The following is a 56023-nucleotide window of genomic DNA, read 5'->3' as shown; positions in this document are numbered from 1 at the left end:
GGTTTCCGCTTTGCCAATGCGCTGTATCTGAAAGAAGCCTTGGCGAAAATTGAAAAGATGCCGGAAAACACCTTTGAAGACATCATCGCCAAATATGTGGAAATGAACATCGCCCATCCGTTTTTGGAGGGCAACGGCAGAAGCACACGCATTTGGTTGGATTTGGTGCTGAAGAAAAACCTGAAAAAAGTCGTGGATTGGCAGCATGTCGATAAAACCCTGTATTTACAGGCGATGGAACGCAGCCCTGTCAACGATTTGGAATTGCGCTTTTTATTGCAGGCGAATTTAACCGAAGACATCGACAACCGCGAGATGATTTTCAAAGGCATCGAGCAATCTTATTACTACGAAGGTTATCAGAAGGGCTGAAAAGCCGTCTGAAAAAGCTGAAACATTTTTTAAATTAAAAGGTTCATTTCTATGAACGACATGACTTTATATTTGATGATTGCCTTGTTGCCGCTGGCAGGCAGCCTGTTGGCCGGCTTGTTCGGCAACAAAATCGGCCGTGCCGGTGCGCATACGGTGACGATTCTCGGCGTGGCGGTGTCGGCGCTGTTGTCGGCCTATGTGTTGTGGGGCTTTATCAGCGGCACGCGTGCGAAGTTTGATGAGAATGTCTATACCTGGCTCACCATGGGCGGCTTGGATTTTTCGGTCGGCTTCTTGGTCGATTCGCTGACGGCGATGATGATGATGGTGGTGACGTTTGTGTCGCTGATGGTGCATATCTACACCATCGGCTATATGCACGATGAAAAAGTCGGCTACCAACGCTTTTTCAGCTATATTTCGCTGTTTACCTTCAGCATGTTGATGCTGGTGATGTCGAACAACTTTATCCAGCTTTTCTTCGGCTGGGAAGCAGTGGGCTTGGTGTCTTACCTGCTGATTGGTTTCTATTTCAAACGCGATAGCGCGATTTTTGCCAACTTGAAAGCCTTTTTGGTCAACCGTGTCGGCGATTTCGGATTTTTGCTCGGCATCGGTTTGGTGTTGGCTTATTTTGGCGGCAGCTTGCGTTATCAAGATGTGTTTGCCTATCTGCCGCAGATTCAGACGGCCACGATTCAGCTTTTTCCCGGTGTGGAATGGAGCTTGCTGACGGTGACCTGTATTTTGCTGTTTGTCGGTGCGATGGGTAAATCGGCGCAGTTTCCGCTGCATGTGTGGCTGCCCGATTCGATGGAAGGCCCGACGCCGATTTCCGCGCTGATTCACGCGGCCACGATGGTGACGGCGGGCTTGTTTATGGTGTCGCGCATGTCGCCGATGTATGAATTGAGCACCATGGCCTTGAGCTTCATCATGGTGACCGGTGCAATTACGGCACTGTTTATGGGCTTTTTGGGCACGATTCAAAACGACATCAAGCGCGTGGTGGCGTATTCGACCTTGTCGCAACTGGGCTACATGACCGTGGCCTTGGGCGCGTCGGCCTATTCGGTGGCAATGTTCCATGTGATGACGCACGCGTTTTTCAAAGCCTTGTTGTTCTTGGCGGCGGGCAGCGCGATTATCGGCATGCACCACGACCAAGACATGCGCCACATGGGCAATCTGAAAAAATACATGCCGATTACTTGGATTACCATGTTGCTGGGCAACTTGGCCTTGATCGGCACGCCGTTTTTCTCCGGCTTCTATTCCAAAGATTCGATTATCGAAGCGGCCAAATACAGCACCATTCCGGGCAGCGGTTTTGCCTATTTTGCGGTACTGGCCAGCGTGTTTGTGACCGCGTTTTACGCGTTCCGCCAATATTTTATGGTGTTCCACGGCAAAGAAAAATGGCGTGAAATTGAACACCATCATTCAGACGGCCACGACGAACACCATCACGGTTTGGGCAAAAATGACAACCCACACGAAAGCCCGTGGGTGGTAACCTTGCCGCTGGTTTTGCTGGCAATTCCGTCGGTGGTGATTGGTTATATCGTGATTGAGCCTATGCTGTATGGCGATTTCTTCAAAGACGTGATTTACGTCAACCACGAAGCGCATCCGACCATGCAGGTGATGGGCGAACATTTCCACGGTGCATTGGGCATGGTGGCGCACAGCTTCCAAACGCCGGTGCTGTATCTGGCAATTGCAGGCGTGTTGGCGGCATGGTTTTTGTATGTCAAAGCGCCGCATTTGCCGGCCAAAATCGCCGCTATATTCAGCCCGATTTACAAACTGCTGGACAACAAATACTTCTTCGATACGATTTACTACAACGTGTTCGCCAAAGGCAGCCGTGTATTGGGTAATTTCTTCTGGAAAGTCGGCGACGTGGCGATTATCGACAACGGTATCGTCAACAATTCCGCCAAAGTGGTGGGTGCAGTCGCCGCGCAAGTGCGCAAAATGCAGACCGGCTTTATCTACAGCTACGCCGCCGCGATGGTGTTCGGCGTGTTGGTGCTGCTGGGGCTGACTTTCTGGCGTTTGTTTGTGTAGTAGGTTTCAGACGGCCTCAAGATAACAACCTTAACTGTTTAAATTAAGCTAAAAACCACAGGAAAAAAACATGTTTTCCAACCACTTACTCAGCCTGGCCATATGGGTGCCGATTGCCGCGGGCTTGCTGGTATTGGCCACGGGCAAGGATAAGCGTGCGCCCTTGGCGCGTATCATCGCGTTTGTCGGTGCTTTGGCCGGCTTCTTGGTCACGCTGCCCTTGTTTACCGGATTCGACCGCTTGAGCGGCGGCTATCAGTTCACCGAGTTTTATCAGTGGATTCCGCTCTTGAAAGTGAATTACGCGCTGGGTGTGGACGGGATTTCGGTGCTGTTTGTCATTTTGAACGCGTTCATCACGCTGATGGTGGTCGTGGCCGGTTGGGAAGTGATTCAGAAGCGCACGGCGCAGTATATGGCGGCGTTTCTCATCATGAGCGGCCTGATTAACGGGGCGTTTGCGGCGCAGGATGCGTTGTTGTTTTATGTGTTTTTTGAAGGCATGCTGATTCCGCTGTATCTGATTATCGGCGTGTGGGGCGGCCCGCGCCGCGTGTATGCGTCGGTGAAGCTGTTTCTCTATACGCTGATGGGTTCGCTGCTGATGCTGGTGGCGCTGGTGTATTTGTCGTATCAGGCGGGCGGCAGCTTTTCGATTGTGGAATTGCAAAACATCAAACAGATTCCGCTGACGGTGCAGCAATTGCTGTTCGGCGCATTTTTCCTATCGTTTGCGGTGAAAGTGCCGATGTTTCCGGTGCATACTTGGTTGCCGGATGCCCACGTTGAGGCGCCGACCGGCGGTTCGATGGTGTTGGCGGCGATTACGCTGAAGCTGGGTGCGTATGGCTTTTTGCGCTTTGTTTTGCCGATTGTGCCCGATGCCGCGCGCTTTTTTGCGCCGGTGATGATTGTGTTGAGCCTGATTGCGGTGATTTACATCGGCATGGTGGCTTTGGTGCAGACCGACATGAAAAAGTTGGTGGCGTATTCTTCCATCAGCCACATGGGTTTCGTGACGCTGGGTATGTTTTTGTTTGTGGAAGGCAGTCTGAACGATTGGGCGCTGAAGGGTGCGATTATCCAGATGATTTCACACGGTTTCGTATCGGCGGCGATGTTTATGTGTATCGGCGTGATGTACGACCGCCTGCACACGCGCAATATTGCCGATTATGGCGGCGTGGTGAACGTGATGCCGAAATTTGCCGCGTTTATGATGCTGTTTGGCATGGCGAATGCGGGTTTGCCGGCCACTTCCGGCTTTGTCGGTGAATTTATGGTGATTATGGGCGCGGTGGAAACCAATTTCTGGATTGGCGCACTCGCTGCCTTGACGCTGATTTACGGTGCGTCTTACACCTTATGGATGTATAAACGCGTGATTTTCGGCGAGATTCACAATCCGCAAGTGGCCGAAATGAAAGACATCAACTGCCGCGAGTTTGCCGTATTGGCGGTGTTGGCGGTGGCCGTGTTGGGCATGGGTTTGTATCCGCAAGCCTTTATCGAAGTGGTGCATCAGGCGGCCAACGACCTGATTACGCAAGTCGCGCAAAGCAAGATTTGAGGTGTGTGAATGAACTGGACTGATTTGAATTTACTTCCTGCCATGCCTGAAATCGTTTTGCTGGCGGTGTTGTGCGTGGTGTTGCTGGCCGATTTGTGGATCAGTGACGACAAGCGTTTTCTGACCCACAGCATGAGCTTGATCGGCATTGTGATTGTGACGCTGGTGCAATTGGCGGTGTGGGAAAAGGGTAGCACGTCTTCTTTCCACGGCATGTATATCGCCGACGGTATGTCGCGTTTGGCCAAACTCACGCTCTATGGCTTGACGGCGGGGCTGTTTATTTACAGCAAACCTTACAATCAGGCGCGCGCGCTGTTTAAAGGCGAGTTTTACACGCTGTCGATGTTTGCCCTGTTGGGCATGAGCGTGATGATTAGCGCCGGTCATTTTCTGACGGCCTATATCGGTTTGGAACTGCTGTCGCTGTCGCTGTATGCCATGATTGCACTGCGCCGCGATTCGGCCGCTTCCGCCGAAGCCGCCTTGAAATATTTCGTGCTCGGCGCCTTGGCTTCGGGCTTGCTGCTGTATGGCATTTCCATGGTGTACGGCGCGACCGGCTCGCTGGAATTTGCCAGCGTATTGGCCACGGCGTTTAACGAAGAAGCCAACGATTGGCTGCTGAAATTAGGCTTGGTGTTTATCGTGGTGGCGATTGCGTTCAAACTCGGCGCCGTGCCGTTTCATATGTGGGTGCCGGACGTGTACCACGGCGCGCCGACTTCGGTCACTGCCTTTGTCGGCACCGCCCCGAAAATCGCCGCCGTGGTGTTTGCTTTCCGCATTTTGGTGACCGGTTTGGGCACCACATTTGAAGACTGGTCGCAAATGCTGGCGATTTTGGCAGTGGCATCGCTACTGGTCGGCAATTTGGCCGCCATCATGCAAACCAACATCAAACGCATGTTGGCTTATTCGACCATTTCGCACATGGGCTTTATCCTGCTGGCGTTTATGGCGGGCGCGGTCGGCTTTGCGGCAGGCTTGTATTACGCGATTACCTATGCCGTGATGAGCGCGGTCGGTTTCGGTGTGTTGATGGTGTTGTCGAATGAAACCATCGAATGCGAAGACATCAAAGACTTGGCCGGCCTGAACCAACGCCATGCGTGGTATTCGTTTTTAATGCTGCTGTGTATGTTCTCGATGGCCGGTATTCCGCCGCTGATGGGCTTTTACGCCAAATTTGCCGTGATTAAGGCGCTGTTGTCGCAAGGCTATGTCGGTCTGTCGGTATTTGCCGTGATCATGAGTCTGATTGGCGCGTTCTACTACCTGCGTGTGGTGAAAACCATTTACTTCGACGAAGCTGATCACGACCAACCTGTCGGCGGCAATTATGCGGTGAAATTCGTGCTGACCGTTAATGCCTTGCTGTTGCTGCTGTGGGGCATCATGCCGCAAACCGTCATCGACTGGTGCGCCGCGGCCTTGAATAATACCTTGTAAACGACGAAGAAAAGTAACGGCAACCTGCAAAAGGTTGCCGTTTTTTGTTAAGATAGCAGATGTGTTGTTCAGACGGCCTGAGACCTTTGCAAACGCCCCATCTTTGGTACATTTCTTCGTTATGCGCTGCTCGAAAGCTTGCCTATCTATGTGATATGTCTGCGCTTTCTGTGCTGCTCTAACTGCGAACTGTACTCAAATCTGAGGTTTTGCAAAGGTCTCGGCCTGATAATGTTTTAAGGCCGTCTGAAAAACGTTGGGCTTAAACCCAAGTGACAACACTCCGCATAAACCAAAAAGATTTTTTCAGACGGCCTCAAAATATCATAGGCCGTCTGAAACCCGAAAGACCAAAATGACCGTATCCATGTATATCCTGTTGCTGTTGGCGCTGATTTTTGCCAACGCACCTTTTTTAACCAATAAGCTCTTGGGCGTGATTCCCGTGGCCAAAAAGCATTTTGGCCATCACCTGCTGGAGCTCTTTATCGGCTTCGGCATCACCGCCGCGCTGGCTTATCTGCTCGAATCCCGCGCCGGTGCCGTGCATCCGCAGGAATGGGAGTTTTACGCCGTAACCGTGTGCCTGTATCTGATTTTCGCGTTCCCTTGTTTCGTGTGGCGTTATTTTTGGAACGCGCGCAACGTTCAATAATGTTTCAGACGGCCTGTTTACCATATTGTAAAAGGCCGTCTGAAACCGCCCCGCTCCTGCAACCTGTCCCCTCCCCATGAGGGGGAGGGCTAGGGAGAGGGGGAAAACTTAAACATACAGCCCCCGATATTTTTTCAGCCACCTAAACCCATTGCACAACTTAGCCTGAAGTGAACCCACCATGACCATCCAAAACCTGTCGCAAGCCAAACTCATTGTTGTCAAAGTCGGCTCCAGCCTTGTCACCGCTGAGGGTAAAGGCATCGACCAAATCGCACTCAACCGTTGGGCGACGCAGATTGCCGAATTGAGAGCCAAAGGCGTGCAGGTGATTTTTGTCTCCAGCGGTGCGATTGCCGAGGGCATCAAGCGTTTGGGTTGGGTGAAGCGGCCTACCGCCATTAACGAATTGCAAGCGGCGGCGGCGGTCGGGCAGATGGGTATTGCGCAGGCTTACGAATACGCCTTTGCCTACCACGGCATCCAAACCGCACAAATCTTGCTTACGCATGAAGACTTAAGTAACCGCACCCGCTATCTCAACGCCCGCAGCACCTTGCTGACCTTGGTTGAAAAAGGCATGGTGCCGATTATCAATGAAAACGACACCGTCACCACCCACGAAATCAAACTCGGCGACAACGACACCTTGGGCGCGCTGGTGACCAACTTGGTTGATGCCGATGCGCTGGTGATTCTCACCGACCAAAGCGGCTTATACGACAGCGACCCGCGCAAAAATCCGCACGCCAAGTTTATCCACCAAATCGAAGCCGACCATCCCGAACTTGAAGCCATGGCCGGCGGCGCAGGCAGCAGCGTCGGCACCGGCGGCATGTACACCAAAGTGACCGCCGCCAAACGCGCAGCCTTGAGCGGTGCAGCCACCGTGGTCGCCAGCGGCCGCGAGCCGAATGTGCTGGTGCGCCTGCAACAAGGCGAATCCATCGGCACGCTGTTCACCAGCACCCACAGCCGCGTTGCCGCCCGCAAACAATGGCTGCTCGGCCATATCCAAATCGCCGGTAGAATCACCGTCGACAGTGGTGCCGCGCGAGCCGTGGCCGAAAAACACGCCAGCCTGCTGCCGGTGGGTTGTATCGGTGTGGACGGCCATTTCCATCGTGGCGAACTGGTGGCCGTGGTCGATCAAAACGGCCAAGAAATCGCCCGCGGCTTAATCAATTACAGCAGCGATGAAACCGCCAAAATCCTGCAAACCGATTCGCATCATATCCATGACAAACTCGGTTACGCGCAGGAAGAAGAGTTGATTCACCGCGACAATATGGCTTTGCGCCGGTAGGAAATATTAAAGGCCGTCTGAAAGGTATAGATTGCGTGCCTTTCAGACGGCCTTTTATTTCGCTAAATCAATATATTATTCAATAAAACTGAATTCTGCTAAAATTAATTTTCTTGATTTCAGACGGCCTAAGCTATGCAAAAAATCACCTTGATTTGGTTTCGCCGCAATTTACGTCTGTCCGACAATGCCGTGCTGCAACACGCTGTGATGCGTGGCTTGCCGCTTACGGCGGCGTATGTTTTGCAGCGACCGTCTGAAAGTGTGAATCCGCGCCAAGCGGCGTTTCATCATCAGGCAGCAGCGGAATTGTCGGCGGCCTTGGCAGAAAAGGGTGTGCCGCTGTTTGCCGTGCAGGGCGATGTGGCGGAAGCCATGCTGGATTTGGCCACGCGGTTGAACGCGCAATATGTGTTGGTCGACGAAGCCTACACGCCGTCTGAAATTGAGCGCGACAACCGCATTTGGCGGCTGCTGGACGCACAAGGCATTGCCTTTGAGCGTTTTAACGACCGCACCGTCTTTGCCAAGGCCGACATCATGAGCGAACACGGCCGCCCGTATCTGGAATTTGCCCCGTATAAACAGGCGTGGTTGCACGCTTTTGCGCAGCAGTTTACGGAACAAAGGCCGTCTGAACAGCCCAAAATTCCGTTTCAGACGGCCTTTGCCGATTTGCCCCCGTTTCCAGAAATGGAACCGATCGCATTGATGCAGCAAGGCGGTGAACAGGCGGCGTGGCGGCAATGGCAGCAGTTTGCGCCGCAATTGGGCGTGTATCCTTTACTGAAAGATTTTCCTGCCAAAAAAGCCACGTCGCAATTGGGTGCGTATTTGTCCGCCGGTTGCATTTCGCCGCGTATGTTGGCCGTTGAAGCCGCTGCACGCGGTGCGCATGATTGGTTGGAAAACCTGATTCGGCGTGATTTTTACCAGCAATGGATGTTCCATCATCCCGAAGCGGCGCAGCAAATGGATGATGACATTGCCGTCAACGCCGATTTTTTCCGCCGTTGGACACAAGGCGAAACCGGTTTCCCGCTCATCGATGCCGCCATGCGTTGTTTGCAGCGCAGCGGCTGGTTGCCGCCGGTGTTGCGGCGGGTGGTGGCGCAGTTTTGGTGCGTGACCTTGCAACAACCTTGGCAGCACGGCGCGCGTTGGTTTGCGCAAAATCAGTTGGACGATGATGCCGCCGTCAATCTCGGCAACTGGCAAACTGCCGCCGGATTATTGTCGCTGCACACACCGCGCGTGCCGCATCCGACTGTGGCCGCACAACAATTCGACCCCGACGGCACGTTTATCCGCCGCCATCTGCCCGAGCTTGCCCATCTTCCCAAAGACGTGATTCACGCGCCGTGGCTGGCGCGTGCTGATGTCGATCGGCATGGCTATCCGCTGCCGATGGTGGAGATTTGAAACGTATTGCCGACTAAGAAAGGCCGTCTGAAAATAAAAAGATCGAAAATCGATATTTTTCAGACGGCCTAGACGATTCTATTTTAACAACAATAAACCCTTTAAACCTCAACATTTATGCGCTCCTTCACATTCAAAAAACCGTCTTTCTTCAAAACTTCCGCCTTTTCTCGCCGCCGGATGTCCGAGCGTACGCACTTTGTTGAAAGCTGGCTCAATTCTTACGAACGCTACCGCTACCGCCGCCTGATTCATGCCGTGCGTTTGGGCTTGGCGGTGGTGTTTGCCACGCTGTTGGCGCGTCTGCCGCAGGTCGAGCACGGAGAATGGATCGGTATGACGGTGTTCATCGTGTTGGGTATGTTGCAGTTTCAGGGCGCGATTTATTCCAAGGCGGTGGAACGGATGCTCGGCACGGTCATCGGTTTGGGCGTGGGCTTGAGTGTGTTGTGGTTGAACCAGCATTATTTTCACGGCGGCATTTTGTTTTATGTGGCGGTGGGCGTGTTGAGCGCGTTGTCGGGCTGGGCGGCGGTCGGTAAAAACGGCTACATGCCGATGCTGGTCGGCTTGACCATGTGTATGCTGATTGGCGACAGCAGTATGGATTGGCTCGACAGCGGCGTGACCCGTGCGTTGAACGTGTTGATTGGCGCGCTGATTGCGATTGGTGCGGCTAAATTATTGCCTTTGCGCTCGACTTTGATGTGGCGTTTTATGCTGGCAGACAATTTAACCGAATGCAGCCGCATCATCGCTGAAGTGAGCAACGGCCAACGCATGACGCGCGAACGTTTGGCGCAAAACCGCGCCCAAATGAAGCAAATTAATGCGCTTTTGGTGAAAAGCCGCAGCCATCTCGATGCCATGTCGGGTGAGAGCCATATCAGCAAACCGATGATGGAGTCGATGCAGTTGGCGCACCGCAAAATCGTCAACAGCACCGAATTGCTGCTCACCACTTCGGCCAAGCTGCAGCAGCCGGAAATCAGCGAAGCGGAAGCCAAGCTCATCAGCCGCCAGTTTGCCCAATTGCAGCGCGAATTGCGTTTGACCGTGCGCCTGATTAAAGGCCACTACGCGCGCCGCATTCGTTTTGACAACGGCCCGAATCCCGAATTGGAAAAGCTGGCGCAGCATTTGCCGTTTGATTGGCAGGGTTTTTTATGGCTCGGTGCCAATACCCGCAACGAAGTTTCCGGCTTGGTGATTTTGTTGCAGCGCACCCGCCGCCGCTGGCTCGATGGCTATGAGTTGCAACGTTTGCGCACTTATTTGCTGGAGCGTAGGGCAGGCGAAGTTTCGGAAGAGCAGGCCGTCTGAAAATAAATTTGAGTTTGTCATCAAAAAACGGGTGCGCTATTGTAGGATGATGCACTTTCACTAAAACAATAATCTGTTAATGTCAGCTTATCCACAAGGCCGTCTGAAAGCCGATGATTCATGTTTTCAGACGGCTTTTGTTTTCCGTTTGCGATTAAATAAGCTAGAATATTGACTAAATAACGACAACCACAAAGTAGAAATAGCATGATAAACCGTTGGCTTTACACACAACTTTGGAAAACAGTGCCGCCGCTGATCCGCCGCTACCTAAAAAAACGTGCCGACAAATCGCCTGCTTATTTGGATAACTGGGACGAACGTTTCGGCGCGCCTTTGCACAATCCGGTGCAACAGCCGATTTGGATTCACGCCGTGTCGGTGGGTGAAACCCGCGCCGTGCAGCCCTTGATTACTGCCTTGCGCCGTTATTTTGCCGATGCGCCGCTGTTGCTGACGCAGATGACGCCGACCGGCCGCGCCGCCGCTGAAGAATTGTTCCCCGATGCGCAATGCCGTTATCTGCCTTATGACAAGCCGGAGTGGATTGAGCAATTTTTGCGCGAACACAAGCCGCGGTTCGGTGTGTTGATGGAAACCGAAATCTGGCCGAATTTGATTTACGGTTGTGCCGAAGAGGGCGTGCCGCTGTTTTTGGCGAACGCGCGCTTGTCGGAAAAATCGCAAAACGGCTATTTGAAAATCCGCCGCTTGGTCGCACCTGCCATGCAAACTTTGTGTGGCTGCTTTGCCCAAACCGCCGCCGATGCCGAGCGCCTGCATTTAATCGGCGCGTCGAATGTGCATGTCTGCGGCAACACCAAATACGATATCACCCCGCCGGAAGGCATGCGCTCGTTGGCGGCAGCATTTAAGGAACGCATCGGCAACCGGCCGGTGGTGTTGTGTGCCAGTACCCGTGCGCACAAAGGCACCGATGAAGCGGAGTTATTATTGAAAGCATGGCAGCGCTATCAAGGCGATGCTTTATTAGTGATTGTGCCGCGCCATCCCGAGCGTTTTCAGACGGCCTTTGATACTGCTGCCAGTTTAGGCTTTACGGTACAAAAACGCAGCGACAATGACTTGGTGTCGCCGCAAACGCAAGTGTGGATTGGTGACAGCATGGGCGAATTGTTTGCCTATTATTTGAGCGCAAATGTGGCGTTTGTCGGCGGCAGTTTGGTCGATACCGGCTGTCAAAACATCATCGAGCCGATTGCTTGCGGCGTGCCGACTTTGTTTGGTCCGTCCACTTATAATTTTGCTGCCGCGTGTGATTTGGCGGTTAAAGCCGGTGCGGCGCAACAGATTAAGAGTGCAGAAGAGTGGTTGCAAGCCGCTGAAACCTGTTTGAATGATGCAGAAGTGAGCAACCGGTTTAGCGGCAATGCCGAAGCGTTTGTGTCGGCACACCGCGGCGCGAGCGAGCGCATGGCTTATGAAATCGGCAAAATGATTTTGAAAAAAGAAGTGCTGCGCTTTAAGAAAGACGATGCACAAGAAACTACGCCGGTGATTGTGGGCAAATAAGTTTTTCCACATAAGAAAAGGCCGTCTGAAACCAACTGGAGTTAAGGTTTCAGACGGCCTTTATTGTTTGGCCGGATTAACGGTTTACTTGGCTGCCGATTACCCCCCCCAAGGCTGCACCGCCCAAAGTAGAAGCTGTATCGCCGCCCAACAGGTTACCTGCTACACCGCCGACAACAGCGCCGGTTGCGGTATTGCGTTGAGAAGTTGACATGCCGGCACATGCGCTCAAAGAAGCGGCAACGGCAATCAGGGCAACGGTTTTGGTGATCATTGATTTCATAAAAGTCTCCAATCCAAAAGGATTCTTGTTGTTCGGTGTTGTTTGGCTAGTATGGCACAAACTTGGTTTAATAATATCTTATAAAAGTAAAGACTCTTTAAACTAAGAAAATTTTTTTATGCGTGGCACTTCTTTTACAGCGGGTGTACACTATGGCGGCAATTTTAGAAGAATGAATAGAGAATCAGCGATGAGTATTTATGCGGTGGCACACATTGTGCATTTATTTTGTGCGATTGCTTTTGTCGGCGGCGTTTTTTTTGAAATGCTGGTGTTGTCGGTTATGCACACCAAGCGCGTATCGCGCGAGGCGCGGCGCGAAGTGGAAAAAGCGATGTCGTATCGCGCCGTGCGGGTGATGCCGCCGGTGGTGATTGTGTTGTTTTTATCGGGCTTGGTGATGGTGTTTGAACGCTATGTGCCGGTGTTTCATCAGCCGTTTGCATCGTCTTTCGGTACGATGCTGTTTCTCAAGGTATTGCTGGCATTTAGCGTGTTGCTGCATTTTGCCATCGCCGTGGTCAAAATGGCGCGCGGCACCTTAACCGTGGGTTGGTCGAAATATATTCATGTTGTGGTGTTTACCCATATGCTGCTGATTGTGTTTTTTGCCAAAGCGATGTTTTATTGGGTGTGGTGACAACAAGATGAAAAAAAAGATGAGACCTTTGCAAAATCCCTATCTTTGGCACATTTCTTCGTTGTGCGCTGCTCGAAAGCTTGCCTATCTTGATGATATGTCTTCGCTTTCTGCGCTGCTGCAACTTTGAACTGTGCTCAAATCTAGGGTTTTACAAAGGTCTCAGGCCGTCTGAATATTCAGGCGGCCTTTTTGCGGCAGGATACTAAAATTATTTAGTGGCTGCTTCTTTGGCTACGTCAGCCGCATCGTTTGCCGCATCTTTGGCATCGTTTTTGGCATCAGTCATGGCAGAAGCGGCGTTATCAGTGGCTTCTTTTACCGCAGCAGCTGCATCGTTTGCAGCACCTTTGGCATCAGAGGCTACGGCTTGAGCCGCTTCTTTAGATTCTTGTTTGGCTTCTTGTGAACAAGCGGCCAAACCGGCTACCATCATCGCAGCAATCAGAAATTTTTTCATATTTTGTCCTTTCATTATCAACGTATCGGTTTTGAGCCGATGGAAAATCATAGCACAGCGTATGCATTGCGACAGCTTTATTTCAATCAAAAATGCCTGAAATAAAAATTTTTTCAAAAAAGTGTTGACAGTAAAAAATCCGGTCTCTATAATACGCAGCTTATCGGGTCGTTAGCTCAGTCGGTAGAGCAGCGGACTTTTAATCCGTTGGTCGAAGGTTCGAATCCTTCACGACCCACCAGATAAAGAAAACCTGCTTAGCAATAAGCAGGTTTTTTTACGCTTGTTGCAAAAGGTTGTGTGCGATTTCAGACGGCCTTTACTAGATAAAACAAGCGGTTTCGCGTAAAATATGCGCAATTTTATTATCTTCTCAAAAGGCCGTCTGAATCTGCGGCCTGTCTTTATTTTTGGAAAACACCATGAGCGAACAGCACAATCCGTCTGTCGAGCCGCAACTTGACGAAAACCAAATCATGGCCTTGCGCCGCGAGAAACTCAACGACATCCGCAAAGTACGCAATGCCTATCCCAACGATTTCAAACGCGACAGCTTTGCCGCCGATTTGCACAACCAATACGATGCCTTGAGCAAAGAAGAGCTTGATCCGCAAGCCGTGCCGGTGAAAATTGCCGGCCGCATGATGCTCAAGCGCGCGATGGGTAAAGCCAGCTTTGCCACCATTCAAGATGCCAGTGGTCAAATCCAGCTGTATATCAACAATCAAGGCGTAGGCGAAGCGGCGCACGATGATTTCAAACATTGGGACATGGGCGACATTGTCGGCGCGGAAGGCACGTTGTTCAAAACCAACCACGGCGAATTGACCGTGCGCGTGTCGGCGATTCATTTACTGAGCAAATCGCTGCGTCCGCTGCCGGACAAACACAAAGGCTTGTCTGACCAAGAAACCAAATACCGCCAGCGTTATGTTGATTTGATTGCCAATGAAGAATCGCGCCAAACCTTCATCAAACGCAGCCAGATTATCCAATCAGTACGCAATTTCATGGTGGGCGAGCAGTATTTGGAAGTGGAAACGCCGATGATGCACCCGATTCCGGGCGGCGCCACGGCCAAACCGTTTGTGACCCATCACAATGCCTTGGATATTCCGCTGTATCTGCGTATCGCGCCGGAATTGTATCTGAAACGCTTGGTGGTTGGCGGTTTGGAGCGTGTGTTTGAAATTAACCGCAGCTTCCGTAACGAAGGTATGTCGGTGCGCCACAATCCTGAATTCACCATGATTGAGTTCTACGAAGCGTTTTCCGATTACGAACGCATGATGCAAATGGCGGAAGACATCATCCGCAGCGCATCGGTAACAGTTAACGGCACCGCCAAAATCAGCTACAACGGCAAAGAAGTCGATTTGGAAAGCCCGTTTGAGCGTTTGACAATTTTAGGTGCGATTAAAAAATACAACCCGCACTACACCGACGAGCAGTTGAACGATGCCGAATGGCTGAAAAAAGAAATTGTCAAACACGGCGAGAGCCTGCCGCCTTCACCGGGCATTGGCAGCCTGCAATTGGCGTTGTTTGAAGGTTGCGCCGAGAGCAAATTGTGGAACCCGACCTTCATCGTGGATTATCCGGTCGAAGTGTCGCCATTGGCACGCGCCTCCGACAGCAAACCGGGTTTGACCGAGCGTTTTGAATTGTTTGTGGTCGGCCGCGAATTGGCCAACGGCTATTCTGAGTTGAACGATCCGGAAGACCAAGCAAACCGCTTCAAATCGCAAGTGGCACAAAAAGATGCCGGCGACGATGAAGCCATGCATTACGATGCCGACTACATCCGCGCGATGGAATACGGTTTGCCGCCGACCGGTGGTTGCGGTATCGGCATCGACCGTTTGGTGATGCTGCTGACCGATGCACAAACCATCCGTGATGTGATTTTGTTCCCACAAATGCGTCCGGAATAAAACGTTATTTTCAAGGCCGTCTGAAACGTTCAGACGGCTTTTTCTTGTGAATGATGGTGTACGGTTGCAGTAAAGATGTTGGCATTTCTGAAAATACAACCATTTAAACAGGCGCTTACACAAATATCAACAATCTGCTACAATCGTTTACAATTCAGACGGCCTGATTGAACAGGCCGTCTGAAACCGTTTTTGATTTTGAAAGGTGACTATGACCGAATCTTTACACCAATGGGTGAATGCCATCAACGGCCCGCTGTGGAACGGCCTGATTTTCTTATTGCTGGGCGCGGGTTTGTTTTTTACCGTAGCGACCGGTTTTGTCCAATTCAGACTGTTTGGCCGCAGCGTAAAAGAAATGCTAGGCGGCCGCAAGCAAGGTAGCGATCCGCATGGGATTACGCCGTTTCAAGCGTTTGTGACCGGTTTGGCCAGCCGCGTGGGCGTGGGCAATATTGCCGGTGTGGCGATTGCCATCAGTGTCGGCGGTCCGGGCGCGGTATTTTGGATGTGGATAGTCGCCTTAATCGGCATGAGTTCGGCCTTTGCCGAATCGTCTTTGGCGCAGCTGTTTAAAATCCGCGATTACGACAACCATCATTTCCGCGGCGGTCCGGCATATTACATTACGCAGGGTTTGGGTCAGCGTTGGTTGGGCGTGTTGTTTGCCTTGAGCCTGATTTTCTGTTTCGGCTTCGTGTATGAAGCGGTGCAATCCAATACCATTGTGGCGGCGACCGAAGTGGCATGGGGTTGGAACAAACACGTGACCGGCGTGGCCTTGGTGATTCTCACCGCACCGGTGATTTTCGGTGGCATCCGCCGCGTGGCGAAGCTGGCTGAAGCAATTGTGCCGCTGATGGCGGTATTGTATCTGCTGCTGGCGCTGTATATCGTGTTTAGCAATCTGAACATGATTCCGCAAGTCTTCAGCATGATTTTTGCTGATGCGTTTAAAGTCGATGCGGCCGGTGGCGGTTTGCTCGGTGGCCTGATTTCGCAAACCATGATGATGGGTATCAAACGGGGACTGTATTCCAACGAAGCAGGTCAGGGTTCGGCACCGAATGCGGCCGCTGCGGCGGAAGTAAAACATCCGGTGTCGCAAGGCATGATTCAGATGCTGGGCGTGTTTGTTGATACCATTATCGTGTGTTCGTGCACTGCGTTTGTGGTGTTGGTGTCGGATGTGCATGGCGGCGATTTGAGCGGCGTGCAGCTCACCCAAGCGGCGATTGTGGCGCAAGTGGGCGACTGGGGCGCGGATTTCTTGGCCGTGATTCTGTTTATGTTTGCCTTTTCGACCATCATCGGCAACTACGCTTATGCCGAATCCAATGTGCAATTTATCAAGAGCAATTGGCTGATTATGGCTGTGTTCCGCATGGGCGTGCTGGGCATGGTGTATTTCGGCGCGGTGCAGAGTGTGCCGCTGGTGTGGGACATGGCCGATATGGCAATGGGCACAATGGCATGGATTAACTTGATTGCGATTTTGCTGTTGTCGCCGCTGGTGTTCCTGCTGTTGAAAGACTACACCGTCAAATTGAAAATGGGCAAAGAGCCTGAATTCAAGTTGTCGGAACATCCGGGTTTGAAACGCAAAGTTAAATCGGATATTTGGTAAGAAGAATAAGCAAAGGCCGTCTGAAACGTTTCAGACGGCCTTTGTGATAGGTTGTTGGGAAAGCTTAAGGCGAAGTCAGTCGTTTATTCTCATCAGTATCTGAGATAAAGCGATGCGCCGCCAAACATCCAATGTATAGTCGATTCAATCGGGAATGCGGTTGAAGATAATAAAAGGCCGTCTGAATTTCAGACGGCCTTTTATTAATCAACTCATTTAATCTTTCACAAACGACACACCGTTTAATTGCGAATTCAAAATCGCGGCGCGCAAAGCAGTTAATGCTTTTGGGCGCACGAAATTGCGACGGTAGGCCAATACCACGCGGCGGTTGGGTGCCGTGCCTTCAAACGGAATGATGCTGAACAATAAATGATCGTTTTCCGTCAGGGCAGTAGCTGGCATCACGCTGATGGCCAAGCCGCTGGCAACCATGTGGCGGATGGTGTTGATGGAGCTGCCTTGCAAGGTATTGGTCAAACCTTGGATTTTTTGCTTGGCAGCCAATTCCGAGCAGCTCGACAACACTTGGTCGCGCATACAGTTGCCTTCGGTTAAGAGTAAGACTTGTTCTTCGGCCAACATGCTCGGGGTGATGGCATCCAGTTCTTCAAACGGATGGCCTTTGGGCACAATCACGAAGAATGGTTCGTCATACAACGGCTCGGTCACAATGCCCGGCTCTTGGAAAGGTTCCGCCACCACGATGGCATCCAAATCGCCGCGTTTGAGCGATTCGGTCAGCGTGTAGGTGTAGTTTTCTTCGAGCATCAGCGGCATTTTCGGCGCGGTGTCGCGCAGTGAAACAATCAGCTTCGGCAACAAATAAGGGGCCACGGTGAAAATCAGGCCCAACTTGAATGCGCCTTCCAATTCGTTTTGCTCTTCGTTGGCCAAATGCTTGATTAAATCGGCTTCTTCCAACACGCGGCGGGCTTGGGCAACGATGCGTTCGCCCGCTTCGGTGGTGATGATGTCGTTGCTGCTGCGGTCAAACAGCGAAACCGACAACTCTTCTTCCAGCTTTTTAATCGCAATGGAAAGGGTAGGCTGGCTGACAAAGCAGCGTCGCGCTGCGCGGCCGAAATGGCGCTCTTGGGCAACGGCGACGATATAACGCAATTCGGTTAAAGTCATTCAGCGGCCTTTTTTTGTTCAGGCAGGGTGATGTTCAGTTCAAGAACGTCCAAGCCGTCTTGTTTCTCTTGGGAAATGCGGATATCGTCTAAAGATACGTTCACATACTTAGACAGCACTTCCAGCAGCTCTTTACGCAGCGTCGGCAGATAATCCGGCGCACTGTTACCGTTTTCATTGGCACGCTCTTGCGCAATGATGATTTGCAGACGGTCGCGTGCTACTTCGGCGGTTTTCGGCTTTCGGCCAAACAGGATATCTAACAAAGACATGGCTTAACCTCCGAACAAGCGTTTGAAGAAGCCTTTTTTCTCTGCTTCGAGGAAACGCATTTCGCGATTTTCACCCAGCAGACGGGCAATCACGTCTTTATAGGCTTCAGCAGCTGCCGCGCTGTTTTGGTGAATCACCGGTTCGCCGGCATTGGAAGCCTGTAGCACGTTTTGTGACTCAGGAATCACGCCTAACAACGGAATGCGCAAAATGTCGCAAATGTCTTGTACCGACAACATTTCGCCTTTTTCCACGCGCTCAGGTGAGTAGCGGGTAATCAGTAAATGCTCTTTGACTGTGTCACCTTGTTCGGCTTTACGTGATTTGCTTTGCAAGATACCCAAGATACGGTCAGAGTCGCGCACGCTTGATACTTCAGGGTTAGTGGTGATGATGGCTTCGTCGGCAAAATACAAGGCCATCAGTGCACCTTGTTCGATACCGGCAGGCGAGTCGCAGATGATGTATTCGAAGCCCATTTTTTTACCGGCCAATTCTTCCATCACTTTTGCTACGCCTTCGCGGCTTAGGGCATCTTTGTCGCGGGTTTGTGAAGCCGGCAGGATAAACAGGTTTTCGCAGTTTTTGTCTTTAATCAGGGCTTGGTTCAGTGTGGCTTCGCCTTGGATCACGTTGATCAAGTCGTACACAACGCGGCGTTCGCAGCCCATAATCAAGTCAAGGTTACGCAAGCCGACGTCGAAGTCGATGACGGCGGTTTTGTGGCCGCGTAAGGCCAGACCGGTTGCAATACTGGCGCTGGTGGTGGTTTTGCCCACGCCGCCTTTACCTGAAGTTACCACAATAATTTTTGCCACGATATTTCCTTTTCAGATACTCAAATTTAATATTTTAAAACATTATTCGGTGTCGATTGCGCTGATAACCAAGCGGTTGTCTTGCAATGAAACTTGCACCGCGCGTTTGTGCAGGTGTTCGGGTAAATCCTGCTCGAAATTGCGGTAAATGCCGGCCACGGAAACCAATTCGGCCTGCATGGAATGGATGAAAATGCGTGCATTGGTGTCACCTTTGGCACCGGCCAAGGCACGGCCGCGCATAGGGGCGTAAATGTGGATGTTGCCATCGGCAATCAGTTCCGCGCCTTGGCTGACGATGCCAGTGACGATTAAGTCGCCGTTTTCCGCATAAACTTGCTGACCCGTGCGCACAGGGGTGCTGATTAATACGGTCGGATTGCTGATGACGGTGGTGGACACAGCTTGAATGTCGGCCGGTTGCAATTGTGGCGGCTGCGGCGTATCCGATTTTTCGCCACGGCTGAACACCAAATGATAGCGTGCGGCATAGTCGGCCCATGCTTCATTGTCGTGGCGCAAACCCAAAATCTGCATGCCGTAGCGGGCAAAAAGCGAAATAACCTCAGCCAAATCTAATGATTCCGGGTGTTCGAAATCCTGCATATCCAAAACAAACGGTACAATTTCCAGACCTTGGTATTGGCCGGTACGCTGGCGTAGAAACTCTTCCAGTTCAGTCAAATCTGCGGTGTGCAGATGAATAGCCAACACATCCAATCGTGCCGACTTAACGTCAAACGCGGGTTTCATAGTGAGTAAACAATAAAAAAATTTAATGGTGTAAGTTTACCGTGTTAATCTAAGCTATTCAATCCGTTTAGGCCGTCTGAAATGAAAAAAATATTCCATATCGTAGGCGCAGGTCGCGTCGGACAAACTTTTGCCACTTTATTGAGCCGTCATCCCGAGTGGCAGCTTTCCCATATCGTCAGCCGCAGCCTGCCGTCGAATGCTTTTGGCGCAACGGTTTTGGCAGATATGGCCAATTTGCCGCCGGCGGACGTGGTGATCATCGCCACGCCGGACAATGCCATCGAAGCCACCGCCGAACGCCTTGCCTGCGAGGTGGAATTGACGCCGCAAACCGTGGTGCTGCACTTGAGCGGCGCCAAAACCATACAGGTTTTACAAGCGGTTACGACGCATGATGCGTTGGCGGGCAGCCTGCATCCGGTGTTTGCTTTTGCCGATGTCGAACACTCGGTAGCCAATCTGGCTGGAAATTTGTGCGCTATCGAAGCGGAGCAGGCGCAAGCTGTCGAGATTTTGCAACAATTGGCCGAGGCGTTGGGTTTAACTGCGTTTGCGCTGCCGTCTGAATATAAAGCACGTTACCATGCGGCTTTGTCGGCGGCTTCCAATTTCAGCGTCACCTTGGCCGCGTTCGCCCAAGATCTGCTTACGCCTTTGGCCTTGCCGGAAACCTTGTCACGCCGCTTGGTCGGCAACCTAATGCAGCAGAGTATTAATAATTTGGGCAAGCTGCCCCCATTGCAAGCCCTGACCGGCCCGATTGTGCGCGGCGACGACAGTACGGTCGCCGCGCACTTAGCGACAATGACGGCAGAAGAGCAGGCGGCTTACCGTGCGTGGGCGCAGGCAACCTTGAATTTGGCCGCAGCAAGATTGGATAAACAATCGGTAGAAAAAGTTCAGACGGCCTTACATTCAGGAAGCGAATCTATTTGAGGCCGTCTGAACATATTGGTGCATGATGGTTAATGCGCTGTTCGATTTAAACGTAATTAAGGCCGTCTGAAACCTGACAAATGGTTTCAGACGGCCTGGATTGATTAGTTAACGCATCAAATTAGTTTTGTGGCATTGGCGGCATATCAGGACGTGGTTCGCCTTGCATGTTTGGCTGACTCTGTTGACTGCGTTGGGCTTTGCGGTCGGCACGTTCTTGTTGGCGTTTTTGCTGGTTTTCCAGCAATTGTTTTTGCTGTTTGGCGGTCAACACTTGGAAAATATCATGGCGCTCTTTCAAGCGTTTTACTTCCATGTCGACCATGCGTTGTTTGCGCTCGGCAGCGTGTTGTTCAAATTCAGCCTGACGCTCGTTAACCAAGCGGCGCGCAGCGGCTTGGTCGAAGTTTTTACCGGTAATCAAGGCTTGTTCGGCAGCGCGGCGTTGCTGCATTTTTTGTTGGAACTCAGCACGTTTGGCGGCATCAACGGTCGGACGCTTGTCGGCTTGTTGCGGACGGTTGGCTTCCATGATTTTTTGGATTTGCGCTTTTTGTTTGTTGCTCAAATTCAATTCTTGCAAATCGCGTGGCAGTTCGCCTTTTTGATGCATTTTCTGACCGTGTTTGTGCATGTGGCCCTGTTTGGCTGGGCGGCTGTTTTGCGATACGGCCTCAGCGGCGGTGGCCACACCGGCCAAACCGATTAAAGAAGCAGCGGCAACGGCAATATATTTTTTCATCATGAGGTTGGTCCTTCGAAAAGAGTTTTATGAAGTGTTTTGGGGGGAGAAACAAGATGAAACGAATCATATCGCCCGCAGCGGTTAATGAGTGTGCGGCTTAGGTAAACCCTGTTTGCAGATGGGTTATGGATTGTGTAAAGAGCGCACGAAAACGTAAGCGGCTATATTTTGATTGCAATGGCCATCTTACATACATTTCTTCGCAGTAAGCTACTTGGATAACGGACTATCTTGATGAGATTTATTCGGTTTCTATACCGCGTTCACTGCGCATGACACATTAAATTCAGGTTTTATCCAACATTTAGGCCGTCTGAAAAAATCATCAATCAGTTAATTTTTTGGCATTCAAGTTAAATAAAAACAGCGCATCGCTTAGCGATGCGCTGTGTAGCCTATATTTGCTGCATATTAATGATGGATGTCCAACACTTTAGCGGTGTGGCTGATGATTTCTTCGGCAAATTCAGGGTTATCGTTCAGTTTCACGCCATAACCCGGAATCAGCTCTTTGATACGGCCTTGCCATGCCTCTTTGTGTTGCGGGAAGCATTGGTTAACCAAACGAATCATCAGCGGTACAGCAGTTGACGCACCCGGTGACGCACCCAAAAGGGCAGCCAAAGAGCCGTCTTCGTGCATCACCAATTCGGTACCGAATTGCAATACGCCGCCTTTTTTGTTGTCTTTCTTAATCACTTGCACACGTTGACCGGCGGTAATCAGTTCCCATTCGTCAGGATTGGCGTTCGGGTAGTATTCCATCAACGAAGCAATCCGCTCTTCTTTGGTTTTGCGCAATTCGCCCAGCAGATATTTGGTCAGCGGCAGGTTGTCCCAACCGGCGCGCAAAATCGGCAGCAGGTTGTCGCGGTGAATCGACATCGGCAAGTCCATCATCGAACCTTGCTTCAGGAAGTTGGGTTTGAAGCCGGCGTATGGGCCGAACATCAAATGACGTTTGCCGTCCACATGGCGGGTATCCAAGTGCGGTACCGACATCGGCGGCGCACCGACCGATGCCTGACCATATACTTTGGCGTTGTGGCGCTCGGATGTTGCTTCGTTGTTGTTGCGCAGGAACAAGCCGGATACTGGGAAACCGCCGTAGCCGCGGCCTTCCGGGATGCCGGATTTTTGCAGCAGCGACAATGCGCCGCCGCCCGCACCCAAGAAGACGAAACGGGTGCGCAGGGTGAGTTTTTGTGTATTGTCGCGTGTGTCGCAGGTTTTAATCGCCCAAGCGCCGTCGGCTTCACGGTTGATTTCTTCTACATGGCGGTTGCATAACAATTTCACGCCGCGACTGGTCAGGTTTTCAATCATTTGGCGGGTGATGTTGCCGAAATCGACGTCGGTGCCTTCTGCCGAATAGTTGGCGGCAACCGGTTGGCTTTCATTGCGGCCTTCAATGACCAATGGCGCCCATTCGTGTATTTTATTGCGGTCGGTCGAGAACTCCATTTTCTCGAACAATTTTTGTTTTTTAAACGCGTCAAAACGTTTCGGCAGGTAGGCGCAATGGTCGTCGGTCATCACAAACGACATATGCGGCACGCTGTTGATAAACGAATTGTCGGCCATTTTGCCTTCGCTGACCAAAGTCGCCCAGAATTGGCGGCTGATCATGAATTGTTCGGCAATATTCAACGAACGTTCAGGGTCGACAGTACCGTCGCTGCCCAGCGGGGCATAGTTTAATTCACATAGAGCCGAGTGGCCGGTGCCGGCATTGTTCCAAGGGTTGGATGATTCTTGCGCAATATCGTCAAGGCGTTCGACAATGGTGATTTCCCAAGAGGGTTCGAGTTCTTTGAGTAGAATACCCAAAGTGGCACTCATGATTCCTCCACCAACCAATACAACGTCAGTTGCTTCAGCCATGGTTATACTCCTAAAGGATAGGCAATGATTTGCCTTTATGATTATTCCGTATCGGTGCTGTCTGTGCATACACAGATTGTTAACAACGTATATCCTTAGAATTTAGTAGATTTCGCGCAGAAATGCAAAGATTTTATGAAAGGAATCAGTGGATTCGATGATACAAAGGCCGTCTGAAACATTTAGACGGCCTTGTCAGATAAAGGATTGATTGCTTATATATGAAAAATCATTAACATCGAAAAATTTTTAGATTTTCAAAAAAAAGTCAAAATTGGTAAGCGTAGCGGTATTATCAATTACACAATAATCGCGCCGAGTGAGTCGGTTGGTTTGAATGCCGCCAATACCCCTTCGATGATGCCGACAATGGTCGGAATGCCGGTCCAGCAGAATACCGCGTAAAACAAACCCATCCACACGCGGCCGGCGCAGAATTTGTGTACCCCAAACGAACCAAACAATAAAGCCATGGCAATATAAAGTGCTTTATTACAGGTGTGGGGATAAGATGCAGCATAAGAAAAAGACGGTTGTTGCATAATACCTTCCTTAATCGATTGTTCTTGTTTTCAACAATCAGTATATAGGGGATAAAGTGGCAGACTCAAGGCCGTCTGAAACAGGTTTACTTGAATTTATGCGTGTTTACGAAAAGATTTGAATCAAACTTAATTGAGAAATAAGTTTCACTTACATAACCAAAAATTATTTGGCCGCGAATAAAAATTCTTTTGTACGGCGGTAATAAACGGTTACATTGCGCGATTATTTGTTTTCCAACGGCATAACCATGAGCGACAACCGCGATTTTTTCCCCACGAAATTTTGCAAGATACGATTATCAAAAGCCAAAACAAATCCATGGCCAGCGTGAAAATGTTGAGTATTCTCAGCTTTTTGGGCGGTGGTTATGTCGGTTTCGGCTATTTGGCTTATTTGAAAGTGGTCAGCGGCATTCCGGCTGAATGGGAGGGCTTGGCGGCTTTGTTAGGCGCGGCGGTGAATTGGCCACCGGCAACATGATGTTGATGTCGCTCGGTTTCTTAACCAAAAAAGTATCGGTGAAATTATTGGCGCGCAACTGGCTGATTGTCAGCTTGGGCAACTTGGCCGGTGCGGTAGCGATGGCGTATTTCCTTGGCCACTACGTCGGCTTGTCGGAAGGGGCGGCGGCGGCCAAAACCATGGCGATTGCGCAAGCCAAAGTCGATATGGATTTCGGCCGTGCCTTTATTTCCGCCATCGCGTGTAACTGGATGGTATGTATGGGCATTTGGTTTTACTTCGGCTCAAAATTCACCTCTGGCCGTATTTTGGCGATGTGGTTCCCAGTGATGATTTTCGTGTTAATCGGTTTCCAACACTTTGTGGCCAATATGTTTATTATTCCTGCCGGTATTTGGGCGGGCGCTGATGTGACGTGGGGACAATTTTTCCTGAACATGATTCCTGTGTTTTTGGGTACCGTGGTTGGTGGTTCGTCATTTGTCGGCGCATCTTACCTGTATGCCTACAAGCATTTGTTGAAAGAAGATTTTTCGATTTAAGCGATACATGACAAACGGCGTTTGCCCTGAGTGGGTAAACGCCGTTTTGCTTTTGAGGCCGTCTGAAAATTTAAAACTTCAATTCGCCTCGTTCCGAAACAAAACCATCTAAAGCAATATCGTGCGGCTCAATCGGCAATTCATCAATCAATTGGCAGCCGAAGCCCACGCCTAGGGTTTGGGTGTGCAAACGGTATTTCATCTGCGCCAAAGACGCATCATAAAAACCGCCGGCTTGCCCCAAACGATAGCCGCGTTTATCAATGCCGACAATCGGTACCAGCAAGATATCCAAGCGATGCACGCGCCGTTTTTCGCCGGTAAATTGCGGAATAAATAATTTGGCTTGGCCGCGTTTGCGTTCGGGCTGCTGCGTTTTATTGGCGAGATAACGCGTAAACCACAAGCGGCGGCTGTGTGACTCGATATAAGGCAGATAGAGTTTTGCGCCGCGCTTTAAGGCCGTCTGAATAAAATCGTCCAAACGCAATTCCTTGCCAATCGGCCAATACACGCCGATGTGGCGGCCTTTTTTGATGTGGCGCTTCAGCAGGCGGTTGATGGTTTGCGTGGCGGCCGCACGTTCGGTTGGATGCATGTGCGCCCGTGCGCGACGCAAGCGGCGGCGTAATTCGGTTTTATCAAGATTCATTAGGTTGCTCCGTTTGGGCGGATGGGGCGGATTTGCGGTAAAATCCGCTTCTCTTGTCATGAGGAACACGATTATGTGGCATATCGTCATTATCGGCTATTTATTTGTGGCGGTGATGTTTTCCGCTGCCCAGCCCAGCATTGCGCGAGCTTTGATTTACCTGCTTTTTTGGGCGGTGTTGCCGATGATTTTTTTATCATGGGTGGTGGTCACACGCCGGCGCAACCGCTTGATAAAACAGGCCGACCGCGCCGAAACCGAAGCCTTAAAGCAGAAAAAACAAGCGGTAGAGCAGGCGCAACATCCCGATTCGGAATGATTCATCAGGCCGTCTGAAAAATCCGACAACGCGCAAAATAAAGCACGACATTTCCCTTTTCAGACGGCCTGTTATCCTATATAATTCTCGGGCTTTTGATTTTAAAAGCAAATTTCCATTTTTTAAACTATGCCCACTTTCGCCGAAGGGTGCTTGGCTGAAGCCAAGTTCTATGCGATTGAATGTGTGCTCTTAACCCTTTCAAATTTAAGGAATATTATGTCTCAAATTACCATGCGTCAGATGATTGAAGCCGGTGTTCACTTTGGTCACCAAACCCGTTTCTGGAACCCGAAAATGGAACAATACATTTTTGGCGCGCGCAACAAAATCCACATCGTAAACTTGGAAAAAACCTTGCCGATGTTCCAAGATGCGCAAGAAGCGGTTCGTCGTCTGGTTGCCAACAAAGGCACCGTATTGTTTGTCGGTACCAAACGCCAAGCACGCGAAATCATCCGTGAAGAAGCGACTCGTGCAGACATGCCTTTCGTTGACCACCGTTGGTTGGGTGGCATGTTGACCAACTACAAAACTGTAAAACAGTCTATCAAACGTCTGGAAGAAAAAACGGCTGCTCTGGAAAATGCTGCTGAAGCCGGTTACAGCAAAAAAGAAATTCTGGAAATGCAACGCGACGTTGAGAAGCTGGAACGCTCTTTGGGCGGTATCAAAAACATGAAAGGCTTGCCTGACGCCATTTTCGTGATTGACACCGGTTACCAAAAAGGTACTTTGGTTGAGGCTGAAAAATTGGGTATCCCTGTGATCGCCGTTGTTGATACCAACAACAGCCCTGACGGCGTGAAATACGTGATTCCAGGTAACGATGACTCTGCAAAAGCCATCCGTCTGTACTGCCGCGGTATCGCCGACGCCGTTTTGGAAGGCAAAAACCAAGCCTTGCAAGAAACCGTTGCCGCTGCCCAAGCTGCTGCTGAGTAATACAGCGACGAAAGAGGGGCTTTTAGCCCCTTTTTTCAGATAATCAAGCGCGGCTTAAGTGCCGCACTTACCGATTCCAAATAAAGCTGATTGGCTTTATTTTCCTAAAAATTCAAGGAGTTTAACATGGCAGATATTACTGCAAAAATGGTTGCCGACCTGCGCGCCGCTACCGGTCTGGGTATGATGGAATGCAAAAAAGCGTTGGTTGAAGCCGAAGGCAACATGGAAAAAGCCGAAGAGATCCTGCGCATCAAATCAGGCGCGAAAGCCGGTAAATTGGCTGGCCGTACTGCTGCCGAAGGCGTATTGGCTTATGCCATCGAAGGCAACGTGGGTGCTTTGGTTGAAGTAAACTGCGAAACCGACTTCGTTGCAAAAGATGCCGGCTTTGTGGCCTTTGCTAACTCAGTGGCCAAAACCGCTGTTGCGCAAAAACCTGCTTCAGTAGAAGCCTTGAGCGAAGCCGTTGAAGCCGAGCGTAAAGAAATCATCGCCAAATTGGGCGAAAACATGTCTGTACGCCGTTTCGAATTGATCGACACTGCAAACCAACTGACTGCCTACATCCACGGCGCATTGGCGACTGAAGGTGTATTGGTTGAGTTCAAAGGTTCTGAAGGTGTTGCCCGCAAAATCGGTATGCACATCGTAGCCGCTAAACCAGTTTGCGTTTCAGAAGCTGAAGTCGATGCCGAAACCGTTGAAAAAGAACGCCGCATCTACACCCAACAAGCCATTGAGTCTGGCAAACCTGCCGACATCGCTGAAAAAATGGTTGAAGGCCGTATCCGCAAATTCTTGGCAGAAATCACTTTGAACGGCCAACCGTTCGTGATGAACCCAGATCAAACCGTGGCTCAATTCGCCAAAGAAAACAGCACCGAAATCATCAGCTTTGTACGTTACAAAGTAGGTGACGGTATCGAGAAAAAAGAAGTTGACTACGCTGCTGAAGTAGCTGCTGCTGCTAAAGTGTAATCAGCCATGAATAAGAAAGCACCTGGATTCATTCATATTGAATCAGGGTGCTTTTTTTTGAGAATTTTATTCAGACGGCCTGTTGATTTATCATTATATAGGCCGTCTGAAAGCTGAATGAGTTGAACATATATAAAACACATGCTTTGATTTATCTAAAGAAAAATACTAAAATTGCAGAAAATTCAAAGCGTTTACCCTTGTTGAACCACTCATTACGCATATCCCTATTTGTATCTTAAATGCCGTCTGAAAACTTAATCCAATGTTCAGACGGCCTCTGTAAACCCGTAAAGAAAAGGCATTCCCATGACCCAGCAAGTAAAATACAAACGCGTATTATTGAAACTCTCAGGCGAAGCCCTGATGGGCAAAGATGCGTTCGGCATCAATCGCGACACCATCATGCAAATTGTCGGCCAAGTCAAAGAAATTGTTGATTTGGGTGTACAAGTTGGCGTAGTGGTCGGTGGCGGCAATATTTTCCGCGGCGTATCCGCACAAGCCGGCAGCATGGATCGCGCCACCGCCGACTATATGGGCATGATGGCCACCGTGATGAACGCCTTGGCCTTGAAAGACGCTTTCGAATCATTGGGCTTGAAAGCCCGTGTGCAATCTGCTTTGAGCATGCAGCAAATCGCCGAAACCTATGCCCGTCCGAAAGCCATTCAGTATTTGGAAGAAGGCAAAGTATTGATTTTCGCCGCGGGTACCGGTAACCCGTTCTTCACCACCGATACCGCTGCTGCCTTGCGCGGTGCAGAAATGAACTGCGATGTGATGCTGAAAGCCACCAACGTGGATGGCGTGTATACTGCTGACCCGAAAAAAGACCCATCGGCCACCCGCTACGAAACCATCACTTTTGACGAAGCGCTGAACAAAAACCTGAAAGTCATGGACGCCACCGCATTTGCCTTGTGCCGTGAGCGCAAACTCAATATCGTTGTGTTCGGTATCGCCAAAGATGGCGCGCTGAGAAACGTGATTTTGGGTGAAGACGAAGGAACATTGGTGCATTGTTAAGCCGTGGTTGCATAGCTGAATGCTTTATGAAGAGAGGCCGTCTGAAAAAATTTCAGACGGCCTTTTTGAATCATTTCGTTTTATTATTTTGGTAGGACTTTATCACAGTTGCCAGGTGTAGCCATATTTAGACGAGAGATTGCGGCTTTCCCTGTTGCTTCATCTACTTGTTCCAAATTTGCACCACCAACAAAGGCTCCCATTTTGATATATTGACGAACGAAATAATTTTTACCGGCATCGGTATTAATTGTTAAGTGATTTTCTGAAAACTCTGATTCAGTAGATAATTTATGAGGTTGATTACCAGTAACTTCTCTATAAAAGAAGACTTTATCTGCAGATTGACCCAAGCATTCGCCATCTACCCAGATATCTTTTTTCAATGCTTTTCCAACAAAGCTGTCTCGATAAACATATAAACCTGCATTTCCTTCTGACGGTTTGTTAAATTCTTTGGCTTTATTAGAAGCAGTTGCATCTGCCATGCTTACAGATGCGCAGCCGCTTAGGATAGATAAAGTGAGACCTGCTGCAATCATGCTATTCAGTAAAATTTTCATACTATTTCCTTTTTTTGGGTGAAGATTTTTTAGGTTATTCTACACATTGAGTGGTAAATTGATAATATATGTAAAAAAATATTTTCCAAAATAAACATGATAGAAGGTTTAAATAGTGTACAGAAGATATTCAGATGAATAGACAAAGATGAACATCAAAACTTAATTGTTAAATATCGGTTAAAAAACAAGGTCGTCTGAACGGTTTGGCTTGTCGGAATGCCTTAATAACGGTACTATTCAACGTTATTAAGCCGATTTGTGTGCCCAAAAAGCGCGTTTCAGACGGCCTGAGTCCTTATCTGTTTGATTTTAATAATAAGTGAGCTAAGAAATGATTAGTGATATTCAAAAAACTGCTGAAAGCAAAATGCAGCGTTCATTGGAAGTGCTGAAGGAAAACCTGTCTAAAGTCCGCACCGGTCGTGCGCATACCGGCTTATTGGATCAAGTGGAAGTGGAATATTGGGGCAGCATGGTGCCGGTGAGCCAAGTAGCCAACGTGACTTTGATCGACTCGCGCACCATCGGCGTGAAACCGTTTGAAAGCAATATGGCGGCTAAAGTGGAAAAAGCAATTCGCGATTCTAATTTGGGTTTGAACCCTGCCGCAGTGGGCGATTTGATTCGCGTGCCGATGCCGATGTTGACCGAAGAGCGTCGTAAAGACCTGATTAAAGTGGTGCGCAGCGAAGCCGAGGAAGGCCGCGTGTCTATCCGCAATGTGCGCCGCGATGCCAACGACCACATCAAAAAATTGTTGAAAGACAAAGAAGTACCGGAAGATGATGCACGTCGTGGTGAAGAAGCGGTGCAAAAACTGACCGATAAATACATCGCCGAAGTAGATAAAACTTTGGCTGCCAAAGAAGAAGATTTGATGGCCATCTAAATCCAAACATTAGGATTTGAAACAGACAGGGCAGTTTGCCCTGTCTTTGCAGTCGTTCTTCCAATGAGGCAAACATGAACAGCAGTACGCAGACAATTTTGGCGTATACCGACGTGCCACGTCACATCGCCGTGATTATGGACGGCAACGGCCGTTGGGCGAAAAAACGCTTTCTGCCCCGCGTGATGGGGCACAAACGCGGCCTTGATGCGCTTGAGACCATGGTGAAGTACTGTGCCGAAATGGGCGTGCAATACTTGACCGTGTTTGCCTTTTCAACAGAAAACTGGCGCCGCCCCGAAGATGAGGTTTCTTTTCTGATGGGGCTGTTTTTGCAGGCTTTGCAAAAGCAGGTGAAGCGTTTGCACGAAAATAATATGCGCTTGAAAGTGATCGGCAGCCGCGAGCGGTTTCATGCCGATATTGTGGCGGGGATTGAGGCCGGTGAGGCGCTGACCGCCGACAATACAGGCTTAACCTTGAGTATTGCCGTTGATTACGGCGGCCGCTGGGATATTTTGCAGGCGGCCAACAAGGTGGTGGCTGAGGGCCATAGCGAAATCACCGAAGCGCTCATCAGCCGCTATTTGATGCTGGGCGATGCGCCCGAACCGGATTTGTTTATCCGTACCGGCGGTGAAACCCGCATCAGTAATTTCCTATTGTGGCAGATGGCTTATGCCGAGCTGTATTTTACCGATGTGCTGTGGCCGGATTTCGACGAAAAAGCCTTAAGCGCGGCCATTGCATCTTTCCAAAACCGCGAACGCCGTTTCGGACGCACTTCCGAGCAATTGCCGGTAGAGCAGCAAAGGGGTTGAAACGATGTTGAAACAACGAATCCTTACCGCGCTGGTGTTACTGCCCGTGATGTTGGGCATGCTGTTTTATGCACCTGACGGCCTGTGGGCAGCATTTAGCGGCCTGATTGCATTGGTCGCCCTGTGGGAATATGCCCGCATGAGCGGCTTAACCAAAATCCAAATCAACCATTTCATTGTCGCCAGCCTGATTTTCGGCATCATCGCCTATTTAGGCGATTGGAAGCTGCCGAATGTGGTGTGGTATGCCGTGTTGGTATTTTGGCTGCTGATTATGCCGCTGTGGCTGAAGTATAAATGGACGCTGAAAGGCGGTTGGCAAGCGTATGCCACCGGCTGGATGCTGATGCTACCGTTTTGGTATGCATTAGTCGATCTGCGCCCCAGCCCTGAAAGTGCCGTATCACTGTTAGCGATAATGGGTTTGGTGTGGGTGGCCGATATTTTTGCCTATTTCACTGGCAAAGCATTCGGCAAAAACAAAATTGCCCCCACCATCAGCCCGGGAAAAAGCTGGGAAGGTGCTGTCGGCGGCGCAATATGCGTGGCTTTATACATGACTTGGGTATGGTATGCGGATTGGCTGGCGTTTGAAACCAGTTGGCTGAATGTGCTGTTGATTGGTTTCGTCTTGACTGTGGTGAGTGTGTGCGGCGATTTGCTGGAAAGCTGGCTCAAACGTGCCGCCGGTATTAAAGACAGCAGCAACCTGTTGCCCGGACACGGCGGCGTGTTCGACCGCGTGGACAGCTTGATTGCGGTCTTGAGCGTGTATGCCGCAATGATGGCAATTTTGAATTAAAGGCCGTCTGAACTGAAAACTATCTCATGGTTTTCAGACGGCCTATCCCTTTAAAGCAGTAAACATTTTATTCTATGCCGTCTGAACGTTTCAGATGGCCTAAGCAGAAATCAAACCATGACCACACAAGTTCTCACCATTTTAGGCAGCACCGGCAGCATCGGCGTCAGCACCTTAGACGTGATTGCGCGCCACCCTGACAAATTCCGCGTTTTCGCGCTGGCAGGGCACAAGCAGGTTGAGAAATTGGCGGCGCAATGCATGCAATTTGCGCCTGAATATGCGGTGGTGGCCGATGGCGAACACGCCGCGAAGTTGCAAAATTTGTTGCAAGCCAAGGGTTGTAAAACCCAAGTGCTGCACGGCGCGCAAGCCTTGATTGATGTAGCGAGCGACGAGCAAGTCAACGGCGTAATGTGTGCGATTGTCGGCGCGGCAGGTTTGCCTTCCGCTTTGGCGGCAGCGCAAAAAGGTAAAACCATTTATTTGGCGAACAAAGAAACCTTGGTCGTATCCGGTGCGTTGTTTATGGAAACCGCCAAAGCCAATGGCGCGACCGTGTTGCCGATCGACAGCGAACACAATGCCATTTTCCAAGTGTTGCCGCGCGATTATCAAGGCCGTCTGAACGAGCATGGCATCCAATCGATTATTCTGACCGCTTCAGGCGGCCCGTTTCTCGAAACCGATTTGGCCACATTCGACAGTATCACGCCGGCGCAAGCGGTGAAGCATCCGAATTGGAGCATGGGGCAGAAAATTTCGGTCGATTCCGCTTCGATGATGAATAAAGGCTTGGAGCTGATTGAAGCGCATTGGCTGTTTAACTGCCCACCCGAGAAGCTCGAAGTGGTGATTCACCCACAATCCGTGATTCACAGCATGGTGCGTTATCTTGATGGCTCGGTGTTGGCGCAAATGGGCAATCCCGATATGCGCACGCCGATTGCCTATTGCTTGGGTTTGCCCGAGCGCATTGAATCGGGTGTGGGCGCGTTGGATTTCGGCAGCTTGTCGGCTTTAACCTTTAAAGAGCCTGATTTCAACCGCTTTCCGTGTTTGAAGCTGGCCTACGAAGCCATGCATGCCGGTGGTGCCGCGCCTTGCGTGTTGAACGCCGCCAACGAAATCGCCGTGGCCGCGTTTTTGGACGGCAAAATCCGTTTTACCGACATTGCCAAAGTGGTGGCCGATTGTTTGGCGCATAATGTTTCAGACGGCCTACACGATATTGAAAGCCTGCTGGCACAAGACGCACACACACGTATGCAAGCGCAAGCATGCATTAAGCGTTTAAAATAATGTTCAGACGGCATGTTTCATTCAGGCCGTCTGAACACACAACATCAAATCTTAGGGGACTTTTTTGCAAACCTTATTAGCATTTCTCGTGGCGATTCTGATTCTGGTCAGCCTGCACGAATTCGGACATTATATTGTGGCGCGTTGGTGCGGCGTGAAAGTCTTGCGCTTTTCTGTCGGCTTCGGTAAGCCGTTTTTCACTAAAAAACGTGGCGACACCGAATGGTGTTTGGCGCCGATTCCGTTGGGCGGCTATGTGAAAATGGTCGATACGCGCGAAGGCAATGTGTCGGAACAAGACTTGCCTTATGCCTTCGATAAGCAGCATCCGGCCAAGAAAATTGCCATCGTCGCTGCCGGCCCGCTGACCAATCTGGCTTTGGCGGTGTTGCTGTATGGCTTGAGTTTTTCTTTCGGTGTGACCGAAATCCGCCCGTATGTCGGCATGGTCGAACCGGCCAGTATCGCCGCCAAAGCGGGTTTCCAGCCGGGCGATAAAATCCAGTCGGTCAATGGCACCGCTGTTGGCGAGTGGGGCGATGCGCAAACCGAAATTATTTTGAACGTGGAAGCAGGCAAGGTGGATGTGGCCGTTCAGACGGCTTCTGGGCAAGACGCAATGCGCGTGATTGACGCCGCCGGTACGCCGGAAGCGGGTAAAATTGCGAAAAATAACGGCAACATCGGCTTGTGGCCTTTTAAAATCACCAACCATGTCGGCTTCGTGCAGGAAGGCAGCCCGGCCGAGCAAGCCGGTTTGAAAACGGGCGATAAGCTGATCAGTGCCGATGGTCGCGAAATCGGCGAATGGGCGGCTTGGGCGGAATTGTTCCGCGACAGCCCAGGCAAGAAGCTGGAAGTGGTGTATGAGCGCGACGGCCAAATCTTTCAGACGGCCTTACGCCCCAATACCGTAGAATTGAAAGACGGCACCTTAGTCGGCCGTGTCGGCGTGGCTGCGCAGCGTGATGAAGCGTGGGATAAGCAAGTTCACTTCCAATACACGCCGTCGGTCGGCGAAGCCTTTCAAATGGGCTGGGATAAAATGGTCGGCTATTCGGCCACTACCTTGAAATTTTTCGGTAAGCTGATTACCGGCAACGCTTCGGCCAGCCATGTTTCGGGGCCGTTGACGATTGCCGATGTGGCCGGTCGTTCGGCTTCATTGGGCTTGCAGAGTTATTTGGAATTTTTGGCCTTGGTCAGCATCAGTTTGGGTATTCTCAACTTGCTGCCGGTGCCTGTTTTAGACGGCGGTCACTTGGTGTATTATACCGCCGAATGGATACGCGGAAAGCCGTTGAGCGAGCGCATTCAGGCCATCGGTTTACGATTCGGTCTGGCTGCCATGCTGATGTTGATGGCGGTGGCGTTCTTTAATGATATTAATCGTTTGTTTGGATAATTGTATGAAATTAAAACAGATTGCTTCTGCTTTGATGATGTTGGGTTTGGCGCCTTTGGCATTGGCCGATTTCACCATTCAGGATATTCGTGTCGAAGGTTTGCAACGCACTGAGCCGAGCACCGTGTTCAACTACCTGCCGGTCAAAGTGGGCGACAACTTCAGCGATGAGCGCAGTGAAGAAATCATCCGCAACCTGTATGCTACGGGCTTCTTTGACGATGTGCGCGTGGAAACCTTGGGCAATCAAGTGCTGCTGACCGTGGTTGAGCGTCCGACCATCGCCACTTTGAACATCACTGGCGCGAAAATGCTGCAAAACGATGCCATCAAGAAAAACTTGGAAGCGTTCGGTTTGGCGCAATCGCAATATTTCAACCAAGCAACTTTGAATCAAGCCATTGCCGGCCTGAAACAAGAATACATGAGCCGCGGCAAACAGTCGGTAGAAATCAAGCCGACTGTGACTAAGTTGGCGCGTAACCGTGTTGCGATTGATATCGCGGTAGAAGAAGGTAAAACCACTAAAATCACTAACATTGAGTTTGAAGGCAACGAAAAATATTCTGACCGCAAGCTGATGAAACAAATGTCGTTGAGTGAAGGCGGCATGTGGACGTGGCTGACCAAAAGCAATCAATTCAACGAACAAAAATTCGCGCAAGATATGCAGCGCGTGAATGATTTCTATCAAAACAACGGCTATTTCGGCTTCCGCATTTTAGATACCGACATTCAAACCAACGAAGACAAAACCCAACAAACCATCAAAGTGGTGGTGGATGAAGGCGAGCGTTTCCGTTGGGGTAAAGTGCACATTGAAGGCGACACGCGCGAAGTGCCGAAAGAAGATTTGTACAAACTGCTGAAAATGAAAGAAGGCAAGTGGTACGAGCGCCAGCAAATGGTGACTGCGCTGGAAGGCATTCAAAACCGCATGGGTAGCGCCGGTTATGCCTTTAGTGAAGTAAATGTGCAGCCGCAACCGAATCCGGAAACCAAAGTGGTGGATTTTGTGTTGCACATCGAACCGGGTCGCAAAGTCTATGTAAACGAAATCAACATCACCGGCAACAACAAAACCCGTGATGAAGTGATTCGCCGCGAATTGCGCCAAATGGAAGCCGCACCTTACGATACGTCTAAACTGCAACGCTCTAAAGAGCGCGTGGAATTGTTGGGCTATTTTGACAACGTACAATTCGATGCCAAACCAGTGGCCGGCACGCCTGACCAAGTCGATTTGAACATGAGCCTGACCGAACGCTCGACCGGCTCGCTGGACTTGAGCGCAGGTTGGGTGCAGGATACCGGTATGGTGGTTTCCGCCGGTGTGGCGCAGGATAACTTGTTCGGTACCGGTAAATCCGCTTCTGCCCGTTTGTCGCGCAGTAAAACCACGCTCAATGGCTCGCTGTCGTTTACCGATCCATACTTTACACCGGATGGCGTGAGCTTGGGCTACGACATTTACGGCCGCAAATACGACCCGCGTAAAGCGTCTTCCAGCGCGAAACAATATCAAACCACTACCGTCGGCGGCGGTTTGCGCATGGGTGTGCCGATTACCGAATACGACCGTGTGAATTTCGGTTTGGCGGCTGAGCATTTGAAGGTGAACACCTATACCGGCGCGCCGAAGCGATATAAAGAGTTTATGCAAGACCATACCGGTAGTGAAATCGGCAGCTACAAAGGCTGGCTGTACAAAGGCACCATCGGCTGGGGTCGCAATAAAACCGATAATGCCTTGTGGCCGACCCGCGGCTACATGACCGGTATTAATGGTGAAGTGGCCTTGCCGGGCAGCGATTTGAAATACTACACTCTGACTCATAATCAGACTTGGTTCTTCCCACTGAGCAAAGATTTAACCCTGATGTTGGGTGGTGAAGTGGGCTATGGCAACAGCTACGGCAATACCAAAACCATGCCGTTCTTTGAAAACTTCTACGGTGGCGGTTTAGGCTCAGTACGCGGCTTTGAAAGCGGCACCTTAGGCCCGAAAGTATATGATGAATACGGCGACAAAATCAGCTATGGTGGTAACCGAAAAGCCAACGTATCGGCTGAATTGCTGTTCCCAATGCCAGGCATCAAAGATGCGCGCACCGTGCGTTTGAGCATGTTTGCCGATGCGGGCAGCGTGTGGGACGGTAAAACCTACGGTGATAAACAAAATGATAATGGCAACAATGTCTATGGCCTAGGTGTTAACCACAAATCGACCTTTAAAGAAGAGTTGCGTTACTCTGCCGGTGCGGCGGTGACTTGGCTCTCGCCTTTGGGTCCGATGAAATTCAGTTATGCTTATCCGATTAAGAAAAAAGAAGGCGATGAAATCCAACGCTTCCAATTCCAATTGGGTACTACATTCTGATTCAGGCAGGCCGTCTGAAAACATTCAGACGGCCTAGGTTTCTCGCCACAAGAATGTAAAGGAATTGATGATGAAAAAATTATCGACAATCATCCGTTTGGGCGGCGCTGCGGTCTTGGGCTTTGGCTTGATGGCGCAAGCAGTAGCGGCCGAAACTGTACAGAAACTCGGCTTTATCAATACCGAGCGCGTGTATCTTGAATCTAAACAAGCGCAAGGCATTCAGGCTAAGTTGGAAAAAGAATTTGCCGGTCGCCAAAAAACCTTGCAAAAGCTGCAAAAAGAAGGTGCAGAGTTGGAGAAAAAACTGGCCGATAAAAGCTTACAAGGCCAAGCGCGCGAGCATGTTGCCAAGCAATGGGGTGACATGGTGCAGCGTTTCCGCCGCGAGCAAGCCGAATTGGCGGAAGACTACAACTTGCGCCGCAATGAAGAATTTGCCGCTTTGCAGCAAAACGCCAACCGCGTGATTCTTGAATTGGCTAAAAAAGAAGGCTATGACGTGATTTTGCAGGACGTGATTTACGTCAACAGCAAATACGACATCACTGACAGCGTGATTAAAGCGATGAATGCCCGATAGGGTTTCTTCAGACGGCCTTAAAAAATGATATAGGCCGTCTGAAAACATGATACAGCGATTGTTTTGCCGATTCAGACGGTCTGTTGCGATTGGCCGCACATTATTTATTATTCGCCGCTGATGCCGATGATTTCCAGCGATCAGACGGCCTGAAAGTCCCATCATGACTTCACAAACCTACACCCTTTCCCAAATCGTGGCCGAATTTGGCGGCGAATGGCGCGGCGACGATATTGCCATTGAAGCCGTGCGCCCGTTGACCGAAGCGCAGGCCGGGCACATCAGCTTTTTGGCCAACCCGAAATACAAAGCCGATGTATACGACAGCCAAGCCGGCGCGGTGATTGTGTCGGCCAAATCTGCTGATGAATTCAGCGGCCGTAACCTGATTGTTGCCGCTGACCCTTATCTCTATTTTGCCAAAGTGGCGCGTTTGTTTTCACCCATCGTGAAAGCCACCGGTGGCGTGCATCCGACTGCCGTGATTGAGCCGAGCGCGACTGTGCCGGCCAGCTGCGAAATCGGTGCCAACGTCTATATAGGTGCCAATACCGTTTTGGGCGAAAACTGCCGCATTCTGGCCAATGCCGTGGTCGAACACGACTGCACATTGGGTGAAGAAACCGTGATTCATCCCAACGCCGTAATCTACTACGGCTGCACCTTGGGTAAGCGCGTGGAAATCCATTCCGGCGCGGTTATCGGTGCCGATGGTTTCGGCTTGGCTTTTGCTGGTGATTCATGGTTTAAAATCCCACAAACTGGCGGCGTAACCTTGGGCGATGATGTCGAAATCGGCTCGAATACCAATATCGACCGTGGCGCCATGAGCGACACCACCGTCGGCAACGGTACCAAAATCGACAACCAAATCCAAATCGGCCACAACTGCAAAATCGGTTCGCATACCGTGATTGCCGCCAAAACCGGCATTTCCGGCAGCGTGACCATCGGCAATTACTGCATCATCGGCGGCGGTGTCGGCACCGTCGGCCACATTGAAATTGCTGACAAAACCAACATCGGCGGCGGCACCAGCCTGACCCACAGCATCACCGAACCAGGGCAGCACATTGCCGGCATCTTCCCCGACATGCCGTATAAGGAATGGGTGCGCAACGGCGTACACATCCGCCATCTGAATGACATGCACAAGCGTCTCAAGCAGTTGGAAAAAACACTGAACACCGATAACCCAATCCACACTGATTCTGAAAAATAAAAGGAAAATCATGGACTTCACGTTACCGATTGAAGCAAAAGACATTCAAAAACTGATTCCGCACCGCTACCCGTTTTTACAGCTCGACCGCATCACAGCCTACGAGCCGATGAAATGCCTGACCGCGATTAAAAACGTCACCATGAATGAGCCGCAGTTCCAAGGCCATTTCCCGGATTTGCCGGTGATGCCGGGCGTGCTGATTATCGAAGCCATGGCGCAAGCCTGTGGCACGCTGGCCATCTTGAGTGAAGGCGGCCGCAAAGACAACGAATTTTTCTTCTTTGCCGGCATCGACAACGCCCGCTTCAAACGCCAAGTGATTCCGGGCGACCAGTTGGTGTTTGAAGTCGAGCTCATCACCAGCAAACGCGGCATCGGCAAATTCAACGCCGTGGCCAAAGTTGACGGCCAAGTGGCGGTGGAAGCCGAAATCATGTGTGCCAAACGCGTGGTATAAGCCTCAAGCGTTGCCATTTATGCAGCAGACAACAGGCCGTCTGAAGCTTTTCAGACGGCCTCATTGAAATAAGGAGCATCATATGTCTCTCATTCACCCAACCGCCATCATCGACCCGAAAGCAGAGCTCGATTCCAGCGTGAAAGTCGGCTCGTACACCGTAATCGGCCCGAACGTGCAAATCGGCGCCAATACCGAAATCGGTTCGCACGTTGTGATTAACGGCCACACCACCATCGGCGAAAACAACCGCATTTTCCAATTCGCCAGCTTGGGCGAAATCCCACAGGACAAAAAATACCGCGACGAGCCGACCCGCCTGATTATCGGCAACGGCAACACCATCCGCGAATTCACCACCTTCAATCTCGGCACCGTGACCGGCATCGGCGAAACCCGTATCGGCGACGACAACTGGATTATGGCCTACTGCCACTTGGCGCACGACTGCGTTGTCGGCAACCACACCATTTTCGCCAATAACGCGAGCTTGGCCGGACACGTCACCATCGGCGATTATGTGATTCTTGGTGGCTACACACTGGTGTTCCAATTCTGCCATATCGGTGACTACGCCATGACCGCATTCGCCGCCGGCGTGCATAAAGACGTGCCGCCGTATTTCATGGCCGCAGGCTACCGCGCCGAACCCGCCGGCCTGAACAGCGAAGGCATGCGCCGCAACGGTTTCACCACCGAACAAATCGCCAGCGTGAAAGACGTGTACAAAACCATCTACCACCGCGGCATTCCGTTTGAAGAAGCCAAAGCCGATATTCTGTCGCGTGCCGAAACCCAAAGCGAATTGGCCGTGTTTAAAGATTTCTTTGCAGAATCTACGCGTGGGATTATCCGTTGATAAGGTTATAGAAAATCGGGAAAAGGCCGTCTGAGTTTTTAGACGGCCTCTAATTTGCTATGAATCTCTATTTTGATTGTAAACTTGCCGAACAATATAACAGCCAGCGTCAAGTTGGTCGTATTTTAACCGAGCATTGGTTGGCGCAACACGGTTTTTGCCCAAATTGCGGCACCCAGCCCTTGAACCGAGCTAAACATAATCAGCCGGTATTGGATTTTTACTGCCTGAATTGTGGCGAACAGTTTGAACTAAAAAGCAAACAGAGCCGTTCTATTGGTAACAAAGTGCCTGATGGAGCGTATCACACCATGCTCGATCGGATACAGGCCGATAATAACCCCAACTTTTTCTTTATGAGCTATCGTAAAGCGGACTATTCAGTGCGGCAACTGATGTTGGTACCCAAGCATTTCATTACGACTGATATGATTACGCCGCGTAAGAAAACATTGCCGACACGACCGAATTATTTAATGTGTGACATTAATCTTAGTCCTTTGCCCCAAAGTGGAAAAATCCTACTGATAGACAACGGCCAAATTACGCCATTTGAAGAAGTGTGTCAGCAATGGCAACAACATTTATTCTTACGCAAACAGGCAAGGGAAACTAAAGGCTGGTTACTGGCAGTTTTATTGTGTATCGACAAGTTACCGAAACTGTTTACCCTGCAACAAATGTATGCTTTTGAGTCAAAGTTGTCATTACAATTTCCCAATAACCGCCATATTTCTGCCAAGATACGCCAACAGCTACAAATTTTGCGTGATCAGAAGATTATTGAATTTGTCGGGCGTGGGGTATATAGAAAGTTGCATTAAGTTGAATGTATCAAAAAGGGAGCTGGCTGAGATAGCGTCTTTTATGAAAAGAGCCGTCTGAAACTTTCAGACGGCCTTTTCGTATCAATCTGTTAAAATAACCGCAACTTATCTTTCCATTCCAATCATGAAAAAAAATCTAACCATCGCCATCTGTGTCGGCGAGGCTTCGGGTGATTTGCTCGGGGCGCATTTAGTCCGCGCGTTGAAACAGCGTTGCCCTGATGTAAAATTTATCGGCATCGGCGGCGAGCGCATGAAAGCGGAGGGCTTTGAGAGCCTGTATGAACAAGAAAAGCTGGCGGTGCGCGGTTTTGTTGAGGTGGTGAAACGCTTGCCGGAAATTTTGAAAATCCGCAAAGGCATTGTGAACGATTTAATCCGTATCAAGCCTGATGTGTTTGTCGGCATTGATGCGCCGGATTTTAACCTTGGTGTGGCGGAGAAACTCAAGGCGGCAGGGATTCCGACCGTGCATTATGTCAGCCCGTCGGTGTGGGCGTGGCGGCGCGAGCGGGTGAATAAGATTGTGCATCAGGTAAACAAGGTGTTGTGTCTGTTCCCAATGGAGCCGCAACTTTATTTGGAAGCGGGTGGGCAGGCGGAATTTGTCGGCCATCCGATGGCGCAAGCCATGCCGTTGGAAACTGATCAACAAGCGGCGCGGGCGCATCTGGGTTTGCCGTCTGACATTCCGGTGTTTGCCTTAATGCCGGGCAGCCGTGTGAGTGAAATCGATTATATGGCGCCGATATTTTTTCAGACGGCCTTATTGCTGCTGGAAAAATATCCGCAAGCGCAATTTATTTTGCCAGTGGCTACCGCCGCCACACGCAGCCGCTTGACGGAAATATTGGCGCAAACCGAGTTTGCCCATCTGCCGCTGACTTTGGTGGACAAGCAATCCGATGTGGTGTGTACCGCCGCCGATGTGGTGCTGGTGACGAGCGGCACGGCCACGCTGGAAGTGGCTTTGTGCAAGCGGCCGATGGTGATTAGCTATAAGATTTCGCCGCTAACGTATGCGTATGTGAAGCGCAAAGTCAAAGTGCCGCATGTCGGCCTGCCAAATATTTTGTTGAACAAAGAAGCCGTGCCGGAATTGCTGCAACACGATGCCACGCCGGAGAAGCTGGCTGCTGCGGTGGCACATTGGTACGACCATCCTGCAGCGGTGGCGCAGTTGAAACAGGATTTCCATGCGCTACACGAGCTGCTGAAAAAAGATACCGCCGCGCTGGCTGCGAAAGCGGTGTTGGCGGAAGTGAAGGCTGTCTGAAAAAGATTTGGATTTTTTAAAACCAAAAGAAAGGCCGCCTGAAAGCAAAACGCTTTCAGACGGCCTTTAATGTCAAAACAAGGTTAAACCATTAGTGATCCGAAGCCTTCGCCGCGCCTACGCCTGTCATGGAGCGCATGTATTGTGCGGCAAAACCGGCTTTGTCTTTTGCGGCTTGTGCAGAGCTATCGGTAATCGATACCAGCCAAGCCACGATAAAGGCCAATGGAATGGTGAAGATGGCCGGGCTGCCGTATGGGAAAATTGGTGCTTCATTACCCAATACCGCCACCCAAATGCTCGGGCCTAAGATAATCAGCAGCAATGCACCAAACAATCCGGCCAAACCGCCAGCCACTACACCGCGAGTAGTCAAGCCTTTCCAGAACATGCTCAACATCAGCACGGGGAAGTTGGCCGAAGCGGCAACGGCGAACACCAAGCCCACCATAAAGGCTACGTTTTGGTTTTCAAAGGCCAAGCCTAAAACTACGGCCAACACACCCAAAACAACTGTTGCCACGCGCGAGATACGCATTTCTTCTTCTGCGGTCGCTTTGCCTTTGCGCACCACTGATGAATAAATGTCGTGGCTCACTGCAGACGCGCCGGACAGGGTCAAACCGGCCACTACCGCCAAAATGGTGGCGAAAGATACGGCAGAGATGAAGCCCAGCAACAGGTTGCCGCCCAAAGCACCGGATAAGTGGACTGCGGTCATGTTCACACCGCCGACCATTTCGTACACGGTTTTGCCGTCACGCAGCATTTGGGTGAAGAATTGCGGGTTGTCTTTGGTCAGGAAAATCATCGCGCCAAAGCCGATAATGCCGGTCAGCAAGAAGAAGTAGCCGACCAAACCAGTTGCCACCACCACTGATTTACGTGCTTCGCGGGCATCAGGTACGGTAAAGAAACGCATCAGAATGTGCGGCAAACCGGCAGTACCAAACATTAGTGCCAAACCGAGTGAGAGCGCATCAATCGGGTCTTTCACCATGCCGCCCGGCCCCATAATCGCTTCACCGTTCTCATGCGACTGCACGGCGGTAGCAAACATGGTTTCTAAGCTGAAGCCGGAGTTTTTCAACACGATAAACGAAATCAGTGTTGCGCCGCCCAGCAGCAATACAGCTTTAATCATTTGTACCCAAGTGGTGGCCAGCATACCGCCGAACAACACATACACCACCATCAGCGTGCCGACCAAAATCACCGCCGACAAGTAGTTCATGCCAAACAGCAATTGAATCAGTTTGCCCGCACCCACCACTTGCGCGATCAGATACAGAATCACGATCAAGAGTGTACTGATGGCGGCAAACATGCGCACCGGTTTTTGGTTGAAACGGTAAGCCGCTACGTCGGAGAAGGTAAATTTACCCAAGTTGCGCAGGCGTTCGGCCATCAGGAACAACACAATCGGCCAGCCCACCAAGAAGCCGACAGAGTAAATCAAACCATCATAACCACGGGTGAACACGATGGCCGATACACCCAAGAATGCCGCTGCCGACATATAGTCGCCCGCAATGGCCAAGCCGTTTTGCGTGCCGGAAATACCGCCACCGCCGGTGTAGAAATCTTGCGCCGATTTGTTTTGCTTGGCCGCCCATTTGGTGATGAACAAGGTGGCAAAGACGAAAATCAAGAACATGATAATCGCCGTCCAGTTGGTGGCCTGACGTTCTACTTCTCCGGTAATCGCATCCGCCGCCCACAGGCTGCCGGAAGCCAAAAGTGCTGCTAAGGGTAAGAATTTGTGCATCATCGTGCTGCTCCTTCGCCGATAGGTTTGCCGGTGTTCGGTTCCGTTTCAGACGGCTTGGCTGCCGCTGGGTCAGTGTCGTCGCCGAATACTTCGCGAATCACTTCTTGGGTCATGTTTTCAAATTTACCGTTGGCAATGTAGACATAAATTGCTGTGGAAATGAATGAAAACACAATCACAAACACGCCGATGTAAATGCCCCAAGTGGTCACACCGTCGGGGCTTACTTTGGTGGCGAAGAGCTGTGGATTGATGCCGATGGTCAGAATGAAAGCGACATACACGAAAAAGATAACGGCGGAAAAGGTCCAACCCAAAATCGATTTCTGCATGGCCATACGTTTGAATTTCGGATGAGCTAAGACTTGCTCAACCCGACGCTGCTCCTCAACAGCGTAGTGGTCGTGTTGACTCATGATTTTTTTCCTTCAAAGACTAAAAATAAACTGCTTCTTTTTTTCTTCAGCGGCTGCGCAAAGCTTCTGTTGGCTTTGTCGCGCCGATGTGCGCTTCTGACGAGGTAAAACAACATTACTGCAGTTAAATTTTTATTTCAATAGTCGATAAAATGTTAATTTTGATAAAAATTATATGGTTATGATATTAACTATCCGTTGTGGATAAAAAATAAAGCCCGATTGTATTGAAGAATCGGGTTTAGTTAGGATGGAAGCCGTCTGAAAGAAAAATATTTTATTTAATTTTGAAATGTGTCATTTGGCGCAGATTTTGCATATTTTTGTTAAGATATAACCATAAAAATCTTAAAAATTCAAAGAATTAGAAGAAAATTTCAACTAATTATCGTCAGACCGTCTGAACATTAAACAAGCGCCGGACAAATGTCGGCGCTTGTTTGAATGGTTTTATCCGTCTTGCTGATGATCGTTCAAGATTTTTTGATACACGTCTTCCGGCAGGTAGCGGCGAATCATTTCGCGCCAACCTTCAGGGCCGACCAAACCTTTGACCATGGTGGATGAGACTTCGGCGATTTCACGCGGCGGCATCAGGAATACGGTGGAAATTTCCGGCGCCAGATCGCTATTGATATAGCGCATCGAGCGTTCATATTCGTAGTCGCCGGCGGTGCGGATGCCGCGTACAATAAAGCGCGCATCGACTTCGCGGGCATAGTGCACCAGAAAGCGGTTTTCAAACACGGTGATTTTGACGTTGGGAAATTCGGCGGTCACCGCTTCCAGCATCGCCTGCCGCTCTTCGATGGTGTAAGTATTTTGTTTTTCGGGATTCACGCCGACGGCGACAATCAACTCGTCAAACAAAGCCTGCGCTTCGCGAATCATCCAAACATGACCGAGCGTAGGTGGGTCGAAACTGCCGGCATACACAGCGCGGCGGATGGGGGTGGTGTTCATAATAAGTTAAGGGGAAAGGGTTAAGGCGACAGAATAATGCGTGAAAGGCGGGGTGTCAAAGAAAAATCTAATAAAGCAACAGGCCGTCTGAAACTGCAAACGCTCCACAAAATGGAAGCTATTGCGTTTCAGACGGCCTGTTATGTCATCAACAGCTAAATTAATTAATCGTCGCCACCCAATGCCAACAACAGATGCAGCAGGCTGCTGAAAATGTTGTAGAGAGAAATAAAGATGGTCAACGCCGCGCTGATGTGGCTGTCTTCGCCGCCGTCAATCACTTGGCGCACTTGGAACATAATCAGCAGCGAGCTGAACAACACAAAGCCGGCAGAAATGGTCAGGCTCAAAGCCGGAATCTGCATAAACAGATTCGCCACTACCGCAATCATCAAAATCACCGCGCCGACGGTCAAGAAACGGCCGAGCGAACTCATGTTGATGTTGGTGCGGCGCGCCATGGCCGACATGGTGAAGAATACAGCGGCAGTCATTGCAGCGGCGATGCCGACGATTTGCGCGCCGTTAGACATGCCCAAAGCGTATTGCAACAGCGGGCTGATCAACACGCCCATGCCGAAAGTGAACACCATCAGCAGAGTCACGCCGGTGTTGCTGTAGCGGTTTTTCTCAATCATGAAGACCATGGCGTAGAAAAACACGAAAAAGGCGATGGTTGCCATCCAGCCGCCACCAAGGATGCTGTAGATGCTGAAGCCCATTTTGCTGCTGATAAAGGCACCGGCCATGGCTGGAATAAAAGACAAGCCCAGCAGGCGGTAGGTTTTTTGCAGCACGGTGTTTTTCTGTACCGCGCTGCCGGTAGAGGTGTAGTCGTAAACGTCGTTTTGCATGGCGTTTGCTCCTGAAGATAAGTGTGTAAAAATGAATGAAACCGGATTTTAACAGTAATTGTCTGACTTTGTGCGGAATTTATCGTGAGGCATTCAAATAAATAATGCCAACACCATCACCCACGCCAAAACCGTGATGCTCCATTGCGGCAGCAGTTTGTCCAGCTCAAGAGAAGATGGTGTATTGTTCAATAAATTCAAGTGAACAAACGTTGCCGCAAGCATAAAGACTTGTAAAACCAGCCACGAAAAGCCGTGAACATACCTTGCCAGCCACACGCTCCAGCAAACCGCGGCAATGGCAGCCAATGCACGATGGTAATGTTTGGCACGGGGCAAACCCAAACGTGCGGCCAAAGTACGTTTGCCGCTGATCCAATCATGTTCGATGTCGCGCATATTGTTCAGATTCAGCACCATGGTGCACCACAAACCCATCGCGCTGGCAGGCAGCCACGAATCCGCGTTCAGACGGCCTGTGTGCAGATATTCACTGCCCAACACCGCCAGCCAGCCAAAAAACACAAACACCGCCACATCACCGAAACCAATGTAGCCGTAAGGTTTGCGTCCGGCGGTGTAGCCATAGGCGGCCGCCAAAGCCGTGGCACCGAGCAGCAGCCAAACCAGCCAATCCGTGCCGCTGCTTTGTGCTAAAGTCGGCAAGGCAGTTGCCAAGAGCGCAAGGCCGAGCAGACAACACAATCCGGCGCTGATGACCAAGCCTTTTTGCATGGTGCGGCGGCTGATGCGGCCGGAAGCCACCATGCGCGGCGGACCTTGCCGTCCGGCGGAGTCAGCACCGTTTTGCGCATCGCCGTAGTCATTGGCCAGATTGCTGAAGATTTGCAAAGCCACCGCGGTAGCGATGGTGAGTAGTGCGGTCGGCCAATGCAATGCCTGTTGTAACGCCGCCAGCAGACAGCCGCACAGGGTAGCAGCAGCGGCCAAGGGCAGGGTGCGCAAACGGGCGGCGTGTATCCAAGCGTTGAGCGACATAGCGAAATAATGGGTTGAAAATAAAGAGAGAAATCAGTTAAAAGGCCGTCTGAAGGTTTCAGACGGCCTGTAAAGCATTAAGCCGGTTCTTGCGGCACATAACCTTGCACTTGGTCGGCACCGTCGCCGAAGAAGTATTGTTCCATCTGCTGCGCCAGATATTCGCGTGCGCGCGGGTCGGCGAGGCTCAAGCGGTTTTCGTTGATGAGCATGGTTTGATGGCGCGTCCAAGCCTGCCATGCTTCTTGTGATACGTTTTCAAAAATGCGTTTGCCCAATTCATTTGGCAGCGGCGGGAATTTCATGCCTTCGGCTTCGCGGCCGAGTTTGACACAATGTACCATGCGGGTCATGGCGGTTCCTTTAGTGGGTTTCAGACGGCCTTTATTTTAACGGATTGTCGCCGATTGCGAAAGGCGCATACTTTTGTGTGTGGGTACAAAAATGCCGCCTGAAACGGATTTCAGACGGCCTGTAGGCAATTGCAAATTAACGGCTGCCTTCGCGGGCAAGGCTTTGGTAGCTGTTGTCTTGGTAAGTGCCGGTGCTTGGTGCGGTGTATTCAATGCGGTCTTTTTTCTTGAAACGTTGGCCTTGTGGTTGCTCAACTTGTTGCAAGCCGGCAATCGGGCCTGAATCGTTGGCGTGATCCCAAGCCGGTTGAGGTGCGCCTTTGGCAGCGGCTAAAGTGGCGGCAGTGGCGATCAAAGTGGTGAATAAGATTGCTTTCATGGTAAATTCCTTAATGTTGTGAATGCGTTATGTTGTAAAGGTTGCTGTGTTCAACCAATGGGTGCATTCTAGGCCGATTGCAGTAGCGGATAAACAGCATTTTTTGCAATACAGCTTTTCCATTTTGGCAACATTCAGGCTTATGATGTTTTCAGACGGCCTAAAGTATTATTTATTCAAATAAAAAAGAGCGCATCAATTATTGCGCTCTTTTTATAACGACATTAACTTTACAAATCGTAAACAAAAACTTTGGAATTGCGGCCGCTGTCGATTAAATCCTGACGGCGCTCAGGTGGTAAATCTTGAGCTGAGGCCGTCTGAAAACCGCGTTCGATAAACCATTCGCCGGTGTGGGTGGATAGGGCGAATAATTTGCGGATGCCGGCTTGGCGCGCTTTGTGGAAAAGATGCGCCAGCAGCAGCTCGCCGTAGCCGCCATCTTGTGCATCGGGGGAGACCACCAAGCAGGCCAGTTCGCCCAAATGCGGTTCGACAAAGGTTTTCAAGGCCACGCAGCCGTAGATGTGTTGGTCGTGTTCCAACACGGAAAAGGTGTGGATTTGGTCTTCGAGGTATTCGCGGCTGCGGCGCAGCAAAATGCCTTTTTCTTCCAGCGGTCGGATAAGCGCCATAATGTTGGGGATGTCATCGCTGTGCGCGGCGCGGATGTTGACGAAGGAATCGCGGGCAATGGAGGTGCCGGCACCGTGACGGGTAAAGAGTTCGCGAATCAGGCTGCCGTCGTCGCGGCCGCTGAGAATTTGCGTGCGTGATACGCCGTGTTCGACGGCATTAAGCGCGGATTGAATCAGGCGTTGTTGCGGTGGTTGCTGCGCCATCAATTGACGCGCTTCTTGGGCGGAAAGGTTGGTAATTAACAGGCCGTCTGAATTTAAAATACCTTCTTCTTCAATCAGATAAATCAGCTTTTCCGCTTTGAGTGCAATGGCGGCGGCTTCGGCGATGTCGCCCATGCTGAGGTTGAAGGTTTTGCCGCTTAAAGAATGGCCGAGCGGGCTGATGAGTACCAAAGCACCGCTGTCAAGGCGGTTGATGATGGATTCGGTGTCGATTTTGCGCACCAAGCCGGTGTAGCCCATGTCGGTGCCGTCGATGATGCCCATCGGGCGGGCGGAAAGGAAGTTGCCGCACGCGATGCTTAAAGGTTTGTTGCGCTGCGGCGATTGCGAAATGCTGCTGCACAAGGCGGCTTCGATGTCGCTGCGCAATACGCCGTTGGCCTGTTTGGCTAGTTGCAGCGTGGCTTCGTCGGTGATGCGGCGCTCATTGTGGTAGGCCGGGGTACGGTTTTGCGCGGCAAGGGCGGCGGTAATCTGCACGCGCGAGCCGTGTACCAACACCAAACGCACGCCCAAGCTGGCGAGCAGGTTTAAATCGGCGGCCAAGCGTTTGAGCGGTTCGCCCTCCAACAGGCTGCTGGCCACGCCGATGACCAGCGTTTTGCCGCGCAGATAGTTGATGTAGGGCGCGGCTTCGCGAAAGTCGCCGACAAAACCAACGGATGTATTCATGTAAAAATTAAGCCAATAAAATCAGATAGAAAAGCTGCATGATTAACACGGTCAGCGCGATTAGCGAAGCCAGCGTCCAGTTGAAACCGTCTTTTTTCTTGTCCGCAACCGCCGCCGCTTTTGTGTCAGGCTTGGGCGCAAGCGTTACGCCGTCGAGCAAATCGGCGATTTCATTGCGCGAAAGCTGTTTGTGTTGGCGGACTTGCGCACCGATGTTGTGCACCAAACGCACATCGGTCACGGCATTGGGCAGCGCTTCGGGTTGGAACTGCTCTTTCAGGTCAGCCGGATGGTCTTTGGCTTTGAATAAGCCCTCGCATTTTTGGCAGACCACAAAACCTTGCGCCACATTCAATTGAGCGTCTTTCACCCAAAGATGGGTGCGGCAGTGGGGGCAGGTGCAAGCTGGCATGGGTAAACTCGTTTCGTAATGTATGGGTTTAATTGTTATTACAGACCGAGACCTTTGCAAACTCCCCATCTTTGGCACATTTCTTCGTTATGCGCTGCTCGAAAGCTTGCCTATCTTTGTGATATGTCTGCGCTTTCTGCGCTGCTATAACTTTGAACTGTACTCAAATCCGGGGTTTTGCAAAGATCTCTGGCCGTCTGAAACGTTCAGACGGCCTCATTTATGATTAGGCCACGCCGTAACGTTCGCGGTAAGCCTTCACCGGTTCGAAAAAGCCGCCGAATTCAGTATTGTTTTGCAACAGCGTGAACAAATCGTTCAAATTGGCAATCGACACCACCGGCAAACCGTATTGCTGCTCGACTTCCTGCACCGCCGACAATTCGCCCGTGCCTTTTTCCATGCGGTCAAGCGCAATGGCGACGGCGGCCGGAGTGGCGCCTTCCGCTTCAATCAGTTTCACCGATTCGCGCACCGAAGTGCCGGCCGAAATCACGTCATCGATAATCAGCACGCGGCCTTTGATCGGCGCACCGACCAACACACCGCCTTCGCCGTGGTCTTTCGCTTCCTTGCGATTGTAGGCAATGGTACGTTTACGCCTTTTTCCGCCAACATCATCGCCGTGGCCGCCGCCAAAATAATGCCTTTGTAGGCCGGGCCGAACAGCATGTCGAATTCCACTTTGCTGGCAATAATCGCTTCGGCGTAAAATTTCGCCAGCTGCAGGGTAGAAGCCCCGTCGTTAAACAGGCCGGCATTGAAAAAATACGGCGACTGGCGGCCGGCTTTGGTGGTGAACTCGCCGAATTTCAATACATTTTGAGACAAGGCGAATTTCAGGAAATCTTGGCGGAAGTCAGACATTTTTCGGTTCTTTCCAGTAGAAAAATAAAGCTGATTATAGTCGAAGCAGGCAAACGGTAACAGGCCGTCTGAAATAAAGTCGGGAGCATCGGCAGACATTGCTGTCGCACATTCGAGATTTAGGAAGGAGTTTTTGCAAAACGGCGGCACAGCTGAATGCTTCAATTTTCTTTTCTTAATATAACAAAATCCTACAAATTATGTTATAATATAACATTTAATATATTGGGGATCGGAAGATGAAAAAAACAAAAATAGCTTTGGCAGTGTCGTTCATGTCCATTCCGTCGGTGTTGTCGGCAGAACCGCTCCAAGATGGGAAAACACCTTTGGAAACAGTTGTGATGGATACGGTTGTCGTGAAAGGGAAGCGTTACACCGCCAAGTCAGAAGGGAATGTGTGGAATCAAAAAAGAATCGCCGACACACCCAAAGGCAACGGCACTATCAATGATTTGTTGCGCACCAACCCAGGCGTGCAGTTTTCCAATACCGAAGGCACTGCCGACAGTGCCGGAGAAATTGCGCCGCCGAATATTTCGTTTCACGGCGAGAAGTTTTACAACAACCGTTTTTCGATAGATGGCGTGAGCAATGACAGCAATCTCAACCCCGCGCACAACGGTTCCGATACGCAGTTGGATGCGGATACGGTAAATTCGCACACGGTAGGCGCGCTGCCTGCAGGCCATCCGCAGGCATTTTGGATCAGCCCTTCGCTGGTGGAAAACATCAAGGTGAAAGACAGCAATATTTCCGCCCGCTACGGCCGCTTTACCGGCGGCGTAGTGGATGCCGATTTAATCAAAGCAAACAGAGAAAAAGCATTCGGCAGCCTGTCGTACCGCACCACGCGCCATGCTTGGACGCATCATTATATTGACCCGCTGTATACCGACGAATACCGTGAGGCACAGTCGTCAGACACACAGCCGAAATTTACCAAGCATGAATCCACTCTCACGGTAAACCAACCTGTCGGCAAAGATTCGGCGGTGCTGTTTTCGTACAGCCGTCAGCGCTCTTCGATTCCTTTTTTCCATCAGCATCTGAAACAATCGACCAAGCAAAGGCGTTTGGCCGAAACCTTTTTGTTGCGGAGCACGCACCGTATCGACGACGATAACAATCTGTCGGCAACGGTAATATATTCGCCGCATTATGCCACTTACCATCCGGCCAACTATAAAGACGGCCGCTTTACCAACAGCGGCGGCGGCTGGCGTTTTGATTTGGATTGGGAACGCTACGCCGGTTTCGGCAGGATGCAGACCAAATTGAGCTACCGCAGCACCGAAGAAAAAACCGCCTACGATCAAGACAATTTATACCGTTACAACGACGACACGCCGTCGATAAACTGGACAACCCATCCCGAAGTGGACGAAGCGGCCGTGGGCGGTATCGGCACCAGCCGTTCGTTTGGCAAGCACATCAACCTGCAACAGCATTTCGAGTTTAACGAAGCGGATTGGCGCGGTTGGAAACACCGCTTTAACGCAGGTTGGGAGGCGGAATATGCCGATAAAGGCTTCGAGCGTAAGAAGCCCACCATTATTTACGGCGGCCCGCGCAAAACCGACCGCACCGACTGCACCGAGTGTATTCCGGGCGAACAGTTCTTTACCGGCTATGCCTACAACTATCCGGCCAACATCAAAGTAGGCACGCATCATCTCTCCCTTTATCTTGAAGACGATATCGAAAAAGGAAATCTGCGTTTGAAGCCGGGTATCCGCTTGGATTACAACGGCTTTCTGAAAAATACCGATATCGCGCCGCGGTTTGCATTCGATTACCGCCTGCCGTTGAAAGCGGCCAAACTGCATGTGTTCGGCGGAGCCAACCGTTATTACGGCAGCGAAATGCTGACCTACAAATTGCGCAGCGCCCATGTGTTCCAACGCAATTTCGACCGCTTCGAGATAGATGACCCGTGGACATCGCGCGAGTTGAAAGAACCGCGTTACGACGGCAGCGATTTGAAAACGCCGTACAGCAACGAATGGAATTTGGGTCTGCGCCAGCATATCGGCAACAGCGAATGGCAGTTGAAATGGGTGCGCCGCAACAGCCGCAACCAGTTTTTAACCAAAGAAAAAACCGATGAAAGCGGCCAAACCTACCGGGTATTGGCCAATACCGGCCGCTCCGATAACGACACCTTCAGCTTTTCCGCCGGTTTGAACGAGCCTTGGAAGCTCGGCGCGACCCTGCTCAGTTGGCGGGCGGGTGCCGATTACAACAAACGCCGTTCTAACCAAATCGGCACATTTCAACGCTACGACTGGAGCGAATGGGACGTGAAAAAAGTATTGGTGGACGGTAAGCTGAAAGATCCCGACAACCTGCCTGCAATGGATTTCAACCAGCCGTGGAACGCATTTGTCGAAACCGAATTATCTGTACCCAAATGGTATTTTACTTGGACGCAACGCTGGCGTTATTCGCCCGGCACGGTGGAATACACGCAGGAAAATATCCGCTGCACCCCCGAACGCGCGCGACTTTGCCAAGGTTATGTTGGTAACTTGAGCAAGTTCGACCAAATCAAATACAATTCCGCGCTGATTACAGACTGGCATTTCTCGTGGGCAAAACCACTGGCGGAAACGAAAAAGCTGGAAGTGAATTTGGACGTGTTGAACGTGTTTAACCGAAAAATCGTCGGCAAAAAAGTTTATACCCCCGAATGGCAGGAGAAAAAACGCGACGTGTCGTATAAAACCGGCCGCCAATTCTGGTTGGGGGCGAAATATTCTTGGTAACCGATAGCAACGTTTCACAGGCCGCTGTTGTGCCGTTCTTGCCGGAGTCCAAAAACTGGCAAAGGCGGCACATTTTTTGAGTGGTATACCGTTTCAACTGCTTTATGCAACACGGAGGCCGTCTGAAAAGCATTTCAGGTATAATGCGACTTTTCTTGACTTCATATTTAAAAATCATGCTGAAAATCATCTCTGCCAATGTCAACGGCATCCGTTCTGCTTACAAAAAAGGTTTTTATGAATACATCGCTGCTTCCGGTGCGGACATTGTCTGTGTGCAGGAATTGAAAGCGCAGGAGGCGGATTTGTCGGAGCAGATGAAGCAGCCGCATGGGATGCACGGGCATTGGCATTGCGCGGAAAAACGCGGTTACAGCGGCGTGGCGGTTTACAGCAGGCAAAAGCCGGATGCGGTGCAATACGGCATGGGTATTGAAGAACTCGACCGTGAAGGGCGTTTTGTGCGTTGTGATTTCGGCAATCTGACCGTGATTTCGCTGTATCTGCCCAGCGGCACCAGTGCGCCGGAGCGTCAGGAATTGAAATACCGTTTTTTGGATGCGTTTTATCCGATGCTCGAAGCGATGAAGGCGGAAGGACGCGATATTGTGGTGTGCGGCGACTGGAACATTGCCCATCAGAATATTGATTTGAAAAACTGGAAAGGCAACCAGAAAAATTCCGGTTTCTTGCCTGAAGAGCGCGAGTGGATCGGCAAAGTGATTGCGACTTTGGGTTGGACGGACATGTGGCGCACGCTTTATCCTGAAGTGCCGGGCTACACTTGGTGGAGCAACCGCGGGCAGGCCTATGCGAAAGACGTGGGTTGGCGGATTGACTATCAAATGGTCACGCCTGAATTGGCGGCCAAGGCAGTGTCGGCGCATGTTTATAAAGACGAAAAATTCTCCGACCACGCGCCTTTGGTGGTGGAATATGATTATGCGGTGTGAGGCCGTCTGAAACGGAAATGCTATGTTGAGCGCGTATGACCTTGAAGATTTGACGCTGTTGCTGGTACACGATACCGAAGCGCCGCCTGTGTGGATGGAGCGCTGGGCGGTGAGCTATCCGATTGTGTTGCAGGCGGAAGTGTCGCGTTCGCAAAGCATTCGGGAATGGCAGCAGGCGGTTCAGACGGCCTTTGCCATGCACCAGAGCCGTCATGTGGCGGTGGTGGCGTATGGTGCGGGCGTGTCGGCGGTGTTGGCGTGGCTGTATCAGGCAGATGTGAATGTGCAGAAAACGGTGTGTAATCTAATTTTGGTGTCGCCTTTGCCGGAAGCGTTTCCTGATGATGCCGAACACACCTTGCAACGCGCCCGCTGCCATTGCCGCGCGGCCTTGGTGATTGGACAAAGCGGCGATTGTCCGCTCGATTGGGCGCAGGAGCAAGCGCTGCGTTGGAATGCGCGTTTACTGGTGTCGCCACATGAAGGCCGTCTGAACGGTGCATTGGGTGGTTGGCAGTGGGGTATGAAGCTTATGCAGGAAATGTTATTGACGTGAATGAATTAGAATAATCTCACTAAAAAAGGCCGTCTGAAAAGTGTATAAAGGAAAGGTTTTGATTTCCATAAAACCTTCCAGACGGCCTTTTACAGATGGTTAAGCTGAATATTGGCGGCGTAACATTTTTTAAATTTTATATAAATAAACGATACATATTTTTTCAAATCCGTAGTTGAATGTTTATAATCATGGTTATATTATAACAACTCATTCGAGTGCGAGGCTCGGATGAATCGTGTGAAACAAACAAGGACAAGCAATATGAAAAAATGGTGTGTAATGGCTATGGTTGCTGTGATGGCAGCCAGCGGAGCGGCGCAAGCTGCCGGCAATAATCCGACGGTCAGCAAAAAATCGGTGTCTTACCGTTGCGACCAAGGCCGTACGTTGAAAGTAACCTATGGGTTCAACAAACAAGGCTTGCCGACCTATGCTTCGGCCGTGCTCAAAGGCAAAAAACGCGTGTTGCCGATTAACCTCGACCATTCCAGCGTGGCCGGTACGATGTTCGGTAAAGAGGGTAGCTATATGATGGGTGCCGATTACATGGATAGCAAAAATTACCGCAAATCGGCGCTGATGGTGACTGCACCGGACAACAATATCCTTTATAAAAACTGTGAGCCGCGCCGTAGCCGCCGCTGATGTGTTTTTGTAACATTTAAACCAAAGGCCCTTGCATTCGCATTTCAAGTGCAACGCTCAAATGCCATTGGCAAGGGCTGCTGAAAACAGATCACCCGGTGTCTCATAGTCCAATGTCTTTCTCGGTCGGCGGTTAAGGGCCTCCTCAACCGCTTTAATCTTTTTAGCACCCAGTTTCCTAAAATCCGTCCCCTTTGGGAAGTATTGTCTGATCAGCCCGTTGGTATTCTCCACCAAGCCTTTTTCCCAAGAATGGTATGGACGGCAGAAGTAAGTTTCCGCACCCAGGGCTTTGGCAAAGGTTTTATGTCGGTAAAACTCTTTACCGTTATCCAAAGTAATCGTTTGAATGATATCTTTAAACGGCTTCAATGCCCGAATCACTACCCGGGCTACATCTTCTGCTTTGAAATTGCTGATTTTGCGGATAACGACAAATTTGGTTTTTCTTTCAACAGCAACCACCAGTCCGCTTTTTT

55 protein-coding genes, 1 tRNA gene and 2 pseudogenes (1 of these 58 cut by a window edge) are annotated in these 56023 nt (G+C 50.6%); 36 read left to right on the top strand and 22 right to left on the bottom strand.

The features are described 5' to 3' along the window. From fic to waaA, 9 genes are all read left to right on the top strand, one after another. Positions 1-372: the 3' portion of a protein adenylyltransferase Fic gene (gene fic, locus CRG49_RS00290; protein WP_095503503.1), read on the top strand. The gene continues 174 nt to the left of window position 1, outside the view; 372 of the gene's 546 nt are visible here — the last part of the coding sequence; the start codon falls outside the window, past its left edge; the stop codon is at positions 370-372. A 51-nt stretch (positions 373-423) separates the two neighbouring features. Further along, on the top strand, positions 424-2448 hold the full coding sequence (gene nuoL, locus CRG49_RS00285; protein WP_095503502.1) for an NADH-quinone oxidoreductase subunit L: 2025 nt from the start codon (positions 424-426) through the stop codon (positions 2446-2448). A 70-nt stretch (positions 2449-2518) separates the two neighbouring features. Beyond that, positions 2519-4018: an NADH-quinone oxidoreductase subunit M gene (locus CRG49_RS00280; RefSeq protein WP_095503501.1), complete on the top strand. Its 1500-nt coding sequence runs from the start codon at positions 2519-2521 to the stop codon at positions 4016-4018. 9 nt (positions 4019-4027) lie between these two features. Continuing rightward, positions 4028-5470, top strand: a complete 1443-nt coding sequence (gene nuoN, locus CRG49_RS00275; RefSeq protein ID WP_095503500.1) for an NADH-quinone oxidoreductase subunit NuoN — start codon at positions 4028-4030, stop codon at positions 5468-5470. Between the two features lie 355 nt (positions 5471-5825). Then, positions 5826-6125 carry a DUF2818 family protein gene (locus tag CRG49_RS00270; protein ID WP_095503499.1) on the top strand — a complete coding sequence of 100 codons (300 nt, stop codon included), beginning with the start codon at positions 5826-5828 and terminating at the stop codon, positions 6123-6125. A 181-nt stretch (positions 6126-6306) separates the two neighbouring features. Continuing rightward, complete coding sequence (gene proB / locus CRG49_RS00265) at positions 6307-7431, top strand: glutamate 5-kinase (protein ID WP_095503080.1); 1125 nt, start codon at positions 6307-6309, stop codon at positions 7429-7431. A gap of 135 nt (positions 7432-7566) precedes the next feature. Next, positions 7567-8853 (top strand): deoxyribodipyrimidine photo-lyase, encoded by a 1287-nt coding sequence (locus CRG49_RS00260; protein WP_095503079.1) that lies wholly within the window; start codon positions 7567-7569, stop codon positions 8851-8853. A gap of 180 nt (positions 8854-9033) precedes the next feature. After that, entirely contained in the window at positions 9034-10176 is a 1143-nt protein-coding gene (locus CRG49_RS00255; RefSeq protein ID WP_095503083.1) for an FUSC family protein, read from the top strand. A 207-nt stretch (positions 10177-10383) separates the two neighbouring features. Further along, complete coding sequence (waaA, locus tag CRG49_RS00250; RefSeq protein WP_095503078.1) at positions 10384-11709, top strand: lipid IV(A) 3-deoxy-D-manno-octulosonic acid transferase; 1326 nt, start codon at positions 10384-10386, stop codon at positions 11707-11709. A 76-nt stretch (positions 11710-11785) separates the two neighbouring features. Here the strand turns inward: waaA and CRG49_RS00245 are convergent, their stop codons facing one another. Then, positions 11786-11992: a glycine zipper 2TM domain-containing protein gene (locus CRG49_RS00245; protein ID WP_095503077.1), complete on the bottom strand. Its 207-nt coding sequence runs from the start codon at positions 11990-11992 to the stop codon at positions 11786-11788. A 190-nt stretch (positions 11993-12182) separates the two neighbouring features. On the opposite strand from CRG49_RS00245, the gene CRG49_RS00240 reads away from it, so the two are divergent. After that, complete coding sequence (locus tag CRG49_RS00240) at positions 12183-12632, top strand: CopD family copper resistance protein (RefSeq protein ID WP_095503076.1); 450 nt, start codon at positions 12183-12185, stop codon at positions 12630-12632. 211 nt (positions 12633-12843) lie between these two features. Here CRG49_RS00240 and CRG49_RS00230 read toward each other — a convergent pair whose 3' ends face one another. After that, a complete protein-coding gene (locus CRG49_RS00230; RefSeq protein WP_095503074.1) occupies positions 12844-13092 on the bottom strand; it encodes a hypothetical protein in 249 nt (82 codons plus the stop codon). A gap of 165 nt (positions 13093-13257) precedes the next feature. On the opposite strand from CRG49_RS00230, the gene CRG49_RS00225 reads away from it, so the two are divergent. The 3 genes from CRG49_RS00225 to CRG49_RS00215 all read left to right on the top strand — a co-directional run bounded on the left by CRG49_RS00225 (position 13258) and on the right by CRG49_RS00215 (position 16653). Continuing rightward, positions 13258-13333 (top strand) — tRNA-Lys (locus CRG49_RS00225). A gap of 181 nt (positions 13334-13514) precedes the next feature. Beyond that, a complete protein-coding gene (lysS, locus tag CRG49_RS00220) occupies positions 13515-15026 on the top strand; it encodes a lysine--tRNA ligase (RefSeq protein ID WP_095503082.1) in 1512 nt (503 codons plus the stop codon). 211 nt (positions 15027-15237) lie between these two features. After that, entirely contained in the window at positions 15238-16653 is a 1416-nt protein-coding gene (locus tag CRG49_RS00215; RefSeq protein WP_095503073.1) for a sodium:alanine symporter family protein, read from the top strand. 216 nt (positions 16654-16869) lie between these two features. Here the strand turns inward: CRG49_RS00215 and CRG49_RS00210 are convergent, their stop codons facing one another. From CRG49_RS00210 to minC, 4 genes are read right to left on the bottom strand one after another with little or no spacing between them, the layout of a single operon-like run. Continuing rightward, entirely contained in the window at positions 16870-17790 is a 921-nt protein-coding gene (locus CRG49_RS00210; protein WP_095503072.1) for a hydrogen peroxide-inducible genes activator, read from the bottom strand. After that, positions 17787-18062, bottom strand: a complete 276-nt coding sequence (minE, locus tag CRG49_RS00205; RefSeq protein WP_095503071.1) for a cell division topological specificity factor MinE — start codon at positions 18060-18062, stop codon at positions 17787-17789. Before minE ends, CRG49_RS00210 begins: the two co-directional genes overlap by 4 nt. 3 nt (positions 18063-18065) lie before the next feature. After that, the gene (minD, locus tag CRG49_RS00200; RefSeq protein ID WP_095503070.1) at positions 18066-18881 is read right to left on the bottom strand and encodes a septum site-determining protein MinD; all 816 of its coding nucleotides are present in this window, start codon (positions 18879-18881) and stop codon (positions 18066-18068) included. Between the two features lie 42 nt (positions 18882-18923). Beyond that, entirely contained in the window at positions 18924-19634 is a 711-nt protein-coding gene (gene minC, locus CRG49_RS00195; RefSeq protein WP_095503069.1) for a septum site-determining protein MinC, read from the bottom strand. 81 nt (positions 19635-19715) lie between these two features. Between minC and CRG49_RS00190 the strand changes: the two genes are divergently transcribed. Then, on the top strand, positions 19716-20573 hold the full coding sequence (locus CRG49_RS00190; RefSeq protein ID WP_095503068.1) for a Rossmann-like and DUF2520 domain-containing protein: 858 nt from the start codon (positions 19716-19718) through the stop codon (positions 20571-20573). Between the two features lie 121 nt (positions 20574-20694). Here CRG49_RS00190 and CRG49_RS00185 read toward each other — a convergent pair whose 3' ends face one another. The 3 genes from CRG49_RS00185 to CRG49_RS00175 all read right to left on the bottom strand — a co-directional run bounded on the left by CRG49_RS00185 (position 20695) and on the right by CRG49_RS00175 (position 23744). Then, complete coding sequence (locus CRG49_RS00185) at positions 20695-21318, bottom strand: Spy/CpxP family protein refolding chaperone (protein WP_095503067.1); 624 nt, start codon at positions 21316-21318, stop codon at positions 20695-20697. Between the two features lie 411 nt (positions 21319-21729). Then, positions 21730-23271 carry a malate:quinone oxidoreductase gene (locus CRG49_RS00180; RefSeq protein ID WP_095503066.1) on the bottom strand — a complete coding sequence of 514 codons (1542 nt, stop codon included), beginning with the start codon at positions 23269-23271 and terminating at the stop codon, positions 21730-21732. Positions 23272-23501: 230 nt separating this feature from the next. Then, positions 23502-23744, bottom strand: a complete 243-nt coding sequence (locus CRG49_RS00175) for a TM2 domain-containing protein (protein WP_095503065.1) — start codon at positions 23742-23744, stop codon at positions 23502-23504. 217 nt (positions 23745-23961) lie between these two features. On the opposite strand from CRG49_RS00175, the pseudogene CRG49_RS00170 reads away from it, so the two are divergent. After that, positions 23962-24752 (top strand): annotated as a pseudogene (locus CRG49_RS00170) (formate/nitrite transporter family protein). 70 nt (positions 24753-24822) lie between these two features. Here CRG49_RS00170 and CRG49_RS00165 read toward each other — a convergent pair. Continuing rightward, positions 24823-25404 (bottom strand): 5-formyltetrahydrofolate cyclo-ligase, encoded by a 582-nt coding sequence (locus CRG49_RS00165; protein WP_229436914.1) that lies wholly within the window; start codon positions 25402-25404, stop codon positions 24823-24825. 73 nt (positions 25405-25477) lie between these two features. Here CRG49_RS00165 and CRG49_RS00160 point away from each other — a divergent pair, with 73 nt between their 5' ends. The 4 genes from CRG49_RS00160 to pyrH all read left to right on the top strand — a co-directional run bounded on the left by CRG49_RS00160 (position 25478) and on the right by pyrH (position 28678). Beyond that, positions 25478-25723 carry a hypothetical protein gene (locus tag CRG49_RS00160; RefSeq protein ID WP_095503063.1) on the top strand — a complete coding sequence of 82 codons (246 nt, stop codon included), beginning with the start codon at positions 25478-25480 and terminating at the stop codon, positions 25721-25723. Positions 25724-25942: 219 nt separating this feature from the next. Further along, positions 25943-26668 (top strand): 30S ribosomal protein S2, encoded by a 726-nt coding sequence (gene rpsB / locus CRG49_RS00155; protein WP_095503062.1) that lies wholly within the window; start codon positions 25943-25945, stop codon positions 26666-26668. Between the two features lie 126 nt (positions 26669-26794). Next, positions 26795-27649, top strand: coding sequence for a translation elongation factor Ts (gene tsf / locus CRG49_RS00150; protein WP_095503061.1), 855 nt, complete (start codon positions 26795-26797; stop codon positions 27647-27649). 309 nt (positions 27650-27958) lie between these two features. Then, positions 27959-28678 carry a UMP kinase gene (pyrH, locus tag CRG49_RS00145; RefSeq protein WP_095503060.1) on the top strand — a complete coding sequence of 240 codons (720 nt, stop codon included), beginning with the start codon at positions 27959-27961 and terminating at the stop codon, positions 28676-28678. Positions 28679-28761: 83 nt separating this feature from the next. Here the strand turns inward: pyrH and CRG49_RS00140 are convergent, their stop codons facing one another. Further along, positions 28762-29241 carry a DUF2846 domain-containing protein gene (locus tag CRG49_RS00140; protein ID WP_095503059.1) on the bottom strand — a complete coding sequence of 160 codons (480 nt, stop codon included), beginning with the start codon at positions 29239-29241 and terminating at the stop codon, positions 28762-28764. 334 nt (positions 29242-29575) lie between these two features. Here CRG49_RS00140 and frr point away from each other — a divergent pair, with 334 nt between their 5' ends. The 12 genes from frr to lpxB all read left to right on the top strand — a co-directional run bounded on the left by frr (position 29576) and on the right by lpxB (position 42070). After that, positions 29576-30133, top strand: coding sequence for a ribosome recycling factor (gene frr / locus CRG49_RS00135; protein ID WP_095503058.1), 558 nt, complete (start codon positions 29576-29578; stop codon positions 30131-30133). Between the two features lie 74 nt (positions 30134-30207). Continuing rightward, a complete protein-coding gene (locus tag CRG49_RS00130) occupies positions 30208-30954 on the top strand; it encodes an isoprenyl transferase (RefSeq protein WP_095503057.1) in 747 nt (248 codons plus the stop codon). A 4-nt stretch (positions 30955-30958) separates the two neighbouring features. Then, positions 30959-31756 (top strand): phosphatidate cytidylyltransferase, encoded by a 798-nt coding sequence (locus CRG49_RS00125; RefSeq protein WP_095503056.1) that lies wholly within the window; start codon positions 30959-30961, stop codon positions 31754-31756. Between the two features lie 117 nt (positions 31757-31873). Continuing rightward, positions 31874-33058 carry a 1-deoxy-D-xylulose-5-phosphate reductoisomerase gene (gene ispC, locus CRG49_RS00120; RefSeq protein ID WP_095503055.1) on the top strand — a complete coding sequence of 395 codons (1185 nt, stop codon included), beginning with the start codon at positions 31874-31876 and terminating at the stop codon, positions 33056-33058. 64 nt (positions 33059-33122) lie between these two features. Continuing rightward, positions 33123-34463: an RIP metalloprotease RseP gene (rseP, locus tag CRG49_RS00115; protein ID WP_095503054.1), complete on the top strand. Its 1341-nt coding sequence runs from the start codon at positions 33123-33125 to the stop codon at positions 34461-34463. Positions 34464-34467: 4 nt separating this feature from the next. Then, a complete protein-coding gene (gene bamA, locus CRG49_RS00110; protein WP_095503053.1) occupies positions 34468-36843 on the top strand; it encodes an outer membrane protein assembly factor BamA in 2376 nt (791 codons plus the stop codon). Between the two features lie 70 nt (positions 36844-36913). Beyond that, positions 36914-37426 (top strand): OmpH family outer membrane protein, encoded by a 513-nt coding sequence (locus tag CRG49_RS00105; RefSeq protein ID WP_095503052.1) that lies wholly within the window; start codon positions 36914-36916, stop codon positions 37424-37426. Positions 37427-37589: 163 nt separating this feature from the next. Beyond that, positions 37590-38648, top strand: coding sequence for a UDP-3-O-(3-hydroxymyristoyl)glucosamine N-acyltransferase (gene lpxD, locus CRG49_RS00100; protein WP_095503051.1), 1059 nt, complete (start codon positions 37590-37592; stop codon positions 38646-38648). 10 nt (positions 38649-38658) lie between these two features. After that, complete coding sequence (gene fabZ, locus CRG49_RS00095) at positions 38659-39108, top strand: 3-hydroxyacyl-ACP dehydratase FabZ (protein WP_095503050.1); 450 nt, start codon at positions 38659-38661, stop codon at positions 39106-39108. A gap of 82 nt (positions 39109-39190) precedes the next feature. After that, the gene (gene lpxA, locus CRG49_RS00090) at positions 39191-39967 is read left to right on the top strand and encodes an acyl-ACP--UDP-N-acetylglucosamine O-acyltransferase (RefSeq protein WP_095503049.1); all 777 of its coding nucleotides are present in this window, start codon (positions 39191-39193) and stop codon (positions 39965-39967) included. Positions 39968-40026: 59 nt separating this feature from the next. Further along, positions 40027-40791 (top strand): DpnI domain-containing protein, encoded by a 765-nt coding sequence (locus tag CRG49_RS00085; protein ID WP_095503048.1) that lies wholly within the window; start codon positions 40027-40029, stop codon positions 40789-40791. Between the two features lie 127 nt (positions 40792-40918). Further along, the gene (lpxB, locus tag CRG49_RS00080; protein ID WP_095503047.1) at positions 40919-42070 is read left to right on the top strand and encodes a lipid-A-disaccharide synthase; all 1152 of its coding nucleotides are present in this window, start codon (positions 40919-40921) and stop codon (positions 42068-42070) included. 91 nt (positions 42071-42161) lie between these two features. Here lpxB and CRG49_RS00075 read toward each other — a convergent pair whose 3' ends face one another. From CRG49_RS00075 to coaD, 3 genes are all read right to left on the bottom strand, one after another. Beyond that, positions 42162-43841, bottom strand: a complete 1680-nt coding sequence (locus CRG49_RS00075) for a cation acetate symporter (RefSeq protein ID WP_095503046.1) — start codon at positions 43839-43841, stop codon at positions 42162-42164. After that, on the bottom strand, positions 43838-44257 hold the full coding sequence (locus tag CRG49_RS00070) for a DUF485 domain-containing protein (RefSeq protein WP_095503045.1): 420 nt from the start codon (positions 44255-44257) through the stop codon (positions 43838-43840). Before CRG49_RS00070 ends, CRG49_RS00075 begins: the two co-directional genes overlap by 4 nt. Positions 44258-44707: 450 nt before the next feature. Beyond that, the gene (coaD, locus tag CRG49_RS00065; RefSeq protein WP_154143228.1) at positions 44708-45220 is read right to left on the bottom strand and encodes a pantetheine-phosphate adenylyltransferase; all 513 of its coding nucleotides are present in this window, start codon (positions 45218-45220) and stop codon (positions 44708-44710) included. Between the two features lie 36 nt (positions 45221-45256). Between coaD and CRG49_RS13680 the strand changes: the two genes are divergently transcribed. Next, positions 45257-45379, top strand: a complete 123-nt coding sequence (locus CRG49_RS13680; RefSeq protein ID WP_255408359.1) for a hypothetical protein — start codon at positions 45257-45259, stop codon at positions 45377-45379. A gap of 5 nt (positions 45380-45384) precedes the next feature. On the opposite strand, the gene CRG49_RS00060 is transcribed toward CRG49_RS13680, so the two are convergent. From CRG49_RS00060 to pyrE, 7 genes and pseudogenes are all read right to left on the bottom strand, one after another. Then, the gene (locus CRG49_RS00060) at positions 45385-46074 is read right to left on the bottom strand and encodes a Bax inhibitor-1 family protein (RefSeq protein WP_095503043.1); all 690 of its coding nucleotides are present in this window, start codon (positions 46072-46074) and stop codon (positions 45385-45387) included. A gap of 93 nt (positions 46075-46167) precedes the next feature. Continuing rightward, positions 46168-47073, bottom strand: a complete 906-nt coding sequence (menA, locus tag CRG49_RS00055) for a 1,4-dihydroxy-2-naphthoate octaprenyltransferase (RefSeq protein ID WP_095503042.1) — start codon at positions 47071-47073, stop codon at positions 46168-46170. A 77-nt stretch (positions 47074-47150) separates the two neighbouring features. Further along, the gene (locus tag CRG49_RS00050) at positions 47151-47426 is read right to left on the bottom strand and encodes an oxidative damage protection protein (protein ID WP_095503041.1); all 276 of its coding nucleotides are present in this window, start codon (positions 47424-47426) and stop codon (positions 47151-47153) included. Between the two features lie 136 nt (positions 47427-47562). Then, positions 47563-47805 carry a hypothetical protein gene (locus CRG49_RS00045; protein ID WP_095503040.1) on the bottom strand — a complete coding sequence of 81 codons (243 nt, stop codon included), beginning with the start codon at positions 47803-47805 and terminating at the stop codon, positions 47563-47565. Between the two features lie 230 nt (positions 47806-48035). After that, positions 48036-49340 carry an amino-acid N-acetyltransferase gene (gene argA, locus CRG49_RS00040; RefSeq protein WP_097784568.1) on the bottom strand — a complete coding sequence of 435 codons (1305 nt, stop codon included), beginning with the start codon at positions 49338-49340 and terminating at the stop codon, positions 48036-48038. A 7-nt stretch (positions 49341-49347) separates the two neighbouring features. Then, positions 49348-49752: an MJ0042-type zinc finger domain-containing protein gene (locus CRG49_RS00035; RefSeq protein WP_095502914.1), complete on the bottom strand. Its 405-nt coding sequence runs from the start codon at positions 49750-49752 to the stop codon at positions 49348-49350. 226 nt (positions 49753-49978) lie between these two features. Continuing rightward, positions 49979-50619: pseudogene (gene pyrE, locus CRG49_RS00030) on the bottom strand (orotate phosphoribosyltransferase). A gap of 239 nt (positions 50620-50858) precedes the next feature. Here pyrE and CRG49_RS00025 point away from each other — a divergent pair. The 4 genes from CRG49_RS00025 to CRG49_RS00010 all read left to right on the top strand — a co-directional run bounded on the left by CRG49_RS00025 (position 50859) and on the right by CRG49_RS00010 (position 55544). Beyond that, the gene (locus tag CRG49_RS00025) at positions 50859-53387 is read left to right on the top strand and encodes a TonB-dependent siderophore receptor (RefSeq protein ID WP_095502916.1); all 2529 of its coding nucleotides are present in this window, start codon (positions 50859-50861) and stop codon (positions 53385-53387) included. A gap of 176 nt (positions 53388-53563) precedes the next feature. After that, the gene (locus CRG49_RS00020) at positions 53564-54340 is read left to right on the top strand and encodes an exodeoxyribonuclease III (protein ID WP_095502918.1); all 777 of its coding nucleotides are present in this window, start codon (positions 53564-53566) and stop codon (positions 54338-54340) included. Between the two features lie 25 nt (positions 54341-54365). Continuing rightward, on the top strand, positions 54366-54896 hold the full coding sequence (locus CRG49_RS00015) for an alpha/beta hydrolase (RefSeq protein ID WP_095502919.1): 531 nt from the start codon (positions 54366-54368) through the stop codon (positions 54894-54896). 264 nt (positions 54897-55160) lie between these two features. Next, positions 55161-55544, top strand: coding sequence for an adhesin (locus CRG49_RS00010; RefSeq protein ID WP_095502917.1), 384 nt, complete (start codon positions 55161-55163; stop codon positions 55542-55544). Between the two features lie 57 nt (positions 55545-55601). On the opposite strand, the gene CRG49_RS00005 is transcribed toward CRG49_RS00010, so the two are convergent. Then, positions 55602-56023 (bottom strand): IS30 family transposase (locus tag CRG49_RS00005; protein ID WP_157807882.1); only part of this gene is annotated, 422 nt, incomplete at its 5' end.

It is taken from the genome of Neisseria sp. N95_16 (assembly GCF_002551535.2).
GTDB classification, from domain to species: domain Bacteria; phylum Pseudomonadota; class Gammaproteobacteria; order Burkholderiales; family Neisseriaceae; genus Neisseria; species Neisseria brasiliensis.
Note: the sequence above shows the minus strand (reverse complement) of the source record. Positions and strands in the feature narration are given on the sequence as shown.

What these genes read in the sequence shown, in the direction of transcription:
- CRG49_RS00075 (WP_095503046.1), bottom strand. Translation starts at nt 43,841, where the DNA reads ATGATGCACAAATTCTTACCCTTAGCAGCACTTTTGGCTTCCGGCAGC.
- CRG49_RS00050 (WP_095503041.1), bottom strand. Translation starts at nt 47,426, where the DNA reads ATGACCCGCATGGTACATTGTGTCAAACTCGGCCGCGAAGCCGAAGGC.
- waaA (WP_095503078.1), top strand. Translation starts at nt 10,384, where the DNA reads ATGATAAACCGTTGGCTTTACACACAACTTTGGAAAACAGTGCCGCCG.
- CRG49_RS00180 (WP_095503066.1), bottom strand. Translation starts at nt 23,271, where the DNA reads ATGCACAGACAGCACCGATACGGAATAATCATAAAGGCAAATCATTGC.
- lpxA (WP_095503049.1), top strand. Translation starts at nt 39,191, where the DNA reads ATGTCTCTCATTCACCCAACCGCCATCATCGACCCGAAAGCAGAGCTC.
- bamA (WP_095503053.1), top strand. Translation starts at nt 34,468, where the DNA reads ATGAAATTAAAACAGATTGCTTCTGCTTTGATGATGTTGGGTTTGGCG.
- ispC (WP_095503055.1), top strand. Translation starts at nt 31,874, where the DNA reads ATGACCACACAAGTTCTCACCATTTTAGGCAGCACCGGCAGCATCGGC.
- nuoL (WP_095503502.1), top strand. Translation starts at nt 424, where the DNA reads ATGAACGACATGACTTTATATTTGATGATTGCCTTGTTGCCGCTGGCA.
- CRG49_RS00240 (WP_095503076.1), top strand. Translation starts at nt 12,183, where the DNA reads ATGAGTATTTATGCGGTGGCACACATTGTGCATTTATTTTGTGCGATT.
- CRG49_RS00255 (WP_095503083.1), top strand. Translation starts at nt 9,034, where the DNA reads ATGTCCGAGCGTACGCACTTTGTTGAAAGCTGGCTCAATTCTTACGAA.
- lpxB (WP_095503047.1), top strand. Translation starts at nt 40,919, where the DNA reads ATGAAAAAAAATCTAACCATCGCCATCTGTGTCGGCGAGGCTTCGGGT.
- fabZ (WP_095503050.1), top strand. Translation starts at nt 38,659, where the DNA reads ATGGACTTCACGTTACCGATTGAAGCAAAAGACATTCAAAAACTGATT.
- CRG49_RS00190 (WP_095503068.1), top strand. Translation starts at nt 19,716, where the DNA reads ATGAAAAAAATATTCCATATCGTAGGCGCAGGTCGCGTCGGACAAACT.
- nuoN (WP_095503500.1), top strand. Translation starts at nt 4,028, where the DNA reads ATGAACTGGACTGATTTGAATTTACTTCCTGCCATGCCTGAAATCGTT.
- CRG49_RS00035 (WP_095502914.1), bottom strand. Translation starts at nt 49,752, where the DNA reads ATGCCAGCTTGCACCTGCCCCCACTGCCGCACCCATCTTTGGGTGAAA.
- CRG49_RS00085 (WP_095503048.1), top strand. Translation starts at nt 40,027, where the DNA reads ATGAATCTCTATTTTGATTGTAAACTTGCCGAACAATATAACAGCCAG.
- argA (WP_097784568.1), bottom strand. Translation starts at nt 49,340, where the DNA reads ATGAATACATCCGTTGGTTTTGTCGGCGACTTTCGCGAAGCCGCGCCC.
- menA (WP_095503042.1), bottom strand. Translation starts at nt 47,073, where the DNA reads ATGTCGCTCAACGCTTGGATACACGCCGCCCGTTTGCGCACCCTGCCC.
- lpxD (WP_095503051.1), top strand. Translation starts at nt 37,590, where the DNA reads ATGACTTCACAAACCTACACCCTTTCCCAAATCGTGGCCGAATTTGGC.
- CRG49_RS00020 (WP_095502918.1), top strand. Translation starts at nt 53,564, where the DNA reads ATGCTGAAAATCATCTCTGCCAATGTCAACGGCATCCGTTCTGCTTAC.
- CRG49_RS00140 (WP_095503059.1), bottom strand. Translation starts at nt 29,241, where the DNA reads ATGAAAATTTTACTGAATAGCATGATTGCAGCAGGTCTCACTTTATCT.
- CRG49_RS00130 (WP_095503057.1), top strand. Translation starts at nt 30,208, where the DNA reads ATGAACAGCAGTACGCAGACAATTTTGGCGTATACCGACGTGCCACGT.
- CRG49_RS00060 (WP_095503043.1), bottom strand. Translation starts at nt 46,074, where the DNA reads ATGCAAAACGACGTTTACGACTACACCTCTACCGGCAGCGCGGTACAG.
- rpsB (WP_095503062.1), top strand. Translation starts at nt 25,943, where the DNA reads ATGTCTCAAATTACCATGCGTCAGATGATTGAAGCCGGTGTTCACTTT.
- CRG49_RS13680 (WP_255408359.1), top strand. Translation starts at nt 45,257, where the DNA reads ATGCGTGAAAGGCGGGGTGTCAAAGAAAAATCTAATAAAGCAACAGGC.
- CRG49_RS00185 (WP_095503067.1), bottom strand. Translation starts at nt 21,318, where the DNA reads ATGATGAAAAAATATATTGCCGTTGCCGCTGCTTCTTTAATCGGTTTG.
- minE (WP_095503071.1), bottom strand. Translation starts at nt 18,062, where the DNA reads ATGTCTTTGTTAGATATCCTGTTTGGCCGAAAGCCGAAAACCGCCGAA.
- CRG49_RS00215 (WP_095503073.1), top strand. Translation starts at nt 15,238, where the DNA reads ATGACCGAATCTTTACACCAATGGGTGAATGCCATCAACGGCCCGCTG.
- proB (WP_095503080.1), top strand. Translation starts at nt 6,307, where the DNA reads ATGACCATCCAAAACCTGTCGCAAGCCAAACTCATTGTTGTCAAAGTC.
- tsf (WP_095503061.1), top strand. Translation starts at nt 26,795, where the DNA reads ATGGCAGATATTACTGCAAAAATGGTTGCCGACCTGCGCGCCGCTACC.
- CRG49_RS00245 (WP_095503077.1), bottom strand. Translation starts at nt 11,992, where the DNA reads ATGAAATCAATGATCACCAAAACCGTTGCCCTGATTGCCGTTGCCGCT.
- CRG49_RS00210 (WP_095503072.1), bottom strand. Translation starts at nt 17,790, where the DNA reads ATGACTTTAACCGAATTGCGTTATATCGTCGCCGTTGCCCAAGAGCGC.
- pyrH (WP_095503060.1), top strand. Translation starts at nt 27,959, where the DNA reads ATGACCCAGCAAGTAAAATACAAACGCGTATTATTGAAACTCTCAGGC.
- frr (WP_095503058.1), top strand. Translation starts at nt 29,576, where the DNA reads ATGATTAGTGATATTCAAAAAACTGCTGAAAGCAAAATGCAGCGTTCA.
- CRG49_RS00270 (WP_095503499.1), top strand. Translation starts at nt 5,826, where the DNA reads ATGACCGTATCCATGTATATCCTGTTGCTGTTGGCGCTGATTTTTGCC.
- CRG49_RS00045 (WP_095503040.1), bottom strand. Translation starts at nt 47,805, where the DNA reads ATGAAAGCAATCTTATTCACCACTTTGATCGCCACTGCCGCCACTTTA.
- CRG49_RS00070 (WP_095503045.1), bottom strand. Translation starts at nt 44,257, where the DNA reads ATGAGTCAACACGACCACTACGCTGTTGAGGAGCAGCGTCGGGTTGAG.
- CRG49_RS00175 (WP_095503065.1), bottom strand. Translation starts at nt 23,744, where the DNA reads ATGCAACAACCGTCTTTTTCTTATGCTGCATCTTATCCCCACACCTGT.
- CRG49_RS00125 (WP_095503056.1), top strand. Translation starts at nt 30,959, where the DNA reads ATGTTGAAACAACGAATCCTTACCGCGCTGGTGTTACTGCCCGTGATG.
- CRG49_RS00230 (WP_095503074.1), bottom strand. Translation starts at nt 13,092, where the DNA reads ATGAAAAAATTTCTGATTGCTGCGATGATGGTAGCCGGTTTGGCCGCT.
- CRG49_RS00165 (WP_229436914.1), bottom strand. Translation starts at nt 25,404, where the DNA reads ATGAATCTTGATAAAACCGAATTACGCCGCCGCTTGCGTCGCGCACGG.
- minC (WP_095503069.1), bottom strand. Translation starts at nt 19,634, where the DNA reads ATGAAACCCGCGTTTGACGTTAAGTCGGCACGATTGGATGTGTTGGCT.
- CRG49_RS00025 (WP_095502916.1), top strand. Translation starts at nt 50,859, where the DNA reads ATGAAAAAAACAAAAATAGCTTTGGCAGTGTCGTTCATGTCCATTCCG.
- CRG49_RS00260 (WP_095503079.1), top strand. Translation starts at nt 7,567, where the DNA reads ATGCAAAAAATCACCTTGATTTGGTTTCGCCGCAATTTACGTCTGTCC.
- CRG49_RS00160 (WP_095503063.1), top strand. Translation starts at nt 25,478, where the DNA reads ATGTGGCATATCGTCATTATCGGCTATTTATTTGTGGCGGTGATGTTT.
- lysS (WP_095503082.1), top strand. Translation starts at nt 13,515, where the DNA reads ATGAGCGAACAGCACAATCCGTCTGTCGAGCCGCAACTTGACGAAAAC.
- CRG49_RS00010 (WP_095502917.1), top strand. Translation starts at nt 55,161, where the DNA reads ATGAAAAAATGGTGTGTAATGGCTATGGTTGCTGTGATGGCAGCCAGC.
- coaD (WP_154143228.1), bottom strand. Translation starts at nt 45,220, where the DNA reads ATGAACACCACCCCCATCCGCCGCGCTGTGTATGCCGGCAGTTTCGAC.
- CRG49_RS00280 (WP_095503501.1), top strand. Translation starts at nt 2,519, where the DNA reads ATGTTTTCCAACCACTTACTCAGCCTGGCCATATGGGTGCCGATTGCC.
- CRG49_RS00105 (WP_095503052.1), top strand. Translation starts at nt 36,914, where the DNA reads ATGAAAAAATTATCGACAATCATCCGTTTGGGCGGCGCTGCGGTCTTG.